Here is a 56,265-nt window from a genome sequence, read left to right as displayed (position 1 = left end):
GCAGCCGTACGAGTTGCCCGCCGAGTCGGTGTTGTTCTTGAAGAGGTAGATCTCCCCCGCGATACCCTCGTCGTGCAGCCGCTTCTCGGCGTCGACGAGCAGACCCTCCAGGATCCGCTCACCCGCCCGGTCGTGCGCCACCAGATCGACCACCGAATCACACTCGGGGGTCGCGTACTCGGGGTGGGAACCGACGTCGAGGTAGAGGCGTGCGCCGTTGCGCAGGAAGACATTGCTGGACCGTCCCCATGAGACGACCCGGCGGAAGAGGTAGCGCGCCACCTCGTCGGGAGACAGCCGCCGCTGGCCCCGATAGGTGCAGGTGACGCCGTACTCGGTCTCCAGTCCGAAGATTCGTCGGTCCATACACAGACACTAGCCGCCCAAACGCCCAAGGTCACTCTCGTAGGACCTGACGCCGCCGGTGTAATCGCGACGGATCCCCGACCGCCCCCGCAACCGCAGGTCGCGCACGGCGCGCCACGGAACGTGACTTAAACTTCCGTTGTCATGAAACTTCTGGTCACCGGCGGCGCGGGCTTCATCGGCTCCCACTACGTGCGCACCCGGCTCGCCGCACCGGGCCGCCCCGCCGACCGGATCACCGTGGTCGACCGGCTCACCTACGCCGGCAACCGCGACAACCTCGCCCCCGTCGCCGCCGACCCCCGGCTCACCTTCGTCGAAGGCGACATCTGCGACCCGCACCTGGTCGACGGCCTCGTCGCCGGACACGACGCGGTGGTCCACTTCGCCGCCGAATCACACGTCGACCGCTCCATCGCCGCCGCGGCCGAGTTCGTGCGCACCAACATGCTCGGCACCCAGATCCTGCTCGACGCCGCCGTACGACACCGCGCCGGCCGCTTCGTGCACGTCTCCACCGACGAGGTCTACGGCTCCACCGACACCGGCAGCTGGACCGAACACCAGCCGCTCGCCCCGCGCTCGCCCTACGCCGCGTCGAAGGCAGGCTCCGACCTGCTCGCGCTCGCCGCGTACACCACCCACGGGCTCGACGTCGTGGTCACCCGTTCGAGCAACACCTACGGGCCCTACCAGTACCCCGAAAAGATCATCCCGCTGTTCACCACGAACCTGCTCGACGGGCTGCCCGTGCCGCTCTACGGCGACGGCTCGCACCGCCGCGAGTGGCTGCACGTCGACGATCACTGCGCGGGCGTCGACCTGGCCCTGCGCCACGGCCGCGCCGGCGAGGTCTACCACCTCGGCGGGCACGACGAACTCGCCAACAGCGACCTCACCGCGCTGCTGCTGAAGCTGACCGGCCGCGGGCCGGACCTGGTCCACCACGTGGCCGACCGCCCCGGCCACGACCACCGGTACGCCCTGAACAGCTCGAAGGCCACCGCGGAGCTCGGCTACCGGCCCGGCGTCGCGCTCACCGACGGCCTCGCCGCCACCGTCGCCTGGTACCGCGCCAACCGCGCCTGGTGGGAGCCGCTGACCGCCCGCCACCACCGGCCCGGTCCGGCCTGACTCGACCGCGCGGGCACGGCCACCGCCGCGACGCACCTGCAGCCGGCGCGCCGACCGCCGACCGCCAACCGCCAACCGCCAACCGCAACGAAAGATCGCCGTTTCCGGACCGGATGTGTGGCTGAACCACAGATCCGGTCCGGAAACGGCGATCTTCTCGCGTTCCGCGCGGCGGACTACTCCGCTGCGGGTGTGTCGGTTTCGGGGGCCGGCTTCGGGGCGTCGGCCTTGGGCGTCGCGGCCTTGGCAGGCTCCGCCTTCGCCGGGTTCACCAGTGCGGCCAGCGCGGCGCCGATCACGCGCCGGAACTTGCGGCCCGGCCGGGCCCGCTCCAGCACCGCGACCTCCAGCTGCTCGGGAGCCAGCGTACGCGCCGCGCCGCCCTCGCCCCCGACGCTGCTCAGAGCCTTGACCGCCAGCTTCAACGCCTCGCCCAGCGTGTGCGACTCGCTGTGCTCGGCACGCAGGATGTTGCCGATCGCCTCGGCCTGCCCGCCCATCGCCATGAAGCCCGGCTCGTCCTGCACCGAACCGTCATAGGTCAGCCGGTACAGCTCGTCGTGCTCCGGCGCGGACCCCACCTCGGCGACGCAGATCTCCACCTCGTACGGCTTGCCCTGCTCGCTGAAGATCGAGCCCAGGGTCTGCGCGTACGCGCTGGCCAGCGCTCGCCCGGTGACGTCCCGGCGGTCATAGGAGTAACCCCGCAGGTCGGCCATGCGCACACCGGCGTTGCGGAGGTTCTCGAACTCGTTGTAGCGGCCCACGGCCGCGAACCCGATCTTGTCGTAGATCTCGCTCACCTTGTGCAGCGTGGTGGAGAGGTTCTCCGCCACGAACAGCACACCACCGGCGTACGTCAGCACGACCACGCTGCGACCGCGGGCGATGCCCTTGCGGGCGTACTCCGAGCGGTCCCGCATGATCTGCTCGGGCGAGGCGTAGAACTGCATGGCCACGGCGTGTCTTCTCCTTATGGCGTTTCGGGAGAGCGGATGGGATCAGGCGCCCGGCTGCTGCGCCCGGGCCGCGATGACGAGCTCGGCCAGGGCCGCGGTCTCCTCGTCGGTCAGGCGCTGCGTGCCCTCGGCGGTCGCGGTCATCACCACAGGGAAGATCTTGCGGATGACGTCCGGGCCACCGGTGGCGGTGTCGTCGTCGGCCGCGTCGTAGAGGGCCTCCACCGCCAGCTGCGCAGCCTCGGCGATGCTGAGGCCGCGCTTGTAGCGCTTCTTCAGCGACGACTTCGCGAACAGCGAACCCGAGCCGATCGCGTCGTAGCCGCCGTGCTCCTCGTACAGGCCGCCGGCGATGTCGAAGCTGAAGATGCGCCCCACCTTGCCGGGCGTCTTCGCGTCGAGGTCGAACCCGGCGAACAGCGGAATCACGGCCAGGCCCTGCATGGCCGCGCCGAGGTTCTGCCGGATCATCGTGGCCAGCCGGTTGGCCTTGCCGTCGAGCGAGAGCATCGCGCCCTCGATCTTCTCGTAGTGCTGCAGCTCCACCTGGAACAGCCGCATCAGCTCGATGCCGACGCCGGCCGTGCCCGCGATGCCGATGAGCGAGTACGGATCGGCGGGGTGCACCTTCTCGATGTCGCGGCTCGCGATGAGGTTGCCCATGGTCGCGCGGCGGTCACCGGCCATCACCACACCCTCGTCGGTGCTGATCGCGACGATGGTCGTGGCGTGCGGGGCCAGGTCGGCGTTCATGCCGGCGGGCAGGGGGCGGCGGCCGGGCAGCAGCTCCGGCGCGACCTGCGTCAGGAAGTCCGTGAAAGACGACGTTCCCGGCGTGGTGAAACTAGCTGGTAGACGCCCGGGTGAACCAAGACCCGCTGACACGCTGTCTCCTTCAGATACTCGATCGCCCTGGCAAGTGACTGCTCGTTGTCTTTGAACTGTCCAAGACCGCCGTTGCAGTTGAAACACAGGATGCCACGTACGTTACCGAATTCATGGTCATGGTCAACGTGCTCGGGGTCCGGTGCGCCGCAGATGGCGCACACACCGCCCTGCCACGCGAGCAGCGCCTCGAAGTCCTCCTGCGTCAACCCGTAACGACGCCGCAGGTGGTACTCACGGTTTCCGCCGTAGAGCCTTTGCTTCGCCTCGGCGCTGCGCTTGTTGTGGCACGGCAAGCAGTAGGCATGAACGCCACTCGCTTTGGCTTTGGCTCGGGCGAAGTCACCTTTGGGCTTGACTTCGTCGCATTGGGGGCACCATTTCATGCCGTCAGGGATGGCCACGGCAGCCCTCTTCGCCGGTGCCACCCCTCGCTTGCGACGGTCTGCCTCCAGCCGACTCCGCGTGCAGGAACGGCAGTAGAAGCTCCGCCCGTCCTTGCGGCTCTTGTTGTTGTAGAAGTCAGTTAAGGGCAAGCGCCGATCGCACTGGGGGCAGTTCTTCCAGTTGTCCGGGGAAAAATCGGACATACCGGGATCACTCCCCCCCTTTCTGTACGTAACCCCTAATGAACTCCTCGGCGTTCTCCTCGAGGACGGCGTCGATCTCGTCGAGGATGTCGTCGACGTCCTCGCCGATCTTCTCGACGCGCTCGGCAACCTCGGGGTTCACCTCGGGCGCGACCGACTCGGCCTCCTGCTCGCCCTTCGAGCGGCCCGACTGTGACTGTCCACCGTCCTGCGTGGCCATCTGCGCCTCCCTGACGTCGCCTGTGGGCCTTAAACGTAGCGCGCGGGACCGACGAAAGCGATCACCCCGCGGTGATCACTTCCAGAAGATCCTTTGCGCTGGGGCAACGGTCGAAGAGCGCGCCGACGTGTTTCTTCGTGCCGCGCTCGGGCTCCATCATCGGCACCCTGACCAGGGCCTCCCGGCCCACGTCGAAGATGACCGAGTCCCAGCTCGCGGCGACCACTTCGGACGCGTACTTGCCCAGGCACCGGCCGCGGAAGTACGCCCGCGTGTCGTCCGGCGGGTCGGTCATCGCGGCGCGGGTCGACTCCGGGTCGAGCAGCGTCTTCATCGCGCCGCGGGCGACCAGGCGGTGGTAGAGGCCCTTCTCCGGGCGCACGTCGCTGTACTGCAGGTCGACGAGCTGGAGCTTGGACGACGCCCAGCCCAGGTTCTCCCGCTCGCGGTAGCCCTCCAGCAGGCGCAGCTTGGCCACCCAGTCCAGCTCGTCGGCGAGCTGCATCGGGTCGTCGCCGAGCCGGGTCAGCACGCTCTCCCAGCGGTCGAGCACGTCGCGGGTCTGCTCGTCGGTGTCGGCGCCGGTGCGCGACTCGACGAAGGCGTGTGCCCGCTCGTAGAACGCCCACTGCAGGTCGAGCGCGGTGAGCCGGCGGCCGTCGCGCAGGCGCATGGTGTGCTTGAGGGTCGGGTCGTGGCTGACCGCGCGCAGCTCGGCGACGGGGTCGGCGATGCCGAGGTCGGCGGTGAGCGCCTTCTCCTCGATCATGGTGAGGATCAGCGCGGTGGTGCCGACCTTGAGGTAGGTCGAGATCTCGGACAGGTTCGCGTCACCGATGATCACGTGCAGGCGGCGGTACTTGTCCGCGTCGGCGTGCGGCTCGTCGCGGGTGTTGATGATGGGCCGCTTGAGCGTGGTCTCCAGGCCGACCTCGACCTCGAAGAAGTCGGCGCGCTGGGTGATCTGGAAGCCGGCCTGGCTGCCGTCCTGGCCGATGCCGACCCGTCCGGCGCCGCAGAAGATCTGCCGCGTCACGAAGAACGGGGTGAGGTACGTGACGATGTCCGCGAACGGGGTCTGCCGGCGCATGAGGTAGTTCTCGTGCGCGCCGTACGAGGCGCCCTTGTTGTCGGTGTTGTTCTTGTAGAGGTGGATCGGGTGGCTGCCCGGGATCGTCGCGGCGCGGCGCGCGCCCTCGGCCATCACCTGCTCGCCGGCCTTGTCCCAGCGCACCACGTCCAGCGGGTTGGTCACCTCGGGGGTGGAGTACTCCGGGTGGGCGTGATCGACGTAGAGCCGGGCCCCGTTGGTCAGGATGACGTTGGCCAGGCCGAGGTCCTCGTCGGCGAGCGCCTCCGCCGGGTCGTACGCCGCGCCGGTGTAGCTGAAGCCCCGCGCGTCGCGCAGCGGGGACTCCTCCTCGTAGTCCCAGCGGGCACGTCCGCCGCGGGCCAGCTCGGGGCGGGCCCCGTAGGCGTTCACGACCTGGGAGGAGGTCACCATCGGGTTGGCCCCGGGCTGTCCCGGCACGGAGATCCCGTACTCGACCTCGGTACCCATGATCCGCCGCACGCTCATGCAACGAAGCCTCTCACACCGTGGCCGGTGAGACGAGGAGAGCATCCGTGTTCGGGCCAGCCTGGGAGGTTCAGCGCCTTTCGTACGCCCCCATGCCGGTGCCGTGAAAGGCGTGGATCGGCGGACGGGGATACCATCCCCGTTCTGGACCTGGCACTGCTCGATGAAGGATCCCGCGAGATGACCATGCCCGCACTGTCCGTCGTGATCCCCATGTACAACGAGCAGGAGGTGCTGCCCCTGCTCATCGGGCGGCTGCGGCCGCTGCTGGACGGCGCGGGGCTCGACTACGAGGTGGTGGCGGTCGACGACGGCAGCGCGGACGCGACCGCGCCGATGCTGCTGCTGGCCTGCCGGGAGTGGGCGCAGCTGCGGGTGGTCCGGCTGCGGCGCAACAGCGGCCACCAGGCGGCGCTGACGGCGGGGCTGCACCGGGCCAGGGGTGAGTACGTGGCGAGCATCGACGCGGACCTGCAGGACCCGCCGGAGAAGATCCTGGAGATGCTGGCGCTGGCGCGGGCCGAGTCGCTGGACATCGTGTACGGCGTGCGCGACGACCGGACCGCGGACACGCCCTTCAAGCGGCACACGGCGCAGGTCTACTACCGGTTGATGCGCCGGCTGGTCGGCAAGAAGGTGCCGCACAACGCGGGCGACTTCCGCCTGCTGAGCCGGGCCGCGGTGGAGGCGCTGCGGGCGATGCCGGAGCGCCAGCCGGTGTACCGGCTGCTGGTGCCGTGGCTGGGTTTCCCGAGCGGCGAGGTGGCCTACCGGCGGGAGGTGCGGGCGGCGGGCAGCACGAAGTATCCGCTGAGCAAGATGGTCCGGCTGGCGGTCGACAGCGTGACGGACTTCTCGGCCGCGCCGCTGCGCCTGGCGACCTGGTCGGGGCTGGCGAGTTTCCTGCTGTGCTTCGTGCTCGGCTGCTACAGCCTGGCGCGGTTCGTGGTCGGCGCGACCGTCAGCGGCTGGACGTCGCTGTTCACGGCGATCCTGTTCCTGGGCGGGGTGCAGCTGCTGTGCCTGGGCCTGCTGGGCGAGTACCTGGGCCGGGTGTTCGTGGAGGTCAAGGGCCGCCCGACGTACATCGTGGGCTACGACTCGGCGGAGGCGGCCGAGCAGGCCGCCGTCGGCGTCCGCGTCCGCTGACGGAGACGGCGCCCGCCCCCTGGTGGGGACGGGCGCCGTCTCGTAGTGCCTGTTACAGGTACTGACCGGTGTTGCTGGCGGTCTCGATGGACCGGCCCGACTCGGTGCCCTTGCCTCCGGAGACCAGGGTGCGGATGTAAACGATCCGCTCGCCCTTCTTGCCGGAGATTCGTGCCCAGTCGTCGGGGTTGGTGGTGTTCGGCAGGTCCTCGTTCTCGCGGAACTCGTCCAGGCAGGCGTCCAGCAGGTGCTGCAGGCGCAGGCCCTTCTTGCCGGAGGACAGGAACTCCTTGATCGCCATCTTCTTGCCGCGGTCCACGATGTTCTGGATCATCGCGCCGGAGTTGAAGTCCTTGAAGTACAGGACCTCCTTGTCACCGTTGGCGTAGGTGACCTCCAGGAAGCGGTTCTCCTCGGTCTCCGAGTACATCCGCAGCACCACCGAATTGATCATCGCGTGCACGCACGCGTCGGCGTTGCCACCGTGCTCGGCCAGGTCGTCCGGGGACAGCGGCAGGCCGGTCAGGATGTACTTGCTGAAGATGTCCTTGGCCGCTTCGGCGTCCGGACGCTCGATCTTGATTTTGACGTCGAGCCGGCCCGGGCGCAGGATCGCCGGGTCGATCATGTCCTCGCGGTTCGAGGCGCCGATGATGATGACGTTCTCCAGGCCCTCGACACCGTCGATCTCGCTGAGCAGCTGGGGAACGATGGTGTTCTCCACGTCGGAGGAGACACCGGAGCCGCGGGTACGGAAGATCGAGTCCATCTCGTCGAAGAACACGATCACCGGGGTGCCTTCCGAGGCCTTCTCCCGGGCCCGCTGGAAGATCAGCCGGATGTGCCGCTCGGTCTCGCCGACGTACTTGTTGAGCAGCTCCGGACCCTTGATGTTGAGGAAGTAGCTGGTCTTCTTCTCCTCGCCGCGCCGCTCGGCGATCTTCTTGGCCAGCGAGTTCGCGACCGCCTTGGCGATCAGCGTCTTGCCGCAGCCGGGAGGACCGTAGAGCAGCACGCCCTTCGGCGGGCGCAGCTGGTGCTCGCGGAACAGGTCCGCGTGCAGGAACGGCAGCTCCACCGCGTCGCGGATCTGCTCGATCTGGGACACCAGGCCGCCGATGTCGTGGTAGTCGACGTCGGGCACCTCCTCCAGGACGAGGTCCTCGACCTCGCTCTTGGGAATGCGCTCGTAGGCGTACGCGGACCGGGGCTCGATCATGAGGGAGTCGCCGGACCGGAGCAGTCCGCCGATCAGCCCCTCCGCGAGGAAAACGATCCGCTCCTCGTCGGCGTGCGAGACCACCAGTGCGCGGTCGCCGCCGTCGAGGATCTCCTTGAGGGTGACCACCTCGCCGGCCCGCTCGAAACCGAGCGCGTCGACGATGTTGAGGGCGTCGTTGAGCAGCACCTCCTGCCCCCGCTGCAGCGCGTCGACGTCAAGCGACGGCGACACTGCCACCCTCAGCTTGCGCCCGCCCGTGAAGACGTCCACCGTGCCGTCCTCGTGCCGCGCGAGGAAGACGCCGTACCCGCTGGGCGGTTGCGCCAGCCGGTCGATCTCCTCCTTGAGCGTCACGATCTGGGCGCGCGCCTCCTTGAGCGTGGCCACCAACCGCTCGTTGTTCTCCGTGAGCCGCGACAGCTGCGCCTGGGTAGCGGCGAGCCGCTCCTCCAGCTGCCTCACGTGCCGCGGGCTCTCGCTCAACTTGCGCCGCAACAGGGCGAGCTCCTCTTGCAGGAACGCGACCTGAGTGGAGAGATCGTTGGCTTCCTTCTCCCACCGCGCGGCGCGCGCATCCGCGTCGTCGCTCTTTGCCACGTCCCACCTCCCCGGGGGTGTCCTCCCGTCGGTCCCACCTCGTTCGGGCCGACGTTTAGGGTGCTCCTAACACTAGCGGCTGATCGCCTCAGTTGAACCCTCCCGACACCCCCGTACCCGGAACTGGATCGAGAATCTGCCCTGTCGGCCGACCTCCCCCGGCTCCGTGTGGAGCGGGGCGCTAGGGTCGGACACGTGAGTGAGCTGAGGGTGCGAGTGGATCAGGACCTCTGCACGGGCGACGGCCTGTGCGTGCAGTACGCCCCCGAGGTGTTCGAGTTCGACGTCGACGGCCTCGCGTACGTCAAGGGCGACGACGGGGAACTGCTGATGGCCCCGGGTGCGACCGTCGAGATCCCGGCGCACCTGCGCCTGGAGGTCATCGATGCCGCCCAGGAGTGCCCGGGTGAGTGCATCCACATCCAGCGCACCCACGACGGAGAACCCCTGTCCGAGGAAGAACGCGCCGCGCTGCGCTGACCTTCCCCGCGTCCCACCATCCGGACACTCGGGGCCCCGCCGGGGCCTTGATCGCCGTTTCAGGTCGAAACATGCGGTCTGACCGCACACCCTGACCCGAAACAGCGATCTTTGCGGCCTGCAGTCAGAGCATGGGGCGGCCGGCCAGGGAGGCGACCAGCTGGGCGAACTCCTCCAGGCGCGCGATCTGCCCGGAGCCGCCGTCCTCCAGGGTCTTGCCGAAGCGCAGCGCGTCCTGGCGCACCACGTGCTGCGGATCGTCCAGCGGGTGGCCGTTGCTGGACTCGTCCAGCGAGCTGAGCAGCAGGTATACGTCGACGCTGTCGACGCGCAGGTGGTTGCCGGCGGTGCGGCTGAGCCGGCGGCGGCAGCCCACCTCGGTGATCACCGACAGCGGCACCACCCGCAGCGACGAGACCATCGAGCCCGCGGGGCCGTCCCCGGGGGCGGTGTCCTCGCCGTGCCACAGCAGCAGGCGGGAGCCGTCGCAGACGACGACCTCCTGCCACACGCCGTTGAACTCGTTGACGAAACGCTCCAGCGTGAACCCGAGCACCTGGGTGCCGCGCAGGACGCCCTCCAGGGCGTCCAGCGCGACCTCCGGATCACGCAGGTAGGCCCGGGCGGCGCTGTCCAGGTCCGGATACGGCGACCAGTCGGGGAACACGGCCGGGGGCACGTTCACGGGTGTCTCTCCTACTCCCAGACCTCGTCGGCGACGGCTCCGGCGTCGGGCGTCTCGGCGGGTGCGGCGGCCTTCTTGCGCAGGTCGTACGCCTCGCGGCCCTTGCTCGGCTTGCGGCGGCGCGGCGGCGCGGTGACGCCCGGGGCCAGCTTGCGGGCGCGCACCAGGAACGCGGTGTGCGCGATCATGCGGTGGTCCGGGCGCACGGCCAGGCCGTCGGCGTGCCAGTCGCGCACCAGCGACTCCCAGGCCAGCGGCTCGGTGAAGCCGCGCTCGCGCAGCGCCTCCACCAGCTCGGACAGCTGCGGCGTGGTGGCCACGTAGCCGATGAACACGCCACCGGGCAGCAGGGCGCGCTCGACCATGTCGAGGGCCTCCCACGGGGTCAGCATGTCCAGGATGATCCGGTCGAACCCGGTCTCGGTGTTGTCGGCGACGTCGCCGACGTGCAGGTGCCAGGACGGCTGCGCCGGGTCGGCGGGCTTGCCGTCGGCGGCCCAGGTGCTGCCGAACCAGTTCTGCACGTTCTTGCGGGCCACGGCCGCGAAGTCGTCACGCAGCTCGTACGACCACAGCTGCCCCTCGGGCCCCACGGCCCGCAGCAGCGAGCAGCTCAGCGCGCCCGAGCCGACGCCCGCCTCCAGCACCTTCGCCCCGGGGAAGATGTCGCCCATGGCCACGATCTGCGCCGCGTCCTTGGGGTAGATCACCTGCGCGCCGCGCGGCATGGACAGCACGTAGTCGGCCAGCAGCGGGCGCAGCGCCAGGTAGGCGGTGTTGCCGGAGGAGTGCACCACGCTGCCGTCGGGCAGGCCGATCAGGTCGTCGTGGGCGAGGATGCCGCGGTGGGTGTGGAACGCCTTGCCGGGCTCCAGCACGATGGTGTGCATCCGGTTCTTCGGGTCGGTGAGCTGCACCCGGTCGCCGGCGACGAAGTCGCCGCGCGGCGCACGTGGCGTCGGTTCGGTCATGATCGGTCGGGTTCCTGTCTCAGTCAGCTTGCGGCCTTGAGCGCCGCGGGGTCGAGCACCTGCACCACGTCCATGACGGTGAGCACGCCCACGACATTCTCCCCGTCCACCACGAGGTAAGGAGTGGCCGGGTCCCCCCGGAGGAGCTTGATCACGTCAGCGCCTCGGGCGGCCGACGGGATGGTGGCCACCGCGTCGATGCCGCGGGCCAGCGTCTCCACGGTCACCCAGGGCCGGCGCTGCTCCGGCACGGCCGCGGCCGCCTCGGGCACCACCAGGGCGATGAGCCGCCCGTCCGGGTCGGCCACGCCCAGCACCGAGGCCGTCTGCCCGGCCTCGGCCGCGCGCCGGGTCGCCTCGGCCAGCGAGGTGCCGGTCGGCACCGTGAACAGCGGCCGGGCCAGGCGCACCGGGTCGACCAGCGGGTAGCGCGAACGCACCCGCGCGGTCATCACCGCGCCGGCCGCGCCCTGCCAGATGCTGAACGCGACGAACAGGCCGAACACCACCCCGACGAGCTGGTACCAGCCGGTGTAGTACAGCCACAGCGAGATCAGCGCGGTCGCCACCGCGACGACCCGGCCCGACCAGCCCGCGAACAGCAGCCCCGCGTCCTTGTCGCCCTTGATGCCCCAGACGACGGCGCGCAGCGCCCGGCCGCCGTCCAGCGGCCAGCCGGGCAGCGCGTTGTAGATCGCCACGATGATGTTGCACAGGGCGAGCTGGAAGGCGATCTGGTCGACGATGGTGCCGTTGGGCAGCAGCACCGTGGCGATCACCGAGCCGACGCCGAGCAGCGCGGACACGCCGGGGCCGGCCAGCGCGGTGGCCAGCTCGACGCCGGGGCGCGGCGAGTCGTGGTCGAACTCGGTGTAGCCGCCGAGCAGGTCCAGCGTGATGCCCTTCACGCCGATGCCGTAGTGGCGGGCGGTGAGCGCGTGGCCGAGTTCGTGTAACAACACCGACAGCAGCAGGCACGCGACGAAGCCGAGCCCGGCCAGGTAGCGCGCGGCGCCGTCGAGGTGGAGGGTGTCGCCGAGGCGGTCGCCGTACCACCAGGTGATCAGCAGCGACATGACCACCCACGAGGCGCTCAGACGCAGCGGAAACCCGAGGATGCGGCCGACCTGGAAGCCGGATTTCCGCTCGCCCTGCGAAGCGGACTTTGGTGTCGAATCGCTCACGACGTCGTCTCCATCGTGACCATGCTATGTCGTGGCGGCGTGCGGGGCCCCGTCGTACCGCTCGCCTAACCTGTGGGTCATGACCGAGCAGGCAAGTGTCCCCCTCCCCTCGCTGTCGCCGTCGCGGGCGGCCGACTTCAAGACCTGTCCCCTGCTCTACCGTTTCCGCAGCATCGACCGCATCCCCGAGCAGCCGACCCCGGAGCAGGTGCGCGGCACGCTGGTGCACGCGGTGCTGGAGAAGCTGTTCGACTCCCCCGCCGCGGAGCGCACCCGTGCGGTCGCCGACGAGATGGTCACGCCCCAGTGGGAGCGGCTGGTCGCCGAGCAGCCCGAGCTGGCCACGCTGTTCGACGCGGAGGAGGCGATGAGCCGCGAGGAGTTCCTGTCCTCGGCCACCGACCTGCTCGGCGGCTACTTCGCCGTGGAGGACCCGCGGCGGCTGGAGCCGGCCGAGCGCGAGCAGCTGATCGAGGCGGTGCTGGGCGCGCAGGGCGAGCAGCAGCTGCTGATCCGCGGCTACATCGACCGGCTCGACGTGTCGCCCGACGGTGCGATCCGGGTGGTGGACTACAAGACCGGCGGCGCGCCGCGCGAGGCGTTCGAGGCGCGAGCGCTGTTCCAGCTGAAGTTCTACGCGCTGGTGCTGTGGCGCACCCGGGGCGTGGTGCCGCGGGTGCTGCGGCTGCTCTACCTCAAGGACGCCGAGGTGTGCGACTACACCCCGGACGCCGAGGAGCTGACCCGGTTCGAGAAGACGCTGTTCGCGCTCTGGAAGGCGATCGAGACCGCGACGGCCGCGCAGGACTTCCGGCCCAAGCCGAGCAAGCTGTGCGCCTGGTGCAGCCACCAGCAGCGCTGCCCGGAGTTCGGGGGTGCCTTGCCGCCGTTCCCGCAGCAGGTGACGGCGCAGACGGTGGACAGCAGGCAGGCCCGGCTGACCGCGGCCCAGCCCGAGGGGTGAGCCGACCGGGTAGCCTGCCCGCGTGCCCCTCACCCCCCTGACCCAGCGCCTGAGCTGGTGGAAGCCCGCCTGGTGGACGCCGCCGCGCGCGGACACCGCCCTGGCCGCCGGGCTGTTCGTGGTGCAGATCAGCCTGGCGTACGCCGAGCCGGGCTGGGGCATGCGGACCGGCGCGGCCACGTGGCTGTGGTGCGCGGTGACGCTGCTGCCGGTGGTGCTGCGGCGCACCCACCTGTGGCTCGGCGTCGCCGCGACGGCGGCGTTCACCGCGATCGGCCTGCTGTGGCCGGAGTCGCTGATGGGCGGGCAGGGCGTCGCGCTGTGGGTGCTGGCGTACACGGCGGCCGCGTACGAGCGGTGGTGGCGGGCCGTGCTGGCCACGCTCGTGCTGTGGCTGGTCAACGACCTGATGTGGGTGTGGGCGTACCGCAACGACGTGATCGTCGACGCCACCGGCGCGGAGATGATCTCCATGTCGGCGGGCATGGTCGTCAATCTCGTGGTGATGGTGATCACCTTCTTGATCGGACGCACCGTGCGGGCTCGCCGGGAGGCGTCGACGGCGCTGGCCGAACGGGCCCTGGCCGCCGAGAGCAGCCGGCAGGCCCACGCCGAGCAGGCCGTCGCCGAGGAGCGCCGGCGGATCGCCCGGGAGCTGCACGACGTGGTCGCCCACCACGTCAGCGTCATCGGCGTGATGTCCACCGGCGCGCGGCGCATGCTGCACCGCGACCCGGCCGCCGCCGACGAGGCCCTGGCCACCATCGAGCAGACCAGCCGCACCACCCTGCGCGAGCTGCGCCGGCTGCTGTTCGTGCTGCGCTCGGAGAGCGCTCGCGACGACGACTTCGACCGCAGTCCGCAGCCCGGCCTGTCCGCGCTGCGGGCCCTGGTGGAGCAGGTGTGCGAGGCGGGGCTGTCCACGTCGCTGCGGGTGGACGGCGAGCTGGGCGAGGTCGACCCGGGCGTGGCGCTGACGGTGTACCGGATCGCGCAGGAGGCGCTGACCAACGCGCTCAAGCACGCCGGGCCGGCCCGCGCCGAGGTGCGGCTGGCCGTCGACGGCAGGCTGCTGAGCATCGAGGTGTTCGACACCGGGCGGGGGCCGTACGCGCGTACCCTCTCCGCAGACGGGATCACCATCGGCGCGGTCACCGGCCACGGCCTGCTCGGCATGCGCGAGCGCGTCGCGGTGTACGGCGGCACCCTGCGCACCGGTCCCCGTCCGGGCGGCGGGTTCCGGGTGCACGCGCGGATCCCCCTGGAACAGGCGGGGACGGCGGGCGCGCCGGCCCCGGAGACGGAAGCGGAGGTCGCAGGGTGACGGTGGTTTCGCGGTGAAGCCGATCCGGGTGCTGCTCGCCGACGACCAGCCGCTGCTGCGCAGCGGGTTTCGCATGGTGCTGGGCGCCGAGCCCGATCTGGACATCGTCGGCGAGGCCGCCGACGGCGCGGAGGCCGTGGACCTGGCCCGGCGGCTGCTGCCCGACGTGGTGCTGATGGACGTGCGCATGCCGCGCCGCGACGGGGTGGCCGCGACCCGCGACATCACCGCGGCGAAGCTGCCCGTGCACGTGCTCATCCTGACCACGTTCGACCTGGACGACTACGTGGTCGGCGCGCTGCGCGCCGGGGCCAGCGGCTTCCTGGCCAAGGACGTGCCCGCCGACGAGCTGGTCGCCGCGATCCGCACGGTCGCCGCGGGCGAGGCCGTGGTGGCGCCGCGCATCCTGCGCCGCCTGCTGGACCGCTTCGCCGGGCTGCTGCCCGACCCGGACGCGACCGTGCCGCACTCGCTGAGCACGCTGACCGAACGCGAGCGCGAGGTGCTGGTGCACGTGGCCCGCGGACTGTCCAATGCCGAGATCGCGCGGGCGCTGACGGTGAGCGAGACCACGGTCAAGACGCACGTCGGGCACATGCTGACCAAACTGGGGCTACGGGACCGGGTGCAGGCGGTGGTGCTGGCGTACGAGACCGGGCTGGTACGACCCGGCTCTACTACCTGAGGAGGAGCCCGCCGCCCGGAATACCGTTCGCAGGTCTGAGGGAGGGGTGGGCAGGCGCTGACAGCCTGTGGGGCATGACTTCTCCGGTAACCGACAGGCCCGTCGCGGGCGCCGGCGCCGCTGCCCGCGCGACAGACCTCTGGAAGGTGTACGGCTCGGGCGAGGCGCAGGTGATCGCCCTGCGCGGCGTCAACGTGGAGCTCGAACGCGGCCGGTTCACGGCCATCATGGGCCCGTCCGGCAGTGGCAAGTCCACCCTGATGCACTGCATGGCGGGCCTGGACTCGGCCACCCGCGGGCAGCTCGCCATCGGCGACACCGCGCTGAACGGGCTGGGCGACGCGGGCCTGACCCGGCTGCGCCGGGAGAAGGTGGGCTTCATCTTCCAGCAGTTCAACCTGCTGCCGACGCTGACCGCCGAGGAGAACATCCTGCTCCCACTGGCCATCGCCGGACGCAAGCCCGACCCGCAGTGGTTCAAGACCGTCGTCGACACCGTCGGCCTGGGCGACCGGCTCGGGCACCGCCCCAACCAGCTCTCTGGCGGCCAGCAGCAGCGGGTCGCCTGTGCGCGGGCGCTCGTCGCGCAGCCGGAGGTCATCTTCGCCGACGAGCCGACCGGCAACCTCGACAGCCGGTCCGGCGCGGAGATCCTGAGCTTCCTGCGCCGCAGCGTCACCGAGCACGGTCAGACCATCGTCATGGTCACCCACGACGCGAACGCCGCGAGCTACGCCGACCGGGTCATCTTCCTGGCCGACGGGCAGATCGTCGACGAGCTGACCGAGCCGACCGCAGACGCCGTGCTCGACCGGATCAAGCGCCTCGACGTCGTGGCCACGGGGGCCACAGAATGATCAAGGCCAGCCTCCGCGGCCTGCTGCAGCGCAAACTGCGCCTGTCCCTGGCCGTCTTCGCCATCGTGCTGTCGGTGGCGTTCCTGGCCGGCAGCCTGGTGCTGTCGGACACCCTGAACGCGCGGTTCACCGCGCTGTTCAGCACCATCAACCAGAACGTGTCGGTGGTGGTGCAGCCGAAGGACCCGCAGGCGGTCGACCCGGCCCGGCTGACCGAGGCACAGCTGCGGACCCTGTCCGAGGTCGACGGCGTGAGCGCCGTCTCGCCGGACGTGAGCGCGCAGGGCGTGACCCCGTTCCGGACCACTGACGGCGAGCCGGTCAGCGCCGACGCCGCGCTCGGCTTCGGCGTGGACGGCAACGACGACCCGCTTGGCCTGATCGAGCTGCGCGAGGGCCGCTGGCCCACCGCCGAGGGCGAGATCGCGATCACCGCGCACACCGCCGAACTGGCCAAGGTCAAGCGCGGCGAGCAACTGAAGGTGTACCTGCCGGTGCTCAACGAGCCGCGCTCGTTCACCGTGGTGGGCGTGGCCGGCTACTCCGGCGGCCGCGACAGCCTCGCCGGCGAGGTCGTGGTCATGTTCCAGCAGGCGTTCGCGCAGCGCACGTTCTACGGCGAGACCGGCCGGTTCGGCGGCGCGTCGTTCGCGGCCGAGGAGGGTGTCGGCGACACCGAGCTGAAGCGGCGGATCGAGGAGAAACTGCCCGCCGGGTTCAAGGCGCTCACCGGCCAGGAGAGCAGCGAGGAGCAGTCGGCGCAGGTCGGCGTGCTGTTCGACGTGTTCAAGTACATCCTGATCGGGTTCGCGGTGGTCGCGGGCATCGTCGGCATCTTCCTGATCTTCAACACCTTCAACATCATCGTCGCGCAGCGCACCCGTGAGCTGGCGCTGCTGCGGGCGCTGGGCGCCGGGTGGAGTCAGGTCGCCGGGTCGGTGCTGCTGGAGGCGCTGGTGGTCAGCCTCGTCGGCGCGACCGTGGGCCTGGCGGCCGGCATCGGGCTGGCCGCGGCGGGCGAGGCGGCGATCACCAGCGAGGTGGAGCTGCCCAGCGCCGGGCTGGTCGTCGCGCCGCTCACGGTGATCCTGGCGTACCTGCTGGGTGTGGTGGTCACGCTGGTGGCCGCGTTCGTGCCCGCGGTACGCGCCTCGTCGGTGCCGCCGGTCGCGGCGATGCGCGACGTGGTGCGCCCGGACAAGTCGCTCAAGGCCCTGTCCATCGTCGGCGCGGCCTTCGCGCTGCCGGGAGTCGGGCTGGTGCTGCTGGGCGCGTTCGCCGATCTGGGCGGCACCGCGTTCCTGATCCTGCTGGCCGGCGCGGTGCTGGTGTTCATCGGGGCGCTGCTGCTGTCGCCGCTGCTGGCCCGCCCGATCGTGCGCGGCCTGGGCGCGCTGGTCGGCCGGGGCTCGGCCGGTGACCTCGGCGTGCGCAACGCGGCCCGCAACCCGCGCCGCACCGCCGTCACCGCCGCCGCGATCATCATCGGCGTCACCGTGATCGGCATGACCGCGACCGTCGTCCAGTCCTTCAAGACCAGCCTGGAGGACATCATGGGCGAGAACATCGGCGTGGAGGTGATGATCCAGGCGAGCGTGACCGCCGCCCCGGACGGCCGGCAGGGCTTCAACCCGAAGGCGCTGGAGCAGGTGCGCGCCATCCCCGGCGTGAAGGAGGCCGCGGCCTGGCACTTCGACGCGCTCGGGGTGAGCGTGGCGGGGCAGCCGCAGGCGTTCGGCATCTTCGCCACCGACGTCGGCCAGGCCTCGCGGATGTTCCCGTTCGACGCGACCGACGGCCAGATCCGCACCCTGGCCGCGCAGGAGCTGGTGCTCGACGACAACATCGCCGAGACGCTCAAGCTCAAGGCCGGCGACCGGACCCCGGTGGTGATCGGCGGGGTGACCCGCGACTACACCGTGGTCGGGGTGTACAAGGCCACGCCGATCATCCAGGGCATCCTGGTCGGCGAGCCCGCGGTCGCGGACTTCCCCGGGCCCCTGGCGTTCCAGGGCTTCGTGTCGCTGAACGACGGCGTCGACGCGGCCCCGGTCGTCGAGAAGATCGAGACGATCATGAAGGACTACCCGGGCGTGCAGGTCGGCGACCGGCAGTCCTACGTCGACCAGGCCACCGCCAGCTACGACTTCCTGCTGATCGCGGTGCAGATCCTGCTGCTGGTGGCGCTGGTCATCGCGCTGCTGGGCATCCTGAACACGCTGGTGCTCAGCATCGTCGAGCGCACCCGCGAGCTGGGGCTGGTCCGCGCGGTCGGGCTGAGCCGGGGCGGCCTGGTCTGGATGATCACCGTCGAGTCGGTGCTGATCACCGTGTTCGGGGTGTTCCTCGGGTTGGCCCTCGGGGTCGGTCTCGGGGCCGCGTTCACCAAGGCGCTGATGACACTGGAGTTCGCGACGGTCATCGCGATCCCGTGGCTGGAGCTGGCGCAGTACCTCCTGGCCGCGGTCGTGGCCGGGGTGCTCGCCGCGGTCATCCCGGCCCGGATGGCGGCCCGGCTCAACGTGCTGGACGCCATCTCGTACGAGTAGCCGCCCGCCCGGGTCAGGGTCGCCCCTGACCCGGGCGTGGGGCCTTCCCCGCGTGCGGAAGCGGGGGGACGCTCACCCCGCGGGCCGACGTCCGCGGCGCTTTCCCCGCTGACGATGAGTACACCGGCCGGTCGCGTGCCCCGCCTTGGCAACGCGGCCGGTCGGTCCATTCGTCGACCGGCCGAGGGAAGAACTCATGACAACAGCAGCCCCGCCCCTGATCCGCCAGCGTGTGGAGACCGCCGCCGCCCGCGCGTCCCAGGTGTGGAAGGTGTACGGCTCCGGCGAGGCCCAGGTGGTGGCCCTGCGCGGGGTGGACGTCGAGCTCGAACGCGGCCGGTTCACCGCCATCATGGGGCCGTCCGGCTCCGGCAAGTCGACCCTCATGCACTGCCTGGCCGGGCTCGACTCGGTCAGCCGCGGGCAGGTGTTCGTCGGCGACACCGAGGTCACCGGCCTGTCCGACGCCGGGCTGACCCGGCTGCGCCGCGAGAAGATCGGCTTCATCTTCCAGCAGTTCAACCTGCTGCCGACGCTGACCGCGCAGGAGAACATCCTGCTCCCGCTGGCCATCGCCGGGCGCAAGCCGGACCAGGACTGGTTCAAGACCGTCGTCGACACCGTGGGCCTGGGCGACCGGCTCGGCCACCGCCCCAACCAGCTCTCGGGCGGCCAGCAGCAGCGCGTCGCCTGCGCCCGCGCGCTCGTCTCCCGGCCCGACGTCGTCTTCGCCGACGAGCCGACCGGCAACCTGGACAGCCGCTCGGGCGCGGAGGTGCTGGGCTTCCTGCGCCGCAGCGTCACCGAGTACGGCCAGACCATCGTCATGGTCACCCACGACGCCGTCGCCGCCTCGTACGCCGACCGGGTCGTCTTCCTCGCCGACGGCCAGATCGTCGCCGAACTCACCGGGCCCACCCCGGAGCGTGTGCTGGACACGCTGAAGAGCCTGGACCGCACCGCGCAGCCGGAGACCGAACTCTGATGCTGCGCGCCACCCTGAAGAGCCTGCTCGCCCGCAAGCTGCGCCTGGTCCTGTCGGGCCTGGCGGTGCTGCTGGGCGTGATGTTCGTGTCCGGCTCGTTCGTGCTGACCGACGCGCTGGGCCGCTCGTTCGACAACATGTTCTCCTCGGCAATGGCCGAGACCGACGTGCTGGTCAGCGCCCGCCCGGCCATCGACGTGTCGGAGCTGGAAGGCGAGCCGGTACCCGGCATGCTCGCCGCCGCCGACCGCGACGCCGTGGCCGCCGTGCCGGGCGTCGCGCAGGTCGTCGGCGAGGTGCAGGCCGACGGCGCCCGCGTGATCGGCGCGGACGGCAAGGTCGTCGCCTCGTTCGGCCCGCCGCGCTTCGGCGCGAACTGGACCGGCGAGACCGGCGGCCTGGAGCTGCGCGAGGGGCGCGGCCCGGCGGCCGCCGACGAGATCGCGATCAACGTGACGCTGGCCGAGCTGAGCAAGCTCAAGGTCGGTGACCGGGTCGGTGTGCTCACCACGAAGCCCAAGCAGCTGTTCACGCTGGTCGGCGTGTTCGGCTACGAGGGCGGGCTGCCCGGCCGCGGGCCGGTGCACGAGATCCGGTTCACCGAGCCGGTGGCGCAGGAGCTGATGCTTGGCATGCCGGGCGCGTACACCAGCCTGAGCGTGACCGCCGCACCCGGCACCGACCCGGCGGCCCTGCGCGACGCGATCAAGTCGCGGCTCGGCGAGCAGTACGTGGTGCAGACCGGCCAGGAGGCCGCGGCGGCCATCGCGGGCGGCTTCAAGACGGTTCTGGACCTGTTCAACAACATCTTGCTCGGCTTCGCCGGAGTGGCGCTGTTCGTCGGCACCTTCCTCATCCTCAACACCTTCTCGATCATCGTGGCGCAGCGGACGAAGGAACTGGCGCTCAGCCGGGCGCTGGGCGCGAGCCGCCGCCAGGTCATCGGCTCGGTCATGGTCGAGGCGCTGACCATCGGGCTGCTCGCCTCGGTGCTCGGCCTGGCCGCGGGCGTCGGCGTCGGCGCGCTGCTGGCCAAGCTCGCCGCCGACTTCAGCAGCATCGTGCTCGCCTCCATCGGCGTGCCGATCGCCGCGGTGATCAGCGCGTTCGCGGTCGGCATCGGCGTGACGGTGATCGCCGCGCTGCTGCCCGCCGTACGCGCGTCCCGGGTGCCCCCGGTCGCCGCCCTGCAGGAGGTCGCCACCCCGGACCGCCCGCTGACCAAGCTGACCGTCAGCGGTGCCGTGATCGGCGCGCTGGGCGCGGGTGCGATCGCGTTCGGACTCGCCACCAGCGGCGACGCGGTGATGTGGCTGGTGCTCGGCGGGGTGCTCGCCACCTTCATCGGGGTGTCGCTGCTGAGCCCGGTGCTGGCCCGCCCGGTGGTGTCCGTGCTCGGCCGGCTGTTCTCCTGGTCGGTGCCGGGGCGGCTCGGCCGGCTCAACTCCGGGCGCAACCCGCGCCGCACCGCCATCACCGCGGCCGCGCTGATGGTCGGCGTCGCCCTGATCACGGGCGTGAACACCACGATCACCTCGGCCGACCGCAGCCTGCGCGGTGACGCCGAGACGGGCTTCCAGGCCGACCTGATCATCTCGGGTCAGGAGTCGCCCGGCATGCTGCCGACGTTCGACGAGGCGCTGCTGCCCCGGATGCGGGCGGTGCCCGGCATCGCCACGGTCACCGCCGAGTACAACGACCAGGCACTGATCAACGAGGAGCCGAGCGGGGCGTCCGCGGTGACCGACCTGCCGGCCGTCGTCCGGGACCTGTCCCTGGTCACCGTGGCGGGCTCGCTGGCCCAGCCGGGGCCGGGCGAGGTGGTCGTCGACGACCAGAACGCGGCCCAGGCCGGGTTGACCGTCGGCAGCACGGTCACCGTCAAACTGCCCAAGGGCTCGCCGATGTCGTACCGGATCACCGGCGTCTACCAGCGGGCGCCGTTCTACGGCGGATTCATCTTCGGCACCGACCTGGTGCCGGGGATGCGCTTCCCGCAGCCGTCGTTCGCGTACGTCCGGCTCACCGACGGCGCGGACGCCGCCGCGGCCCGCCAGGGCCTGGAGGCGCTGCTCGTCGACAGCCCCGAGATGCTGGTCGAGGACGAGCAGCAGTACCTGGACCGGGAACTGGGCGAGGGCGCGCAGATGCTCCTCATGATCCAGATCCTGCTGGGCCTGGCCATCGTCATCGCGGTGCTCGGCGTCATCAACACCCTGGCCCTGTCGGTCCTGGAACGCACCCGCGAACTTGGCCTGCTGCGCGCCATCGGCCTCAGCCGCGCGGCCACCATGCGCATGATCACCGTCGAGGCCGTGGTGATCACCGTGTTCGGTGTGCTCCTCGGTGTCGCCGTCGGCATCGGCCTCGGCGCGGCCGTCGTCCAGGGCCTGGCCGACGAGGGCCTGAACACCCTCGCCATCCCCTGGCCCGCCATCGCCGTCTACCTCGCCGCCGGCGCGATCCTCGGCGTCCTCGCCGCCGCCCTTCCCGCCACCCGCGCCGCCCGCATCAACGTCCTCACCGCCATCGCCCACGACTGAGGAGAGGAAGGGCACCTTCACAACGCTCCGCGTTGTAGAAGGTGCCCTTCCCATCATTTGACCAGGGTTGAGCTGGGCGTTCTCACCGCGCCAACGCGGCTGGGGCCACGACGGCCCGAGGGTCACCGGCGCGGATCCGCCGGAATGGATTGCCAAGGAATCTTTGCAAAGATATGTTGGCGGTTATGGCCGCTGATCGCATCACTCTTGATCCGCGCACGTTGCGCGGGCTCGCCCATCCGCTGCGCGTACGCCTGCTCGGGCTGCTACGGGAACGGGGGCCGTCCACCGCCACGCTGCTCGCCGCGCAGCTCGGGCAGTCCAGCGCGGCCACGAGTTATCACCTGCGGCAGCTCGCGCTCTACGGCTTCGTGATCGACGAGCCGGCCCGGGGCAACAACCGCGAACGCTGGTGGCGGGCCGCGCACCGGGGCACCACCGTGGACCACGTCGAACCCGAGTCGTTCGGGGACTTCGAGGCCTACCTGCGCGCCGTGGCCGCCCAGTACGCCGCCCGCGTCGACCGCGCCCTCGACGAGTACGCCACCCGCCCGCCGCAGTGGCAGCGCGTCGGCACGATCAGCGACTGGACCGGGCAGCTCACCCCCGAGGAGACGAAGGAGCTGCAGGCCGACCTGTTCGCGGTGTTCGAGCGATACCGGCGCTTCGACCTCGACTCCCCCGCGCCCGAGGGCACCGCCCGGGTCCACGTGCAGTTCCAGGTGCTGCCCTTCCCTGAGGCGGCTCCGTCCGAGGCGGCTCCGTCCGAGGCGGGCTCGTGAAGGGCCTGGTCGGCCTGCTGATCGCGGGCACCGTGTCGAGGGTCGGCAGCGTGCTGACGTTCCTGGCGATCCCCTGGCTGGTGCTGGAGACCACCGGCAGCCCATCCCGGATGGGCCTGGCCGCCGCGGCCGAGCTGCTGCCGTACGTCCTGATCGGACCGCTCGGCGCGCCCCTGGTCGACCGGATCGGGCCGCGCCGGGTGTCCGTCGTCGCCGACCTGGGCAGCGCCGCCGTGATGGCGGCGGTGGCGTTCGGGCAGCGCGGCGGGTTCGGGATGCTGCTGGTGCTGCTCGTGCTCGCCGGGGCGCTGCGCGGGCTCGGCGACTGCGCCAAGCGAGTGCTGCTGCCCTCGACGATCACCGCGTCCGGGGTGGACACGACCCGCGCCACCACCGTCTACGACGGCGCGAACCGGCTGGCCGGGCTGCTCGGCGCGGCCCTGGGCGGGGTGCTGATCGCCGCGCTGGGTGCGCCGCGCACGGTGCTGCTCGACGGCGTCTCGTTCGTCGCGTGCGCGGTGCTGGTGGCCGCGCTGGTGCCCGCCCGCGCCGCGGACGCCGCCGCCGCGCCGGCGGAGCCGTACCTGACCGCGCTGCGCGGCGGTGTGGCGTACCTGCGCGGCGACCGGCTGATGCTGGGCATCCTGGCCATGCTGTTCGTGACGAACCTCGCCGACCAGGCCAACGGGGCGGTGTTCGTGCCCGTCTGGATCGACGAGGTGCTCGGCTCGCCGGCGGCGCTGGGCTGGGTGAGCGGCGCGTTCGGGCTCGGCGCGGTGCTGGGCAACCTGGTCTTCACCGCACTCGCGCCGCGCGCGCCCCGCTACGCCGTGTTCACCGTCGGGTTCATGATCGGCGGCTCGCCCCGGCTGGCCGTGATGGCGCTGTCCGACGAGCTGACGCTGGTGCTGGTCGCGGCGTTCGCCTCCGGGCTGGCGATGGCCGCGGTCAACCCGATCCTGGCCGCGACCATGTTCGAGCGGGTGCCGGAGCACCTGCAGGCCCGGGTGCTCAGCCTGTCCAACGCGATCGGATTCGCGGGCATCCCGCTGGGCGGCCTGCTCGGCGGGTGGGCGGTGGAGCACGTCGGACTGACCCCGGCCCTGCTGGTCTTCGGCGCGTGCTATCTCGGCGCGACACTGCTGCCGGTGCTCTCACCCGGCACATGGCGCCAACTCGACCGCCAACCGCCCCCTACTCACCCGCCCGCGCCCCCGCCCACCCCGCCCACGCCCCCGCCCGGCGACGCCTCGACTCGTGACGGCGAGCCGATCTCCAGTGGATCTAGATGATTTGTGGTCGCCCTGGCGACCACAAATCATCTAGATCCAGAAACGGTGTCAACCCAGGTTGACGCTCTCGCGTTGTGTCAACTACGGTTGACACAACGAACGAGAGGAGGCGGGCGGTGGACGTCGACGTGGTGATCTCCGGGGGCGGCCCGACGGGGCTGCTGCTCGCCGCCGAGCTGCGGCTGGGCGGCGTACGCGTGGTGGTGCTGGAGCGGCGTACCGAGCCCGACCCGGTGCCGCGGGCCAACGGGCTGGTCGGCCAGGTGGTGACCGTGCTCTACCGGCGGGGCCTCTACCGTGCCCTGGCCCGCCACAGCAGCGGGCCGAAGGCGTTGGTCCAGCGCTGGTTCACCGGGGCGTACGGCGACCGGCCCCGCCCCGTGCGCGTCTTCTCGCACGCCGGGTTCCGGCTCGATCTGCGCCGCCTGCGCGACGCCAACCCGCTGCACGTGCTCGCGGTGCCGCAGCGGCGGATGGAGGAGGTGTTCGAACGGCACGCCCTCGCGCTGGGCGCGCAGGTCCGGCGTGGACACACGTTCACCGGGCTGGCCCAGGACGGCGGCGGCGTCACCGTGGAGGTCGACGGCCCGGAGGGTAGCTACCGGCTGCGGGCGGCGTACCTCGTGGGCTGCGACGGGTCGCACAGCGCCGTGCGCAAGGCCGCCGGGATCGGCTTCCCCGGCGAGACCAGCCGCGAGGTCGTGATCCGGATGGCGCACGTGGTGCTGCCCCGGGCCGCGCTCACGCCCGCCGGAGCGCTGCGCGCCGCCGACGGCACGGTGTACCGGCCGTATCAGCTGCACCGCACGGCGTACGGGGCGTTCTCGTTCGCCTCGTTCATTCCCGGGGTGCACGTGCTGAGCACCCATGAGTGGGACGCCGAAGCGCCCGGCGAGCAGGCCCCCATGTCGGTCGGCGAGGCGCGGGCGAGCCTGTCCCGGGTGGTCGGCACGGACGTCCCGGTGGCCGATCCGCCCGCCGACGGCCGGCCGTGGATCCTGCGCAGGCTCACCGACCGCAACAACCGGCTGGCCGACCCGTACCGCGCGGGCCGGGTGTTCGTGGCGGGCGACGCCGCGCACGTCTTCGCCGGATTCGGCGGGTCCAACCTGAACCTCGGCTTGCAGGACGTGGTCAACCTGGCCTGGAAGCTGGCCCTGGTGGTGCGTGGCCAGGCCCCGGACGCGCTGCTGGACAGCTACGCCGCCGAGCGCGTGCCGCAGGCCCGGCGGGCCCTGGACCGCACCCGGGAGTCGGCCGAGCTGATGGCCCCCGGCGACGAGGTGACCGCCCGGCGGGAGCGGTACGCGGCACGCCTGCGCGACCCCGGGTTCCTCCGCCAGGTCGCCGAGGCCGTCGCGGGCCTGGATCTGCCGTACCCGATGGGTGATGGCCATCCCCTGCTCGGCCGGATGGCCCCTGACCTGCGCCTGACGCACGACGGCCGGCGTGTCCGGCTCGCGTCGCTGCAACGTGGCGCACGACCGCTCCTGCTCGATCTCACCAGCGGCGCGGCCCTGACCGCCGCGCTGGCCCCGTGGCGCGACCGCGTCGACCTGGTCCGGGCGGCGCCGCGCGGCCCCGGCACTCCCCCGGCACTGCTGGTCCGCGCCGACGGCTACGTCGCCTGGGTCGGCCCCACCCCGGACGACCCGACCGGCCTGACCACCGCCCTCACCACCTGGTTCGGCCCACCGGCCCGGCCATGATCGCTCGGCCCGCCACGATCGTTCGACTTGCCCGGCACCTGTGCGTATCTTGAGCCCGCTTTCCCACAGGTGCCAGGCAAGTCCAATGACCTTGGTGAGGCGAACGCCCACACCGAACCTGGCCGGAGGCCGGACCCGGCCGGCGCGAGGCCGACGGCTGCCGGAAGGGAACCCGGCCGGTGGCCGGACAAGCCGTGCGTGACCGCGAGCGCCGCTGCGCGCATCGTGGGCAGCGACGGCGTGGCGCTCAGCGGCGCAGGACCGCGTAGACGTCCTCGGGGGTGAGGATGCCGAGGGGGTCGAGCCCGTCGCGGACCACGACCCAGCCGGTGTCGCCCTCCAGGAGCGCGGCGAGCGCGTCGCGCAAGGTGCCGTCCACCGGCACCGACGGTGCTTGTCGGGCACCGTCCGGCAAGGGGCGCAGGCCTTCGCGCGGGATCGGGGTCACGGCCAGCAGCTTGATGCCGCGGTCCGCGCCGACGAACTCGGCGACGAACGTGTTCGCGGGCTTGGCCAGCAGCTCCGCCGGGGGTGCGAACTGCTCCAGCCGGCCGCCCTCGGACAGCACCGCGATCCGGTCGCCGAGGCGTACGGCCTCGTCCACGTCGTGCGTCACGAACACGATGGTCTTGCGGACGGTCTGCTGCAGCCGCAGGAACTCGTCCTGCAGCCGCCCGCGCACGATCGGGTCGACGGCCGAGAAGGGCTCGTCCATCAGCAGCACCACCGGGTCGGCGGCCAGCGCGCGGGCCACCCCGACGCGCTGGCGCTGCCCGCCCGACAGCTCGTGCGGGTAGCGGTTCGCGTAGCGGGCCGGGTCCAGGCCGACCAGCTCCAGCAGCTCCGCCGTACGTTCGGCGACCTGCGCCTTGGGCCAGCCGAGCAGCTTCGGCACGGTGCCGACGTTGTCGCGTACGGTCTGGTGCGGGAACAGGCCCACGTTCTGGATGACGTATCCGATCCGCCGCCGCAGCGCGATCGGGTCCACCGCGGTGATCTCGTCCTCGCCCAGCCACATCCGCCCGGCCGACGGCTCGATGAGCCGGTTGACCATCCGCAGGATGGTGGACTTGCCGCACCCCGACGGCCCGACCAGCACGGTCAGCTCACCGGCGGGCAGCTCCAGACTCAGCTCCCGCACCGCGACCGTGCCGTCGTCGTACTGCTTGCGTACGCCGTCCAGCCTGATCGACACCGCAGCGGTACGGTTCACCTATGCCCTCCAAGGTCAACGACGCTGTGCTCGCCTGGGGCGCACCGGGCGACGATCCGCGTAACCCCTGGTTCTCGTGGAGCTACGTCAGCCAGAACGCCGACACCCTGCTCGCCGCGCTGCGCGAACACCTCTACCTGACCATAGTCGCTGTGGTGCTGGCGACGGTGATCGCGATCCCGCTGGCGGTCCTGGCATACCGCGTCGGTTCGCTGGCCGGGCCGATCCTGGGCTTCACCGGTGTGCTCTACACCATCCCCTCGCTGGCCCTGTTCGCGTTCCTCGCCCCGTTCACCGGCATCGTCGCCCCGACCACGGTGCTGATCGGACTGACGATGTACGCGCTGCTCACCATCGTGCGCAACACGCTGACCGCGCTGCGCCAGGTGCCCGCCGACGTGCTCGACAGCGCCCGCGGCATGGGCTACGGCAAGCGTGCCATGCTGTGGCGCATCGAGCTGCCGCTGGCGCTGCCCGGCATCATGACCGGCCTGCGCATCGCCACGGTCTCGACAGTGGCGCTGGTCACGGTCGGCGAGATCGCCGGCTGGGGCGGCCTCGGCGAGCTGATCATCGGTGGCTTCAACAGCAATTTCTACCGCCCGCAGATCATGACCGCGACGCTGCTCTGCGTGGCCCTCGCCCTGGTGCTCGACCTGCTCCTGCTCGCCGTCGGCCGCGCCATCATGCCGTGGACCCGCCGGAGGTCCGCATGAGCGAGCGCGGGCGGGAGAATCAGCGCAGCGAGGAGAAGGCATGAGTGTGATCGAGGACGCGATCCTCTGGCTCAACGACCCGCTGAACTGGACCAATCCCGACGGGATCATCTCCCGGACGGTGGAGCACCTGTGGATCTCCGCGGCGGCGGTGGCCCTGGGCTGCGCGGTGGCCTGGCCGCTGGGCGTGTGGATGGGGCACGTCGGCCGGGGCGGCCCCGCGGTGGTGACGGTGACCAACCTGAGCCGTGCCGTGCCGACGGTGGCCCTGCTCACCATCTTCCCGCTCACCGTGATCGGCTTCGGGCCGCCCGCGATCATCCTGGCGCTGTCGCTGTTCGCGATCCCGCCGCTGCTGGCCAACGCCTACCTGGGCCTGCGCGAGGTCGATCCGGAGGTGCGCGACGCGGGCCGGGGCATGGGCCTGTCCGGCTGGCAGCTGCTGCGCAAGGTCGAGCTGCCGCTGTCGGTGCCGTACCTGGCCAACGGGTTCCGGGTGGCCGCGGTGCAGGTGCTGGCGACCGCGACGCTGGCCGCGTACGTCAACGGCGGCGGCCTCGGCATGATCATCAGTCGGGGCTTCGGCCTGGGGCTGACCGCGGGCGGCGGCCAGGTGCTGGCCGGAGGCCTGCTGGTGGCGCTGCTCTGCCTGACCGTGGAGGGCCTGCTCGCGCTGGCCGAGAAGGCGCTGCTGCCCAAGTCGCTGCGCCGCGTCAGGCACCGCCCGCCGGCCTCGGCCGCCGACGCGCTGCCCGCCGGCTCGTGACCGGTGCCGCCTGAACGACGCAGCCGGAGCGCGATCAGAGCAGGCCGCGCTCGCGCAGCACGTCGAACAGCAGCGCGTTGTCGTGGAAGAGCACGCTGTCGATCCCCGCGGCCGTGCCGCCCCCGACATAGTCCGGCTTGTCGTCGACGAACAGGCATTCCCGCGGCGTGCGCCCGATCTCCTCCAGTGCCCTCGCGAAGAAGGCGGGTTCCGGCTTCAGAAAACCTATCTCGTACGACACCAGCACCCCGCTGATGCCCGGCCGCCCGCCCAGCAGCTCGCGGATCACGGCCGCCCGCCGCGGATGCTGGTTGGTGACCAGGTAGACACCGTCGACCGCGAGCCGGGGCAGCATCGCCAGCAACTCCTCGTTGGGCCGCAGGCTGCCCGCGGGCACCAGCAGCACCCCGTCCACGTCGAGCAGCAGCGTCGTACGCATCCGACCAGCGTAGGCCCGCGGCGTCCCGGCATGACGTCGGTCACGCCGGGGTGGTCACGAGGAGCGGCTGACCTGCGGTTGTGAACGGTTTGCGAACTGCCGGACCCGGGTAGGCCGAGCACGGTTCACGAATTCATCGCAAGGATGTCTCAGGTACGGAGTAAGAAAGACCTTTGCGCATCATTCGCAGTGCAGACGACGGAAGGCTGAATATGGCAACGCACACCCGGAGGGCGTCCGTCCTCCTGCTGGCCGGTGTCGCCGCGGCGGCGTTCGCGCTGACCGGCTGCGGGCAGGCAGGCTCCTCGGGCACCGAGGCTCCCGCGACCGCCTCGGGCGCCGGCTGCGCGCCGGTGGCCGGCGACCAGCTCGTGGTCCTGACCGACGACAAGCACCTGCAGAACGCCGACAACGTCATCGCGGTCGCCAACGCCAAGCGGTCCACCCCGGCGCTGCTGGCAGCCGTCGACAAGGTCGGGGCCGCACTGGACACCCCGAAGCTGATCGCGCTGAACAAGGCCGTCGAGGTCGAGCGCAAGACCTCCGAGGTCGCGGCGCAGGAGTTCGCGACGCAGGCGGGGCTGGCCACCGGCCTGTCCGGCGGGTCCGGCCCGGTCGTGGTCGGCGCGGCGAACTTCCCGGAGAGCAAGACCCTCGCCGAGCTGTACAAGATCGCCCTGAACGCGGCCGGCTTCCAGGCCACCGTGCAGGTCTCCGGCAACCGCGAGCTGTACGAGGCGGCCCTGGAGAAGGGCGAGCTGACGGTGTTCCCGGAGTACGCGGCGACCCTCACCGAGTTCCTCAACCAGAAGCAGAACGGCAAGGACGCCGCGCCCAAGGCCAGCGGTGACGTCACCGCGACCGTGGCGGCCCTGAAGGAGCTGGCCACCAAGGCCGGGCTGACCGTGGGCACGCCCTCGGCCGCCGCCGACCAGAACGCCTACGCGGTGACCAAGGCGTTCGCCGACCAGCACCAGCTGAAGACGCTGTCCGACTTCGCGGCCAAGTGCTCCGGCCAGGCGTCGGTGCTCGCCGGTCCGCCGGAGTGCCCGCAGCGCGCCTTCTGCCAGCCCGGCCTGGAGAAGACCTACGGCATCACCTTCGGCTCGTTCCAGCAGGCCGACACCGGCGGCCCGCAGACCAAGACCGCGGTGACCACCGGCAAGGCCACGCTCGGCATGGTCTTCTCCTCCGACGGCAGCCTCACCACCAACTGACCCACACCACCGTCGGCGGCCCGCTCCCCCTGGGACCGGGCCGCCGCCCGTTCTCCGTGTTGATCATGAACTTATGGCACGGTTCGACGGCGTTTCACGGCCACAACTTCATGATCACCTTGTCGGTGCGAGGGCGGGCGGTGCGAGGGCGGGCGGTGCGGTGGGCGGGGGGATCAGGCGAAGCGGAACAGGCGGCCGGACGGGCCGAGGGGGCGGGGTGCCACAGCGAGGCGGTGCACACCGACCGAGAACAGCACGTCGTCCGGGGCGTGGAACGCCGTCTCGGCGAACCCGGCCTCGGCGAACCAGGTCCGGATCGACGGGGTCAGGTCGGGAGCGCGCCGGGTCCGCGTCCAGATCACGGTCGCGCCGGGTGCGCACAGCCGCGGCAGCGCGGCCACGGTGCGCCGGACGTCGGCGTCGCCGATGTTGCCGAACACCCCCGCGAACAGCACCAGATCAGCCGGAACAACGTCGGCATAGGACTCGGTCAGCCCGGCGTCCGCGCAGGAGACCGCGACGGACAGGCCGAGACGGCCGGCCTCGGCCCGCGCCGCCGCCGCGTTGCGCGGGTCGTACTCGATCAGCGTCGCCCGCACCCGGGCCGCGTCGGGCCGCCGCGCGAGCACCCCGAGCAGGTCACGCCCCTGGCCGGCGCACGCGCTGACCACTGTCAGCACGGGCTCCGGGCGCTCGTCCAGCCACCCGCCCACGTGCTCCTGCACCAACCGCAATCTGCGCGACAGCGGCGACTCCGGGTCGGCGTACGGCCCGTGCCAGTCGTACCAGTCCTTGTCAGCGCTCACAGCCGACCAATGTGCCACGACCGCCGGCCGCCCGGGACCCCGTTCCGGCGGCCGTTGCGGCATGATCGAGCTCCGCCACGCCTCCGGGAGCCGACCGTGTTCGACCGCACCACCGCGTTGTGCCGCAGGACCGGCCTGCACGTCGCGACGACGCGCCGGCTGTGGGTGATCAGCTCACGCGCCGACGACCTGGCACACCACGTGTTCTTCCAGGCCGACGAGCAGGCCCGGCACTGGCAGGGCTGGTGGCCGGAGGAGGAGCCGCCGGCACCCGCGCACGCGCTGGCCCGGCCGCCCGCGGACCCGACCGGCGCGCTGATGCCCGTGGTCGAGATGCTCTACTTCACCGCCGTGGAACGCGCCACCCGGCTCCCCGTCGCCGGAGTGTCGATCACGACGGGCGATGGCGGCGCACACCAGATCGGCGGCAACGTCCACCCCGATCACCGCGGCAAGGGTTACGGCCGGGAGGCCATGACCGCCGCATGCCGACTCGCGCATCGCCATTTCGGCATCGCCACGCTGGTCGCCGCCTGCGAGGTCGCCAACACGGCGAGCATGCGGTGGCTGGCCGGATGCGGCTTCGCCCACGACGGCCCGTCGCGGCCGCACGTGCTGCCGAACGGGCGCGAGATCGACGCTCAGTGGTGGACCCGCACCGACCAGCGGGCTCGCCGACGCTGCGCGTGGCTGCGCACTCTCGCGGAAGCGACCGCGGTCTCGGCGGACCGGCAGCCCGCCGGCCCGGCGGTGAACGTGCGCCCCGCAGCCCCGGGTCTCATCCGGTAGCGGTGCGAGCGGTCAGCGCGCCTGGACCGACGACGCGGCCAGGGCGGCGAGGGTGACGCCGGCGAGGGAGGGGAGCAGGGTGAGGCCGGTCATCGGCTTGAGGGTGACCGCGTTGGGGACGCCGACCACGCGGGTGCCGGCGGCCAGGGCGCTGGCCACACCGGTGGGCGAGTCCTCGATGACCAGGCAGTCGGCGGGCTCGACGTTCAGCAGCTTCGCCGCGCGCAGGTACGGGTCGGGGTGCGGCTTGGTGAACGCGACCTCGTCCCCGCAGACCACCGCGTCGAAGTTGTGCCGGCCGAGCGTGTCGAGGGCCACCTCCACGGCCCGGCGGTTGGTGGAGGTCACCAGGGCGGTCGGCAGGCCCGCGGCGCGTACCTCGTGCAGCAGTTCCTGCGCGCCCGGCCGCCACACCAGGTCGGTGGCGAACAGCCCGGACACCCGGTCGTAGATCCAGGCGGCGCTCACGGCCGCCTCGCGCCAAGGCTGGCCGATGCCCTCGTGGAACAGCAGCATCGACTCGTCGACGGAGCGGCCGACCATCGCCAGCCGGACCTCGACCGAGATCTCCCCGCCGTACTCGCGGGCCAGCTCCTCGATGGCCAAGTCCCACAGCGGCTCGCTGTCGAACAGGGTCCCGTCCATGTCGAAGAGCACTGCCGCCGGAGTCATGCCCACGATCATCCCTGGCCGCGGCCGGGACCGCCGCCGACCGTGGCTGACATCACGCTCCGCGGTCGCGGCGGCCCGTGCGGGCCGCGCACGGCCTCAGAAGCCCGGCAGGCCCTTGCCCTTGGTGCCCTTGGCGGTCTTCTTGATCTTCTTGGTGCCGAAGTACACCACGCACCGGACTCGGCGGTCGCCTGCCGCCCACGCCTCCGGGTAGGCCGGCCAGGCGATGGTGGACAGCCGGAACCACTGCGACGTGCTGACCCCGACGTAGCCGGCGGCCAGCTCGCTGCACTGGCGGTACAGCGCGAACCACTGCCGGTCCGACTCCGGGTAGGGCAGCGTCCGGGGCGCCCGGAAGAAGCCGATGTACTCGGCGTTGTGCGCGCTGGAGCAGGAGGCCTCGGTCATCGAGTCGATGCGGTCGTCCTTCGACACGGCGTTGGCGCAGCCGAGCAGCAGCGCCGCCGGTTTGTCGCCCTTGAGGCTGCCGGTGCGTTCGGTCCACGCCTCGTCGTAGTTCGCCGCGCTCACCTCGACCAGGTCGCAGCGGAACCAGCGCGCCCCGCCGTCCCACGCGCGCGACATCGGGATGGTCAGGTGCAACTGGAGCCGCCACCGCCACCACGGGCCGCCGAGATAGTCCGCGGTCTTGGTGTCGCACTCCGCGTACGCGGCCGCGAGCTGCTCCGGACCGGGTTCGGTGTCACCCGTGAACGTGCCGACGTGGCCGACCTCCGCGAGGTGCTTGCCATCGCACGGCACAGGTTTGACGAAGCTGTTCACGGAGGGCGCCGGCCGGCTGTCGAAGCAGCTGCCCACCTCCGGCACCACTGCCTTGACCTGAGCCATCGGCACCCAGTCGTCGGCCAACTGCCCGTCCGTGCCGTCCGGCAGCCCGGAGCCGCACCCGGCCAGCGCGACGTTCAGCAGCAGTGCGGCCAGCATGGTGCCGGCCGTGAGGCGTCCCCGCATCGTCTCCCCGTTCATCGAATGCGTCGCAGCGTAGACAAGCCCTCGCGGTCGCGGATCGGCTCAACGGCCGATCTTGGTTGTCGCGCGGCGGGCTGTCGGGGGCGGCGGATACGGTGTGGCCCAAGCGTTCCCCTCCGCGAGAGAAGGCCCTTCCCCCATGGCCGCTGAGACCACCTACCTCGAACTGTCCGAAGCCGACGGCGGCTCGCACAAGTTCTACGAGGTCGTCGTCGACGACACCGAGCTGACCATCCGCTACGGCCGGATCGGCGACCCCGGAGCCACGACGAAGAGCACGTTCGCCGACAACGCCAAGGCCCGTGCCGCCGCGGCGAAGAAGATCGGCGAGAAGGTACGCAAGGGGTACGCCCCCGCGGTGCAGGGCGCGCGGGCCAAGCGCGCGGTGTCGCGGCGCACCATCGTCAGCACCCGCTCGACGGCGAAGACCGCGCCGGTGCTGTGGCGCTACCGCTCGGGCACGTCCGCGTTCGGCATCTTCGTCGACAGCAAGGTCTGCATGGTCGGCAACGAGGCCGGTGTGATCACCACGCTGTCGCACAGCGCCGAGGTGGTGCAGCAGTTCAAGCTGCCCGACGGGGTCAAGTGCATCGTCGCCGACGACGCCTGGCTCTACGCGGGCTGCGACGACGGCAACGTGTACGACCTGTCCGGCAAGGTGCCGCGCCTGGCGTACCGGATCGCCCCCGACATCGACATCTACTGGCTCGACATCCACGACGGCGTGCTCGGCGTGTCCGACGCGGGCGGCGGCGTGGCCGCGATCGACCACGAGGACGAGTTCCTGTGGCGGCGCAAGAGCCAGGGCTCGTCGGGCTGGATGGTCCGCTGCGACGCCGACGCCGTGCACCACGGCCACTCCGGCGGCGTGACCAGCTACGACTGGCGCACCGGCGAGCAGCTGTGGACCCGCGGCACCGGCGCGGTGCTGTTCGGCTGGCAGGAGCAGCACACGCTGTACGCCGGCACGTCCACCCGCAAGGTCGTCGAGCTGGGCAAGGACGGCTCGCCGCGCCGGGAGTACCAGTGCGACGCCCCCGTGTTCTCCTGCGCGACCAGCCCCGACGGGGCGTACGTCTTCGCCGGTGACAGCAGCTCCTCGGTGTACTGCTTCGACAGCTCCGGCAACCGCCTGTGGAAGCTGGGCACCGGCTGCGGCTCGGCGTACTCGATGCAGTACCACGACGAGCGGCTCTACATCGTGACCACGGACGGCTCGCTGGCCTGCATCGACGCCACCGAGTCGGCGATCCGGGCGGCCGAGCAGGGCACCGTGCCGGTGGTCGTCGACGTGAAGGCCGCGCACGTCGAGGCGGTGGCCCCGTCCACCACGGTCGAGGTCGTCTCCGCCGAGGCGGGTGCCGACGGCGTCGTGCTGGAGTGCTTCGAGGAGGGCGGCCGGCTGCGGGTGCGCGTGGTGTCCGAGGGCTTCCAGCAGTCGTGGCAGGTGCAGTTCCCCAAGGGCATCCGCGAGGCCGGCGCGCGCTACGTCGTGTCCGAGGTGCGCCAGGCCAGCCGGGGCGGCTTCTACCGCGCCTTCGGTGAGATCCGCCGCCTGGCGTGACCCCGAATCTCCCGCCGCCGCGTCCGGGTGCCACCGGACCGCGGCGGCGGGCCGTCCCCGCGGCGGGTCCTCGCGGTCGGCCCCGAATCGTCGGCGCGAGCCGGGTCACCCTGGCATCACCCGATCTTCACAGTCTCACCACCGGCGAGGCCGGGCTGGCTCCGTACCATCGGCGGATGCTCCGCACCGACTGGACCCGCCGCCTGCTCGCGCTCGCCGCGGCCACCGCCGTCCTGGTGATCGCCCTGCTCATCCGGGCGCTCGCGGACGGGCCGCTGGAGCAGCACTCCGGCACCGCGCTCTACGCCTCGATGATCTACGCCGGAGTGTTCGTCCTGCGGCCGCGCACCACTCCCCTGGTCGCGGGGGCGGCGGCGATCGCGTTCTGCTGGCTGGTCGAGCTGTCGCAGCTGACCGGCGTGCCCGCGTACCTGTCGGAGCGTTGCCTGCTCGCCCGGCTGGCGCTCGGTGTCGCGTACGACCCGCTGGACATGCTCTGGTATCCGGCCGGGGTGCTCCCGCTGGTCGCGGTCCATCTGCTGACCCGGGCGCGGCTGGTCGTCGGACAGGCCCCGCGATCCGGCGAGCGATGATCGCTGTTTCGGGTCAGAACCTGCGGCCTGACCCCGCGTTCTGACCCGAAACGGCGATCAAGCCCGGCGACGGCCCGCTGGGCCGCCGCCGGACTCCGCAGGTCAGACCCGGGTCACCCGGACCGCGTCGGCGATGACGTAGCCGGTGCCGTTGGTCCACCTGCTGACGCCGACCTTGTTGGCGTCGCCCGCGGTGAGGTTGAAGGTGCCCAGCACGCGCCACTGGCCACCGGTCGCCCGCTGGTCCACGGTCACGCTCTGGTTGCCGCCGCTGGTGACGACCACGTACGGCGCGGCGCTGTTGTAGCCCGGGTCGGCCGGCCACCACGCCTCGACGCGGTAGTTGCCCGTCTCCGGGATGGCGAACTTGTACCAGGCGGCGTCGCTGGCCGCGACGGGGTTGGCGAACCGGTAGTTCTCCCCGAACCGCTGCCCGGAGAACGCCGAGGTGCCCCAGTTGGTGCTGGCGGTGAACCGCCCGGCGGTGGTGTTGTCCACCGTGGACGTCCAGCCGCCGGTGGGCGGGTTCATCGCCCGGGCCACGTCGGCGCGCATCACGTCGAGGTCGATGGCATACGGGTCGATCTTGCCGGTGGTGCTGGTCTCCCGGTGGCCGCGGGCGTAGCTGGAGTCGCGGCCCAGCCGCTTGAGCACCGCCGCGGTCGCCGCGATCGAGGCGTTGTACTGCGCGGCCGTCATCTGCTGGTTGACGCCGTTGTAGTCGATCTCCCAGCCGATCAGCATGGTGTTGCCGTCACCTGCCGGGATGGGGCCACTGGCCCGCGCCGTCCCGGCGTGGTTGCAGCGCCCGGCCGAGATGATGTGGAAGACGCCGTGGTAGTCGACGAGCGCCTGGCACAGCGGCCCGGGCAGGTCGGAGCGGCCGTTGATGCAGACGTTCAGGGCCGGGTGCGGGTTGCTCGCGCTCGACGTGGCGGCGGTGTGGTGCCACAGCACGCCGATCGGGTCGAAGGAGCCGGGGCGCATCCGGTTGAGCCAGTTGCCCTCCTCGACAACCTGGACACCGGCCGCCCGTAGCACGTCGGCCAGCCAGGGGACGGTCGCCATCACGCCCCCTGAACGAGGTCGGCGGCGCACTCGGGCTCCGGGGCGGATGCGGTCGCGGCGTGGGCGGGGCGGGACACCAGCGCCACGGCGGCGGCCACGAGCGCAGGCACGCCGAGCAGGCGTCGGCGACGCGCACGCAGGGATCGGATTCTGGTCACGGCACTCCTCGGGGGTAGGGAGGGACACGAGCCAACGCTCGCGCGCACCTGATCAGACCTGCGTCATGCCTGGCCAGGCGGCGTGACGGCACCATATATCGTCATGCACGTCTATGTCGATACCTTGCGCCATGCCAGATGTTCACGAAATTTTCCTTCACACCCGAGCGCCCTTCCCGCGACAACTCTTGAAGACTTGCGGCCTCCGAGTGACTCGGGGGCCGCAAGTCTTCAAGAGTTGCGCCGCGGGTGGGGCGGCCAGGCGCCGCACCGATCAGAAGTAGTGGATTAGAAGAAGTCGTGGAGGACTGGGGGTGGGCCGGCGGTGGCGGCGGACAGCAGCGGGTCGGCGACGGCGGCGCCGCTCAGCAGGCCGGCCCGGCGCAGCGCCGACGGCGTGGCCGCGCCCGCGTACCAGGCGGCCAGCCCGCGCGGGGTGAACCGGACGGCACCGGACCCGCCGGACTCCAGCCGCCCGCTGCCGCCGTCGAGCACCAACCGCCACGGACCCGCGTTCCACGGGCACTCGGCGTCGACGATCTCCAGGTCCACCGCCCCGGCCAGGTAACCCGGCCAGCCGCGGGCCGCGATCGCCGCGGGCGCGTCGACCAGGCGCAGCATCCACGGCTGGCGGCTGTCCACGGTGACCAGCGTCGTCGGGATCTCCAGCAGGGCAGGGTCGCCCTGGCCGAGCCGCAGCACGGTCGTCGGCGCGACACTCGCCCAGCCGCCGAACATGGCCAGCAGCGCCGTCGACGCCTGCGGCGTGGCCGCCACCAGGTCGTGCGCCGTCACCCGGGCCACCGGATCGGTGTTCGGACCGCGCACCCAGCTCGCGTAACCCTCCAGGTCGCCCGTCGCGCCCACGGCGACGGTGACGCCGTCGTAGGCGGCCAGGAACTTCTCCGGCGTGGTGTCGTAGAGCAGGCCGGAGCGCTCCATCATGCCGGTGCCGGACCTGGCCCAGTCGCGGTAGAGAGCCTGGACGGCGGGCACGTCCTCGCTGCTCGCCGGGCGCAGCGTGACCCCGGGGCCCGGCCGGATCGCCGCCAGCGCCGACGTCGGCACGCTGAGGTAGGTCAGCGCCCCGACCTCCTCCCAGCCCAGCCGCCGGTACGGGTGCGGCGTCGACGGGAACAGCGCGCTGAGCGCCGCGCCGCGTTCGCGGGCCCCGGCCAGCAGCCGCGTGAGCACCTGGCGGCCCAGGCCCCCGCGACGCACCTCGGGGGCGACCGCGACGCCCGCGACGCCGGAGGTGGGCACGATCCGCCCGCCGAACCACTGGCCCTGCTCGCGATCGACCGCCTTGGCGATCAGCTGGCCGCCGTCGAGGACACCCCAGGCCGTCCGGCCCGGCACCAGGCTGAAGTCCTCCGGCGGTGGGGACGCGTGATATCCGAACGCGACGCTGCCCAGCCGCCAGGCGGCGGGTCCGTCCTGCTCCCGCAGCTGCCTTACCTCGTAGACCATCCGCCCATCCTAGGGACGCCGGCCAGGCTCCGGTGCCCGTCGACCGGGCGGGCCGGTGTAGGGCCGGCCCGCCCGGATCAGGGCGTCAGACCGTGATCCGGCCCGCGCCCGCACCCGCGCTCACACTGGCCTTCACGCCGCCGGCGCTGTCCAGGGTGTACGAGTACGGGATGCCCGACACGCTGCCCCCACCGCTCTCCGGGGACCCGGAGCCGGTGAAGTAGTTGTTGCGCTGCACGATCGCACCGTCGGCGGAGTCGGCGTAGCCGACCAGCGTGGGCTCGTCGACGCTCTCGAAGTAGTTGCCCTCGACGAGCACGCCCGCGCCCATGGTGGACGCGACGCCGTACTCGTTGCCCCGGTAGTAGTTGTTGTACACGTGCACCGGGTTGCCGAAGCGGACCCGCGGGTGGCGGGTGCCCGAACCGTCGAACCAGTTGTGGTGGTAGGTCACCCGCAGGTGGCCGCGGTCCTCACTCGCGTTGTCGTCGCTGTGGCCGAGCAGCATGGACTTGTCGTGTCCGTACACCCGGTTCCAGGAGACCGTGACGTAGTCCGAGGCGCGCTTGACGTCGACCGCGCCGTCGTACCCGTTGGTGAAGCTGTTGTGGTCGATCCAGACCCGGGTCGAGTACTGGACGTTGATCGCGTCGTCGTTCCAGTCGCGGAACGAGATGTTGCGGATGATGACGTTGCTGGCGTTGGAGACGTTCAGGCCGCAGCCCGCGATCGTCGCGCCGGAGTTGCCGAGGATGGTCTTGTTCGACCCGACGGTGATCATGCCGGAGCAGGAGATCGTGCCGGAGATGCGCACGACCCGCGCGGTGCTGCCGGAGACGGCGCTGGACAGGGCCGACGAGCTGGTGACCGTGGTCGCCGAGGCGCTGCCGCCGCCGGTGGTGCCGCCGCCCTGGGTGGCCCAGCCGACCAGCCCGGTCTGCGAGCCGCCACCGCCGCCCCCGCCGGAACCGACCGCGATGAGCTGCCAGTGCTGGTTCCAGCCGTTGAGGTCGGCGTACTGGCTGATGATGCCGCCGTCGGCGGTGGACCACTCCCACACGTCGAGGGCCTTGCCGCTGTGCCGGTTGAGGAACTTCACGTAGCCGCTGTCGGTGTCGCGGACCGCGAAGTGCTGGCGGGTGGTGCCGTTGTCCGGGTTCTGCACCAGGCCGGTGCCGTCGTTGGCGTTGGGCAGCTCAAGGTACTTGCCGCTCTGGCGCGAGCGCAGCTTGTAGTAGCCGCTGCCGGCGTCGACGAACTGCCACTGCTGCTGGTAGCCGTCGTTGCGGGACCACTGGACGATCGGGGCCCCGTCGGCGGTGCTGAAGTTGTACAGGTCGACGGCCTTGCCGCTGTGCCGGGACGCGATGACGTACCACGCGCCGGTGTCGATGGTGACGGCCTGGGCCGGTGCCGCGACGACCGCGCCGACCGCCGCGAGCGCGAGGGTCAGCGCCGCGACGAGTGCGGTTCGCAGTCGCCAGGAGCGGCGGGTTGTCGTCCGTGGAGTGGATGGGGACATCGGATGGACCTCCGAGTGTTGGCGCCGCGGGCGGCCTGGGCGAGCCGGCCCGCGGTGCAGGTGAGCGGATGCGGAAAGCGCTTTCCGTTCTCGGAACGTTAGTCGTGACGTCAAACTATGTCAATCGATATGGCATGCCAGCCTGCGTGTCCGGACTCGAAACCGTAGGCCCGCCGACGAGGGTCGTGCCGGGATCACCGACACCGGCGAACGTGGCAGCCGCCGCCTAGGCTGCACGCCATGAGTGACACGGGGATCCTGCTGTTCGCGCCGTGCGTGGCGGTCGTCGCGCTCACGGTCTACGCGCTCTTTCACACCGCCGCGCGGCGGCGCACGGACCCGCGCGATCCGGTCGTCGATCAGGCGATCATGGAGGCGGCCCTACGGCGGGACGCGGAGCAGCGGGAGGCGGCGCGGACCGCCCGCTCCCGGCGGGCCGGACGGCGGATCGCCGAGCGCGGCACGCCGAGGCAGGCAGGCGGGTCCGCCCACGACGCCACCTTCGGCGGCCCGCTCTGAGCAGCCGCGGCGCTCAGCCGCGTAGACCCACGCAGTCGTGCGCCCAGAACGGGTCCGAGTAGACGAACGTGCCGGTCATCCACGGCTCGTACGCCGCCAGCGGGTGCACCTGGAACCCCGGATCGGGGATGCGCAGCGACGGCGAGCGGAAGTCCAGGCCGCTCGCCCGGACGAAGCCGTGCCGCGCGTAGTACCTCGGGTCGCCCTCCAGGAACACCAGCGGCACACCCGCGGCGTCGGCGGCCGCCAGCGCCGCGGCGACGAGCCGCCCGCCGAGACCACGACGCTGATGATCAGGGTGTACGCCGAGCGGCGACAGGGTGTACACGTCGACCAGGCGGGCCGGGGCGTCCAACCGGCAGGCGCTGAGCATCACGTGCCCGACGATCCGGTCCTCGTCCATCGCCACCAGCGAGACCACCGGCAGCGCGGCGGGAGCGGCCCGCAGCGCGCCGACCAGTCCGGGGACCCGGTCGCCGTCACCGAAGGCGAGGGCCTGCACCGCCCGCACCGCGCCGTGGTCGGCGGTGGTCTCGGCCCTGATCGCATAGTCCATGACCGCGAACCTAGAACCGGGTGCACCGGACCGCAACGGGTTTCCGGACGCCCAGGCCGGGCACGATTCCCTGGCGAGCGGGCATCGCACGGGTAACATCCTTGCGTCTGTCCAACGTGCGCAAGGAGGCCACGGTGGTGCACGAGGTCCGCGGAGTCGTCGCCCGCTCGAAGAACGCGCCGGTAAGCATCGAAACGGTGCTGGTGCCCGACCCCGGTCCCGGGGAGGCGCTGGTGAAGGTGCAGGCCTGCGGGGTCTGCCACACCGACCTGCACTACCGGGAGGGCGGCATCAACGACGACTTCCCGTTCCTGCTCGGACACGAGGCCGCCGGGGTCGTGGAGGCCGTCGGCGCGGGCGTGACCGAGGTGGCCCCGGGCGACTACGTCGTCCTGAACTGGCGCGCCGTGTGCGGCCAGTGCCGCGCCTGCCGCAAGGGCAAGCCGTGGTACTGCTTCGCCACGCACAACGCCAAGCAGAAGATGACGCTGGCCGACGGCACCCCGCTGTCGCCCGCGCTGGGCATCGGCGCGTTCATCGAGAAGACGCTGGTCGCCGCCGGGCAGTGCACCAAGGTGGACCCGGCCGCGCCGCCGGAGGTCGCCGGGCTGCTGGGCTGCGGCGTGATGGCCGGGCTGGGCGCGGTGCTGAACACGGGCGCGGTGACCCGCGGCGACACCGTCGCGGTGATCGGCTGTGGCGGCGTCGGCAACGCGGCCATCGCCGGGGCGCGGCTGGCCGGCGCGACCACGATCATCGGCGTCGACCTCGACGACCGCAAACTCGCCTGGGCCGAGCAGCTCGGCGCGACGCACACCGTCAACGGCGGGCAGACCGACGTCGTCGAAGCCATCCGCGAGCTGACCGGCGGCTTCGGCGCGGACGTGGTCGTCGACGCGGTCGGCCGCCCGGAGACCTACCGGCAGGCCTTCTACGCCCGGGACCTGGCGGGCACGGTGGTGCTGGTGGGCGTGCCCACCCCGGAGATGACGCTGGAACTGCCGCTGCTGGACGTGTTCGGCCGCGGCGGCGCGCTCAAGTCCTCCTGGTACGGCGACTGCCTGCCTTCCCGCGACTTCCCCACCCTGCTCGCGCTGTACCTGCAGGGGCGGCTCGACCTGGCCGCGTTCGTGTCCGAGAAGATCGGGCTCGACGACGTCGAGGAGGCGTTCGCCAAGATGGGCCGCGGCGAGGTGCTGCGCTCGGTGGTGATGCTGTGACGGGCTCGGCGCGCATCGAACGGGTGGTCACCTCGGGCACGTTCAGCCTGGACGGCGGCACGTGGGAGGTCGACAACAACGTCTGGCTCATCGGCAACGACAGCGACGTGCTCGTCGTCGACGCGGCGCACGACGCGGCCGCGATCATGGCGGCGGCCGGTGAACGCCGCGTCGTCGCGATCGTCTGCACGCACGCGCACAACGACCACATCGACGCCGCGCCGGAACTGGCCCGGCTGAGCGGTGCGCCGATCATGCTGCACCCCGACGACCGGGTGCTGTGGGACATGACCCACCCGGGCGTGGTGCCCGACCGGGATCTGACCGACGGCGACTGCCTGACCGTGGCCGGGGTCGAGCTGTGGGTGCACCACACGCCGGGGCACGCGCCGGGCGCGGTGTGCCTGTACGCGCCGCAGCTGAACGCGCTGTTCTCCGGGGACACCCTTTTCCAGGGCGGGCCGGGCGCGACCGGCCGGTCCTACAGCGACTTCGGCACGATCATCGGCTCGATCCGCGACCGGCTGCTGACCCTGCCGCCGGACACCGTGGTGTACACCGGGCACGGCGACACCACCACCATCGGCGCGGAGTCCCCCCACCTGGACGAGTGGCTGGCCCGCGGCCACTGAACACGGCTTCATCCGTGCGGACGCCCACGATGCGGGCGTCCGCACGGCCGCCGGTCAGTAACCCCAGCGGTTCTTCAGGTGCCGCCAGAAGTCGCGCAGCATCCACTTGTCGAACTCGGTGATGCTGGTGGCACTGCCCGCCTTCATGATGAAGCAGCACTGGCCGGTGGGCGTCCAGTCGTAGAAGTCGTCCAGGCCGAAGGTGTGCCCGACTTCATGCAGGTAGATGTGGATGTTCTCGGAGTTCAGCGCGCCGGTGAAGTACTCGCTGCCCATGCGCTGGCCCCAGTCGCCGCCCGCGCCGCCGCCGAAGCCCGCGGTCAGCCACAGCGACATGTCGTAGTGGTGCGCCGCGCCGCCGGGGCAGCCGGAGTAGTTGTCGTCCTGGTGGAAGAAGCGGCCGCACGGCTCGGAGCACTGCGGCGCGTTCTCCCGGATGTCGTTGACGTAGATGTCGACCGAGTTGTCGGTCCACTCCAGGGTGGCCCGGTCGCGCACGGCCCAGCCGACCACGTTGACCGGCACCTCGGCGTATGGCCAGCCGTTGTGCCCGGCCATGACATCCATCCACTTCTTGAACTGGCGCTTCAAGGCTGCGTGGATCTGGTCGCGCAGTGCCGCGCTCACCCGGGCGCTGGAGTCCCAGCGCACGCAGTAGTTGATCCGCCCGCCGCCGGCCATGACCTGGTCCCAGCCGTAGTTGCGGAAGGTGAGCAGCTGCGGGTATGTGGACTGGTAGTGCGACCACACCTCGTTGAGCGGCGCGACCAGGTTGCTCGGCGGGTTCCAGCCGCTGGTGGGCGGGCTCGACAAAGAGGTCGACGGCCGGGGCGACGCCGACGGTGACACCGAGGGCGAGGCCGACGGGCGCGGGGACGCCGACGGCGAGGACGACGGCGGTGCCGGCGACGCGGTGGACGGCGTGCCGGTGCAGGCGACGTTGTTGAGGGTGAACGCGGTCGGGATCGGATTGGCGGTCGTCCACGCGCCGTTGAAGCCGATCGTGGTGCTCGCGTTCGTGCCCAGGCTGCCGTTGTAGCCCATGTTGACGGCGGTGACCTGGCTGCCGCTGTGCGTGTAGGCCGCGCTCCACCCCTGGGTGACGGCCTGGCCGGCGGCGGGGAACGTCCAGCGCAGGGTCCAGGCGGTGAGCGGGTCGCCGAGATTTCTGATGACGATGTTGCCGGTGAAGCCGCCGCTCCACTGCGACGGGACGGTGTAGGTGACCTGGCAGCCGGTGACGGCGGCCTGCACGGCGGTCGCGACGAGGGTCCAGGCGGCCACGGCGGTCGCCATGGTCGCGGCCAGCGCCGCGCTCAGGGCACGGCGATGTCTGGTTTGCAGCATGGAGGACTCCGGGGGTGTGGGCGCGTCAACCGCGCCGACGGGTGCGGGGCACGTGGCACGACCGCCCGGTGTCGACGCCACGCATTGACGCGGATCGAGTCCGCGTTCCGGCTCCAGCACACCACGATGCAGGCCGAAAACCTTTTCGGCAAGCCGCCGTGGCTCAGCTCGCGGTGACGCGTCCGGACTCGACGGTGAGCATCCGGTTGGTCTGCACGGCCTGCAGCATCTGCCGGTCGTGGGTGACGAGCAGCAGCGTGCCGGTGTACGAGTCCAGCGCCTGCTCCAACTGCTCGATCGCGGGCAGGTCGAGATGGTTGGTGGGCTCGTCGAGCACCAGCAGGTTCACCCCCGACGCCTGCAGCAGCGCCAGCGCGGCCCGGGTGCGCTCGCCCGGCGACAGCGTCGCGGCCGGCCGCAGCACGTGCGCGGCGCGCAGCCCGAACTTGGCCAGCAGGGTGCGCACGTCACCCGGGGCCAGCGCGGGCACCGCCGACTGGAACGCGTCCACGAGCGGTTGGTGGCCGAGGAAACGCCCACGGGCCTGGTCGATCTCGCCGACCACGACGCCCGGCCCGAGCGAGGCGGTGCCCGCGGCGAGCACGGCCCGGCCGAGCATGGCGCGCAGCAGGGTGGACTTGCCGGACCCGTTGGGGCCCGTCACGGCGACCCGGTCGGCCCAGTCGATACGCAGGTCCACGGGCCCGAGCGTGAAGTCGCCCTGGCGTACGACCGCGTTGTTGAGGGTGGCCACCACCGCTCCGGCGCGCGGGGCGGCGGCGATCTGCATGCGCAGCTCCCACTCCTTGCGCGGCTCCTCCACCTCGTCGAGCCGCTCGATCAGGCGCTCGGTCTGCCGGGCCTTGGCGGCCTGCTTCTCCGTCGACTCGGTGCGGAACGCCTTGCCCATCTTGTCGTTGTCGGGCGACTTGCGGCGGGCGTTCTTGACGCCCTTCTCCATCCACGCACGCTGCATGCGGGCCCGCGCGAGCAGGTCGTCCTTCTTGTCGGCGTACTCCTCGAAGGCCTCGCGGGCGTGCCTGCGGGCGACCTCCCGCTCGGCAAGGTAGGCCTGGTAGCCGCCGCCGTACTGGCGCACCTGCTGCTGGGCCAGGTCGAGTTCGACGACCCGGGTGACGGTGCGGGTGAGGAACTCGCGGTCGTGACTGACCAGCACGGTGCCCGCGCGCAGCTCGCCGAGGAAGCGCTCCAGCCGGTCCAGCCCGGCCAGGTCGAGGTCATTGGTCGGCTCGTCCAGCAGGAAGATGTCATACCGGCTGAGCAGCAGCGACGCCATGCCCGCGCGGGCGGCCTGGCCGCCGGACAGCGCCGTCATCGGGTGGTCGAGGCCGACGTCGAGGCCCAGCTCCGCGGCGACCGCCTCGGCCCGCTCGGGCAGGTCGGCCCCGCCGAGTTCGAGCCAGCGCTCCAGGGCCTCGCCGTAGCGGTCGTCGGCCCCGTCCGCGCCCTCGGCCAGCGCCAGCGCCGCGTCGTCCATCTCCTGCTGGGCCCGCGCCACACCGGTGCGGCGGGCGAGGAAGTCGCGCACCGTCTCGGCGGGACGCCGCTCGGGCTCCTGCGGCAGCAGCCCGACGTTGGCGGTCGGCGGGTTGAGGGTGACGCTGCCCTGCTCGGGTGTGGCCAGGCCGGCGAGCAGGCGCAGCAGCGTGGACTTGCCGGCCCCGTTCACGCCGACCAGGCCGACCACCTCACCGGGCGCGACGACCAGATCGAGTTCGCTGAACAGGACCCGCTCGCCGTGCCCGGCGGACAGGCCACGGGCCACCAAAGTCGCGCTCATGCCTGTTCCTCGCTCCGCTCGTCACAGGCATGTCCCGAGCCCATGCCTCGCTCCCGCTCACCGCGAAAGCGTATCCGTCGCTCTGGGCACCGGCCCCGACCGGGCACGGGAGTCAGCCCACGACCTCGTGCAGGTAGCACCAGCGCCAGTCCTCGCCAGGCTCGAACGACTGGATGACCGGGTGCCCGACCTCGTGGAAGTGCGCGGTGGCGTGCTTGTGCGGGGAGGAGTCGCAGCAGCCGATGTGCCCGCAGTTCAGGCAGCGTCGCAGGTGCACCCAGGTGGTGCCGTCGCGCAGGCACTCCTCGCAGCCGTCGGCGCGGGCCGCCGGGTCGTCGGCGTTCTTCAGGTCCTCACAGCTCATGCCTGCTCCTCGTTCACGCGGGTCGGTCCATCCGTTCCAGCATCGACTCTTCCAGGTCCATGTCGCGTTGTGCGCGCACGAGCACGTCCTCCGGGATCCGGCCGGCGTCGCGGGCGGCGCGGAACACGGCCCGCTCGGCCTCCAGCATCTCCCGGCGCAGCCGGACGTAGACGGCGGATGGCGTTTCCCGGTCGGCGCCCAGCCGCTCCCATACCGCGTTGGAGCGGCGCTCGGTGAGCAGGCGCAGCTTGTCCACGACCTCCGGGGAGGCGGTGTCGGCGAGGCTCTCCAGCCGCTCGCGGGCGGCCTTGCTGGCCTGCTGCTGCGCCTGCGCCTCGGCGAGGATGTCCCGGGTCGGGTCGTCGGCCTGGACCTTCAGCATCCGGGCCACCATCGGCAGGGTCATGCCCTGCAGCACGAGGGTGCCGACGATGACGGCGAAGGCCAGCCACACGAACAGCGCCCGCGGGTACGGCATGCGGCCCGCGAGCACGGCGGGCAGCGCCAGCGCGGTGGCCAGGGTGACCACGCCGCGCATGCCGGCCCAGGAGATCACGGTCGCCCCGGTGAAGTCGATGCCGGTGCCGTGGCGGCGCACCATGGGCAGCAACCGCACCAGGTACGCGACCGGGTACATCCAGGCGAACCGGGCAATGATCACGGTCGCGAGCACCGCCAGGGTCAGCCCCGCCACCTCGGCGAAGGGGGTGTTCAGGTCGGCCAGCACCTCTCGTAGTTGCAGGCCGACGACCAGGAACACCAGGCCTTCCAGCATGAAGGTGATCATGCGCCAGAAGGCGCCCATCTGCAGGCGCGACGCGGCCGACATCAGCGTCGGCATGCGATGGCCCAGATAGAGACCGGTCACCACGACCGCGACCACGGCCGAGGCGTGGATGAGTTCCGCGACGACGGTCACCGCGAACGGGGTGAGCAGCGAAATCGAGTTGTCGAGCAGCGGGTCGCGGGTGCGCCGGTGCAGGAACGCGGCGGTGAGCGCCCCCAGCGCGCCGACCAGCACACCGCCGCCGGCCGCCAGCATCACCTGCTGGGCCACACCCATCGGGCCGACCGCCGTGCCGACCGCGACCACGACGGTGACCCGGAAGATGACCAACGCGGTCGCGTCGTTGAGCAGGCTCTCGCCTTCGAGGATGGTCACCAGCCGGCGGGGCAGGCCGATGCGTTTGGCGATGGCGGTGGCCGCGACGGCGTCCGGGGGCGCGACCACCGCGCCGAGCGCCAGGCAGGCGGCGAGCGGCACCTGGGGCAGCAGCGCGTGCACGAGCAGTCCGACCGCGACCGCGGTGAAGATGACCAGGCCGACGGCGAGCAGCAGGATCGAGCGGATGTTGTGCCGGAACGCCGGCACCGAGGTCTCCAGCGCGGCGACGTACAGCAGCGGCGGCAGGACGCCGATGAGCACGACCTCCGGCTCCAGCACCACGACCGGGAAGCCGGGGATCAGCGCCAGGGCCAGGCCCACCACCACCAGCACGATCGGGTTGAGCAGGTTGTACCGGCGCGACAGCGCGGAGACCGCGACGACGATCACGGTCAGCACGACAGCCACCACGAGGGCATTCACGTGTCAGAGCCTATGGCGCGGCAGCGCCTGGTACGCATATGTCCACGGTCACCGCGCCCATCCGGCGCGATCGGGCACGAATCTCCGCTGCTGACAGCCTTGGGCGGGACACTGACCGGCCGGTAGGTAAGAAATCCCTCCCACGGAATGAGAAACATGCGTCATACTGCATGGGTTCACCCGATGTTCATCCTTCCCTGCCGACCGGTCAGGCGACCCCGCGCACCGCCCGGTTACCGCCCCCGATGGGCGTTCTACCTGCCGGTCAGTAGGCAGGCTAAATGAACTCCCGGTGAAAGCACCCCTGACCTGCCGCCCGGCAAGGCGTTTGCCCTGATCACGGCGTTGACCATGTCTTGCCGGCGGAGGTTTGATCGGCCTGTTCCGCTTGATCAGCCATCTTTTGGGAGGAGGGTGTTCGATGCAGGAGACCGCTCGTGCCATCGGCCACCGGCTGCGGATCACCACCACCATGTTCAGCCTGATGCTGTTCCTGGTCGCCGGGCTCACCGTCATGGCGCAACCGCAGCGGGCGTCGGCCGCGCAGCTCACCGAACCGGTTTCGGTGTCCATGCAGGAATCGACCACGTCCGCGCTGGACGGCGGCAGGCGCTGCTGGAAGCAGACCTACCGCTGGCACCACCGCACGTACAAGAAGTGGGTCTGCAAGTACAGCCACCACTACAAGAAGCACTACAAGAAGAACTACCACCACAAGAAGTACAACAACCACGGCAACAACCACCACGGGTACAGCAACCACCGTTGAGGATCACCCGTCCCGGGCCGGCGGCCCCGACCGCCGGCCCACCCGTACCCTGCGGACCCCGCCGCGGTGGCACGATGACCGGATGCCTGACATGGAACTGCTGCCGGCCACCAGCCGCGCCCTGCTGCACCGTCTCGCCACCGCCCAGGCCGAGGGCCGCGCGCCTTCCCTGGTCGGCGCGATCGTCCGCGACGGCGCACCGGTGTGGACCGGCGGCCGCGGCCTCGTCGGCGGGCAACCCCCGACGACCGACACGCAGTACCGCATCGGCTCGCTGACCAAGACCTTCGTCGCCGTGCTGGTCATGCGCCTGCGCGACGAGGGCCGCCTCGACCTGGCCGACCCGCTCGGCAGGCACCTGCCCGCCTCGCCCCCGGCCGCCACGGGGATGACCGTCGCCCAGCTGCTCGCGCACACCGCCGGCCTGCCGTCGGAGACCCCGGCCCCGTGGTGGGAGCGCACCGACGGCGACGTACGCCCCGAGCTGGCCGACCTGCTCGACGCCGACCCGGTCAAGCACCCCGCCGGGCGGGTCTTCCACTACTCGAACCCGGGCTTCGCGCTGCTCGGCGCGCTCGTCGAGCAGCTGCGCGGCAAGCCGCTGGAGCAGGTGCTCGCCGAGGAGATCCTCACCCCGCTCGGCATGACCCGCACCTCGTTGCTGCCGCAGACCCCGCACGCCGACGGCTGGGCCGTGCACCCGTGGGCCGACGTGCTGCTGCCCGAACCCGCCACCGACACCGGCCGGATGGCCCCGGCAGGGCAGCTGTGGTCCACCGTCGAGGACCTGTGCCGCTTCGCCGCGTTCCTGGGCGCGGGCGACCCGGCGGTGCTGGCCGAGGCGAGCCTGGCGCAGATGCGCGTCCCGGCGTCCCCGCTCGACGGCCCCGTCTGGGACCTGAGCTACGGCCTGGGCATGCAGCTCAAGAACGACGGCGGGCGGATGCTGTCCGGGCACACCGGCTCGATGCCCGGCTTCCTCTGCACGGTGTGGGTCAGCCCCGCCGACCGGCTGGGCGGCGTCGTGCTGGCCAACGCGACCTCGGGGATCTCCATCGGGGCGCTGGCCGCCGACCTGGTGCGCATCACCGCCGAGCACGAACCGCGTATCCCGGACACGTGGACCCCGCTGGAGACGTACGACCCGGCGCTGCTGGACCTGGCCGGCCCCTGGTACGTGGGGCCCGCACCGGCGCTGGTCCGGCTGCGCGCCGACGGCGACCTGGAGTTCGGGCCGCTGACCGGGGCGGGGCGCAGCTCCCGGATGAAGGCGCGGGGCGACGGCACGTGGCTCGGGCTGGAGGGCTACTACGCGGGCGAGACGCTGCGCGTGGTGCGCGACGCCGCCGGTGCGGTGACCCATCTGGACCTGGGCAGTTTCGTGCTCACCCGGCAGCCGTACGGTTCGGACACGGTCCCCGGCGGCGTCGACCCGCTGGGCTGGCGCGGCGGGCCCGCGTAGGGTCGGGGCCATGGATCAGCTGGAACCGCTGCCGACGGACTGGACCCGCGCGCTCGCCATCGCGGCCCACCCCGACGACCTCGAATACGGGGTGTCCGGGGCGGTGGCCGGGTGGACCGCGGCGGGCAAGGACGTGCGCTACACCCTGGTCACCCGCGGCGAGGCCGGCATCGCCACCCTCCCGCCGGAGGAGTGCGGGCCGCTGCGCGAGGCCGAGCAGCGCGCGGCCTGCGCCGAGGTCGGCGTGTCCGAGCTGGAGTTCCTCGGCCACGCCGACGGCGTCGTCGAGTACGGCCTCGCCCTGCGCCGGGACCTGGCCGCGGCGATCCGCCGCCACACGCCCGACCTGGTGGTCACCGCGAACTTCCACGACACGTGGCCCGGCGGCGGTTGGAACTCCCCCGACCACCGCAACGTGGGCCGGGCCGTCATGGACGCCGTCGGCGACGCGGGCAACCGGTGGATCTTCCCGGAGCTGGTGGCGCAGGGACTGGCCCCGTGGGGCGGCGTGCGCTACGTCGCCGTCGGCGGCTCGCCGCAGGCCACCCACGCCGTCGACATCACCGACACGCTGGACCAGGCCGTGGCGTCCCTCGACGCGCACCACGCCTACCTGGCGGGGTTGGGCGACAACCCGATGGCCGACACGCGGGCCTTCCTGGAGTGGATGGCCGACCTGACCGCGCCGCGCTTCGGCGGCCGGCGCGCGGCGGCCTTCGAGCTGCACCGAATGTGACGGGCCGGCCGGGTCGCGCGCCGCGGCCCGGTGGGCCCGCCCGGGCGACCGGACCCGGCCGAAGGCAGGGATGGACCTCGGTCCTCACGGCTGGGCCTGGCGCTGGGTCGCGGCGACGGCCAGTTCCACGCGGGAGGTCAGGCCGAGTTTGGCCAGGATGCTCGACACGTGCGACTGCACGGTGCGCCGGGACAGGAAAAGCTGCGCGGCGACGTCCGGGTTGGACATGCCGGTCGCGACCAGCTCGGCCACGGTGCGCTCGGTGTCGGTGAGCGCGTCCCAGCCGTGTTTGGGACGGCCCCGGCGGCCACGGGCCCCGTCGCGCACTCCGGCGTCGCGCAGCCGGGCACGGGCGCGGGCCAGGTCCCAGCTCGCCTCCAGCCGGCCGTAGCCGTCCAGCGCCTGTTGGAGCGCCTCCCGCGCGCCCGCCTGGTCACCGGCGGCGGCCAGGGCCAGTGCGGCCGACTCGTGCGCGTACGCCTCGTACAGCGGCCAGCCCGCCCGCCGGAACGCCTCCACTGCGGCACGCATCGGCGCGACGCCGCCCTCGGCGAGGCCGCGGCAGTACGCGGCGCAGCCGGCCAGGCTCGGCGTGGGCTGCACTGACGCGATCGAGTGCAGGTCGTCGGCGAGCGCCCGCACGTCGCCGGGCGTCCCGGCCGCGGCGGTGGCGCGCGCCAGGTCGGGGCAGACCCGGTACATCATGCGCCGGGCTTCGAGCCCGCCGGCCTGCTCCCACATCGGCCGGACCAGCCCGGCGGCATGCTTCGGATCGCCTTGCGCCTCGGCGGCCAGTGCCTGCGCCCAGCGGACCAGGTAGCGGCCGTCGGCCTCGTCGGTGTCAGCGGGTAGCTCGGCGCCCGGGGCGTCACCGCGGTGCACGGCGATCAGGTCCGCCATGGCCAGCAGCCGCGAGCCGTGCCCGAGCGGGTCCGGCCCGTCCAGGCCGCTGCGCACCTCGGCCAGCGCGTCGTCCCAGCGCCCCTGCAGGAAGCGAATGTGCGCGCGCACGGCATGCGCGGTCGTCAGGAACACCCCGCCGGTGCGCTGGTTGTGGCGCACCGCGGTCGCGACGGCCTCGTCGGCCTCGTCGAGCCGGTCCAGTTCCAGCAGGCAGATGCCCTTCAGCACGTACGGGTCCACCTGCAGGTCCGGCCGGATGCCGTGGCCCAGGTGGGACAGGGCCAGCTCGGTCAGCGCCAGCGACGCGGCCATGTCGTCCTTGGCCAGGCCCACGCCCTTGGCGAGGTAGCCGATGCCGATGCCCTCGGCGTCCCCCGCCGCCTCCCCGTCCGCGACGGCCCGGTCCGCGACCACCACCGCCTCCTCGAACCGGTCCAGCAGGAACAGGCAGATCGCGGCGATGCCACGGAACCGCGCGGCCTGACCGACCGAGGTGTAGGGCGAGTCCACCGCCGGCTCGGCGGCGTCGATCGCCTCCTGCAGCCGTCCCTGGCGGTAGCAGGCCTGGACCAGCAGCCACCGCAGGTCGGGCGCGTAGGCGGCGTCGCCGTCGAAGGACAGCGCGGCGCGGGCGACCCGTTCGGCCTGCGCCGGATCACCGTCCCAGAGCAGGGCCCGGACCAGGTGCGTACGCAGCGCCGGGCTCGCCTGCGCCGGGTCGGCGGTGGCCCGGCCCAGCAGCCGCACCGCCAGGTCGGGGGCGCGTACGGTCAGCGCGTCGGCGTTCGCGGCCAGCCACTGCCGCCCGTCGGCGTCGAGATCGCCCCCGGCCAGCAGGTGCGCGGCCACCCGCTCGGGTGCGCCGTCCCGGCCGGTCAGCGTCCGCCCCGCGCGCTGGTGCAACGCGGTCCGCACCGCCTGCGGCACGCCGCGGTCGAGCAGTTCGCGGGCCAGCCCCTGGCGGAACCGGAGGCACTGCCCGTCGTCGACGAGCAGGCCGGTGCCCACCGCGTCGGCGATCACCTCGGACACCGCCATCAGCGGCCGGTCGAGCACCGCGGCCAGCTCGGCGACGTCGACGGTCTGCCCGAGCACCGCGGCGGCCTGCAGGGTCTCCCGGTACTCGCGCGGCATCTGGGCAGCCTGGCCCCGGGCCAGGTCGACCAGCGGCTGCGGCACCGCGGGCGGGTCGCCGGGACCGGTGAACTCGGCTTCACCGTCCGCGAATTGGATCAACCCGTCCGCGAGGTACGCCCCCAGCAGGGTCTTGACGTGCATCGGGTTGCCGCCGTATGCCCGCAGCACGCCGCGCAGCCGCGGGCCCGGCGGCGCACCGAGGCGTGCCGTGGCCAGCGCGACGACCGCGGGCTCGGGCAGGGCTTCCAGCCGCAGCTCCAGCGCGCCCTGGGCGAGCAGGCCCCGCTGCAGACTGTTCAGGGCGTCGCCCTGGGCCAGCGCGCGAGCGGCGACGACGAGCAGCAGCGGCTCCTGCCCGATGTCGCGGGCGAGCCGGTGCAGCAGCACCATGCTGGACGCGTCGGCCCACTGGGCGTCGTCGAGCAGGATCGCGACCGGGCCGCGGCTGAGCCAGCGGTCCGCCAGCGCCAGCAGCGCCTCGGTGACCGCGAGCTCGTGGTGCAGGGCGGTGACGCTGCGGGCCAGCGCGTCGCGGCCGCGCAGCAGGTCGACGACCCGGTCGAGGTCGTCGTCGCGGCCCACGTGCGCCCGCGCGACGGCCGACATGGCCGCGAACGGCAGGCGCTGCTCGACGTCGGCGGCGGCGCCGTACAGCACCCGCATGCCCAGCGCCGCGCACTGCTCGGCGAGGCGGTCCAGCAGCATGGTCTTGCCCAGGCCGACGGCCCCTTCCAGGACCACCGCGTTGCCGTGCCCGGCGGCAGCCCGCCGCGCGGCGGCGCGCAGCTGCTCGCACTCCGCGGTCCGGTCCACCAGGTCCGGCCGATCGGCCTCCACGTGATCAAGACTAACGGCCCACCCCCCGCCACATCATCGATCACCTCACCCACCCACCCCCTTTTCATCGTTGGCCTATCACATCGAAAATCCGCCCTCGGATTCGATGAGATAGGCCGACGTCTGTGGAAAGTGGGAGGCGGGGCCGGGCGGGAGTCAGCGTGCGGCGGTGTCCCCGTGTCGCGCGGCGCCGGCGGCGACCGGCTGGCGGCGGGACCGGGCGGCGGCGAGCTGCACAGGCGCGCCGGGGGCGGCCAGCGCGTCCTGCTGCTGGCGCTCGTACAGGTAGGAGGACATGGCGTAGAAGAAGGTGATGACGCCGAGCATCTCGCACAGCTCCTCGACGGACGCCGCGAGCAGGTACTCCATGTATCCGGTGCCGGGCGCGACGTTGCCGCTGACGTCCCGGCCGACGAACGCTCCGACGACCTCCATGCCGACCGCGCCGAGCACGAACAGCACACCGCCGCCCGCCACCAGCAGGCGGGTGCGCACCGGCAGGTGGAACAGGAACTTCAGGTAGGACACGCAGAACACCAGCACGAACGGCGCGGCGACCACGATCCACGACAGGTAGGACGCCTTGCCCAGGTTGACCAGGCCCATCTTGCGGCTCATCTCGTGCATCTGCGTGATCTCGTCCATGGACAGGAACGCGAAGACGACCGACAGAATCCGCCAGTGCTTGGCGTACTTCTCCCCCCGTGCGGCGACGTTGTTCGCGATCTCCCACAGCACGTACGCGGCGAGCAGCAGCAGGGCGCCGGAGAACCAGGTCGGGAGGTTCTTCTCCTTGTCCACGTTGAAGAACGTGGTCCACCAGGCGAAAGCGGGGATCACGTTGTGATGGCCCAGCCCGTGGTAGAGATAGTTGCCGCCGAGGCTGAGCACGTGCAGGCCGGCGACGAAGCACAGCAGGAAGCGCACCAGCGTGCGGGGAGTCGGCAGGTTGATTCTCATCGCGGGCCCTATTCGACGGTGGACCGCCCGGTGCGGACCGGGAGGCATGGCTGCCGAATATAACGGTCGAAATCGCCCAAACGATTCTTGACTTCGCGAAATTCATGCCGCGGCCCCTCGCATGCACGAGGCGCGGCCCGGCTTCCTGCCGTGACCGCGCCCCGATGATCCGAACCGGCCCGTCAGGCCAGGCCGTTGCGGCCGATGACCTCGGCGTACCAGTGGGCGCTGTCCTTGGGCAGGCGGCGCTGGGTGGCGTAGTCGACGTGCACCAGCCCGAAGCGCTTGCCGTACCCGTACCCCCACTCGTAGTTGTCCAGCAGCGACCAGGCAAGGTATCCGCGCAGGTCGGCCCCGCCCTCGATGGCGGCGTGCGCCGCCCGCAGGTGCCCGTCGAGGTACGCGATGCGCTCGTCGTCGGCCACCCGGTCGCCCTCCACCACGTCGGTGTAGGCCGCGCCGTTCTCGGTGACCATCAGCGGCACGCCCGGGTAGTCCGCCGCCAGCCGCAGCAGCAGGTCGGACAGGCCGGTCGGGTCCACCGGCCAGTCCATCGCCGTCACCGGCGCGCTCTGGGTCACGAACTCGACGCCCTCGCTGCCGGGGTGCGCCTCGCCGCTGTGCGCGCCGACCTGGGCCCGGACCAGCGCCGGCTGGTAGTAGTTCACGCCCAGCAGATCGATCGGGGCGGCGATGAGCGCCTCGTCGCCGGATCGGATCACCCCTGCCGCGCCGAACCGCTCGAACAGCGCGAGCATGTCCTGCGGGTAACGCCCGCGCAGCGCCGGGTCCAGGAACAGCCGGTTCTGCAGCCCGTCGATGAGCCGGGCCGCCGCCTGGTCGTGCGGGTCGGCGGGGGTGAGCGGCCGGACGTCGGTGAGGTTCAGCGTCAGCGACACCTCCCGCGCCCCGCCCGCCCGCAGCGCCCGCGCCGCGAGGCCGTGCCCGAGCATCAGGTGGTGCACCGCCTCGAACGTGGCCCGCGGATCCTGCCGGCCCGGCGCGTGCACGCCGCTGCCGTAGCCGAGGAACGCCGAGCACCACGGCTCGTTGAGCGTGGTCCAGGTGCGCACCCGGTCGCCGAGCCGGGCGATCGTGGCCGTGGCGAGGTCGGCGAGGTAGTAGGCGGTGTCGCGGTTGGTCCAGCCGCCCCGGTCCTCGAGCACCTGCGGCAGGTCCCAGTGGTACAGGGTGACCATCGGGTCGATGCCCTTGTCGAGCAGCTCGTCGACGAGACGGTCGTAGAAGTCCAGGCCGCGCGAGTTGACCGGGCCGGAGCCGTCGGGTTTGATGCGCGGCCAGGCGACCGAGAACCGGTAGGTGCCGAGCCCGAGCCGTTTCATCAGGGCGACGTCGTCCCGGTAGCGGAAGTAGTGCTCGCAGGCGACGTCACCGGAGTGCCCCTCGAACACCTTGCCGGGTGTACGGGCGAAGGTGTCCCAGATGGACGGGGTGCGCCCGTCGTCGGCCGCCGCCCCCTCGATCTGGTACGACGCGGTCGCCGCGCCCCAGCGGAACCCGGCCGGGAAGCGCACCGCCGCGGTTCCGGTCAGCTGCTCCTCCGTAGTGGCCAGCGTCATGACTTCACCGCTCCCTGCATGATGCCGCCGATGATGTACTTGCCGAGCAGGGCGAACACGATCACCAGCGGCACCGTGGCGATGGCCGTGCCGGTCAGCGACAGCGAGTAGTCCTGGATGTAGCCGCTGGCCAGGGTGGACAGCGCGGTCTGCACGGTCG

The 56,265-nt window shown here is 71.9% G+C and carries 52 protein-coding genes and 1 pseudogene (1 of these 53 only partly in view); 25 read left to right on the top strand and 28 right to left on the bottom strand.

The annotated features are described in order from the left end of the window. A protein-coding gene (gene pafA / locus AB0B35_RS26565; protein ID WP_360540880.1) for a Pup--protein ligase crosses the window boundary here: on the bottom strand, positions 1–366 show its beginning. The gene continues 993 nt to the left of window position 1, outside the view; only the first 366 of its 1,359 coding nucleotides appear in the window; it begins with the start codon at positions 364–366; the stop codon falls past the left edge of the window. A 144-nt stretch (positions 367–510) separates the two neighbouring features. Between pafA and rfbB the strand changes: the two genes are divergently transcribed. Then, positions 511–1,500 carry a dTDP-glucose 4,6-dehydratase gene (rfbB, locus tag AB0B35_RS26560; protein WP_361049911.1) on the top strand — a complete coding sequence of 330 codons (990 nt, stop codon included), beginning with the start codon at positions 511–513 and terminating at the stop codon, positions 1,498–1,500. 176 nt (positions 1,501–1,676) lie between these two features. Here rfbB and prcA read toward each other — a convergent pair whose 3' ends face one another. The 5 genes from prcA to dop form a co-directional block, all read right to left on the bottom strand. Beyond that, a complete protein-coding gene (gene prcA, locus AB0B35_RS26555) occupies positions 1,677–2,459 on the bottom strand; it encodes a proteasome subunit alpha (RefSeq protein ID WP_360540884.1) in 783 nt (260 codons plus the stop codon). A 42-nt stretch (positions 2,460–2,501) separates the two neighbouring features. Further along, complete coding sequence (gene prcB, locus AB0B35_RS26550) at positions 2,502–3,344, bottom strand: proteasome subunit beta (protein WP_360540886.1); 843 nt, start codon at positions 3,342–3,344, stop codon at positions 2,502–2,504. Next, the gene (locus AB0B35_RS26545; protein WP_361049909.1) at positions 3,263–3,934 is read right to left on the bottom strand and encodes an endonuclease VII domain-containing protein; all 672 of its coding nucleotides are present in this window, start codon (positions 3,932–3,934) and stop codon (positions 3,263–3,265) included. The genes prcB and AB0B35_RS26545 overlap by 82 nt, the downstream gene beginning before the upstream one ends. Positions 3,935–3,941: 7 nt before the next feature. Further along, positions 3,942–4,154, bottom strand: a complete 213-nt coding sequence (locus AB0B35_RS26540; RefSeq protein ID WP_120315588.1) for a ubiquitin-like protein Pup — start codon at positions 4,152–4,154, stop codon at positions 3,942–3,944. Positions 4,155–4,215: 61 nt separating this feature from the next. Next, on the bottom strand, positions 4,216–5,733 hold the full coding sequence (gene dop, locus AB0B35_RS26535) for a depupylase/deamidase Dop (RefSeq protein WP_361049906.1): 1,518 nt from the start codon (positions 5,731–5,733) through the stop codon (positions 4,216–4,218). A gap of 180 nt (positions 5,734–5,913) precedes the next feature. Between dop and AB0B35_RS26530 the strand changes: the two genes are divergently transcribed. Further along, positions 5,914–6,882, top strand: coding sequence for a glycosyltransferase family 2 protein (locus AB0B35_RS26530; protein ID WP_361049904.1), 969 nt, complete (start codon positions 5,914–5,916; stop codon positions 6,880–6,882). Positions 6,883–6,934: 52 nt separating this feature from the next. Here AB0B35_RS26530 and arc read toward each other — a convergent pair whose 3' ends face one another. Continuing rightward, on the bottom strand, positions 6,935–8,701 hold the full coding sequence (gene arc, locus AB0B35_RS26525; RefSeq protein ID WP_360540894.1) for a proteasome ATPase: 1,767 nt from the start codon (positions 8,699–8,701) through the stop codon (positions 6,935–6,937). A 195-nt stretch (positions 8,702–8,896) separates the two neighbouring features. Here arc and AB0B35_RS26520 point away from each other — a divergent pair, with 195 nt between their 5' ends. Further along, positions 8,897–9,181: a ferredoxin gene (locus tag AB0B35_RS26520; protein ID WP_361049902.1), complete on the top strand. Its 285-nt coding sequence runs from the start codon at positions 8,897–8,899 to the stop codon at positions 9,179–9,181. A 124-nt stretch (positions 9,182–9,305) separates the two neighbouring features. Here AB0B35_RS26520 and AB0B35_RS26515 read toward each other — a convergent pair whose 3' ends face one another. Genes AB0B35_RS26515 through AB0B35_RS26505 form a run of 3 tightly spaced genes read right to left on the bottom strand, consistent with a single transcriptional unit; the run spans position 9,306 to position 12,021 of the window. Beyond that, complete coding sequence (locus tag AB0B35_RS26515; protein WP_360540938.1) at positions 9,306–9,860, bottom strand: hypothetical protein; 555 nt, start codon at positions 9,858–9,860, stop codon at positions 9,306–9,308. Between the two features lie 17 nt (positions 9,861–9,877). Then, positions 9,878–10,837: a tRNA (adenine-N1)-methyltransferase gene (locus tag AB0B35_RS26510; protein WP_361049900.1), complete on the bottom strand. Its 960-nt coding sequence runs from the start codon at positions 10,835–10,837 to the stop codon at positions 9,878–9,880. A gap of 23 nt (positions 10,838–10,860) precedes the next feature. Further along, the gene (locus AB0B35_RS26505; RefSeq protein ID WP_361049898.1) at positions 10,861–12,021 is read right to left on the bottom strand and encodes a M50 family metallopeptidase; all 1,161 of its coding nucleotides are present in this window, start codon (positions 12,019–12,021) and stop codon (positions 10,861–10,863) included. Positions 12,022–12,100: 79 nt separating this feature from the next. Here AB0B35_RS26505 and AB0B35_RS26500 point away from each other — a divergent pair, with 79 nt between their 5' ends. The 10 genes from AB0B35_RS26500 (at position 12,101) to AB0B35_RS26455 (ending at position 25,711) form a co-directional block, all read left to right on the top strand. Next, positions 12,101–12,985 carry a PD-(D/E)XK nuclease family protein gene (locus AB0B35_RS26500; RefSeq protein WP_361049896.1) on the top strand — a complete coding sequence of 295 codons (885 nt, stop codon included), beginning with the start codon at positions 12,101–12,103 and terminating at the stop codon, positions 12,983–12,985. A gap of 22 nt (positions 12,986–13,007) precedes the next feature. Further along, on the top strand, positions 13,008–14,309 hold the full coding sequence (locus AB0B35_RS26495; RefSeq protein ID WP_361049894.1) for a sensor histidine kinase: 1,302 nt from the start codon (positions 13,008–13,010) through the stop codon (positions 14,307–14,309). Positions 14,310–14,322: 13 nt separating this feature from the next. Beyond that, a complete protein-coding gene (locus AB0B35_RS26490; protein WP_275412091.1) occupies positions 14,323–14,994 on the top strand; it encodes a response regulator transcription factor in 672 nt (223 codons plus the stop codon). Between the two features lie 74 nt (positions 14,995–15,068). After that, a complete protein-coding gene (locus tag AB0B35_RS26485; protein ID WP_361049892.1) occupies positions 15,069–15,851 on the top strand; it encodes an ABC transporter ATP-binding protein in 783 nt (260 codons plus the stop codon). Continuing rightward, positions 15,848–18,400, top strand: a complete 2,553-nt coding sequence (locus tag AB0B35_RS26480) for an FtsX-like permease family protein (protein WP_361049890.1) — start codon at positions 15,848–15,850, stop codon at positions 18,398–18,400. The genes AB0B35_RS26485 and AB0B35_RS26480 overlap by 4 nt, the downstream gene beginning before the upstream one ends. 196 nt (positions 18,401–18,596) lie before the next feature. After that, positions 18,597–19,385, top strand: coding sequence for an ABC transporter ATP-binding protein (locus AB0B35_RS26475; protein WP_361049889.1), 789 nt, complete (start codon positions 18,597–18,599; stop codon positions 19,383–19,385). After that, positions 19,385–21,928 (top strand): FtsX-like permease family protein, encoded by a 2,544-nt coding sequence (locus tag AB0B35_RS26470; RefSeq protein WP_361049886.1) that lies wholly within the window; start codon positions 19,385–19,387, stop codon positions 21,926–21,928. The genes AB0B35_RS26475 and AB0B35_RS26470 overlap by 1 nt, the downstream gene beginning before the upstream one ends. 185 nt (positions 21,929–22,113) lie before the next feature. After that, positions 22,114–22,710, top strand: coding sequence for a helix-turn-helix domain-containing protein (locus tag AB0B35_RS26465; protein ID WP_361049884.1), 597 nt, complete (start codon positions 22,114–22,116; stop codon positions 22,708–22,710). Beyond that, complete coding sequence (locus tag AB0B35_RS26460; protein ID WP_361049882.1) at positions 22,707–24,002, top strand: MFS transporter; 1,296 nt, start codon at positions 22,707–22,709, stop codon at positions 24,000–24,002. The genes AB0B35_RS26465 and AB0B35_RS26460 overlap by 4 nt, the downstream gene beginning before the upstream one ends. Before the next feature lie 116 nt (positions 24,003–24,118). Beyond that, the gene (locus AB0B35_RS26455; protein WP_361049880.1) at positions 24,119–25,711 is read left to right on the top strand and encodes an FAD-dependent monooxygenase; all 1,593 of its coding nucleotides are present in this window, start codon (positions 24,119–24,121) and stop codon (positions 25,709–25,711) included. Between the two features lie 247 nt (positions 25,712–25,958). On the opposite strand, the gene AB0B35_RS26450 is transcribed toward AB0B35_RS26455, so the two are convergent. Further along, positions 25,959–26,924 carry an ATP-binding cassette domain-containing protein gene (locus AB0B35_RS26450; protein ID WP_361049877.1) on the bottom strand — a complete coding sequence of 322 codons (966 nt, stop codon included), beginning with the start codon at positions 26,922–26,924 and terminating at the stop codon, positions 25,959–25,961. A gap of 2 nt (positions 26,925–26,926) precedes the next feature. Here AB0B35_RS26450 and AB0B35_RS26445 point away from each other — a divergent pair, with 2 nt between their 5' ends. Beyond that, on the top strand, positions 26,927–27,640 hold the full coding sequence (locus tag AB0B35_RS26445) for an ABC transporter permease (protein WP_361049875.1): 714 nt from the start codon (positions 26,927–26,929) through the stop codon (positions 27,638–27,640). Between the two features lie 40 nt (positions 27,641–27,680). Beyond that, entirely contained in the window at positions 27,681–28,406 is a 726-nt protein-coding gene (locus AB0B35_RS26440) for an ABC transporter permease (RefSeq protein WP_361049873.1), read from the top strand. 34 nt (positions 28,407–28,440) lie between these two features. Here the strand turns inward: AB0B35_RS26440 and AB0B35_RS26435 are convergent, their stop codons facing one another. After that, entirely contained in the window at positions 28,441–28,845 is a 405-nt protein-coding gene (locus AB0B35_RS26435; RefSeq protein ID WP_361049871.1) for an HAD-IA family hydrolase, read from the bottom strand. 212 nt (positions 28,846–29,057) lie between these two features. Here AB0B35_RS26435 and AB0B35_RS26430 point away from each other — a divergent pair, with 212 nt between their 5' ends. Beyond that, entirely contained in the window at positions 29,058–30,062 is a 1,005-nt protein-coding gene (locus AB0B35_RS26430) for a glycine betaine ABC transporter substrate-binding protein (protein ID WP_361049869.1), read from the top strand. Between the two features lie 173 nt (positions 30,063–30,235). Here the strand turns inward: AB0B35_RS26430 and AB0B35_RS26425 are convergent, their stop codons facing one another. After that, on the bottom strand, positions 30,236–30,868 hold the full coding sequence (locus tag AB0B35_RS26425; protein ID WP_361049867.1) for an SAM-dependent methyltransferase: 633 nt from the start codon (positions 30,866–30,868) through the stop codon (positions 30,236–30,238). Between the two features lie 96 nt (positions 30,869–30,964). On the opposite strand from AB0B35_RS26425, the gene AB0B35_RS26420 reads away from it, so the two are divergent. Beyond that, positions 30,965–31,657: a GNAT family protein gene (locus tag AB0B35_RS26420; protein ID WP_361049865.1), complete on the top strand. Its 693-nt coding sequence runs from the start codon at positions 30,965–30,967 to the stop codon at positions 31,655–31,657. A 12-nt stretch (positions 31,658–31,669) separates the two neighbouring features. Here the strand turns inward: AB0B35_RS26420 and AB0B35_RS26415 are convergent, their stop codons facing one another. Beyond that, positions 31,670–32,314 (bottom strand): HAD family phosphatase, encoded by a 645-nt coding sequence (locus AB0B35_RS26415; protein WP_361050106.1) that lies wholly within the window; start codon positions 32,312–32,314, stop codon positions 31,670–31,672. Positions 32,315–32,425: 111 nt separating this feature from the next. Beyond that, positions 32,426–33,316 (bottom strand): septum formation family protein, encoded by an 891-nt coding sequence (locus tag AB0B35_RS26410; RefSeq protein WP_361049863.1) that lies wholly within the window; start codon positions 33,314–33,316, stop codon positions 32,426–32,428. 142 nt (positions 33,317–33,458) lie between these two features. Between AB0B35_RS26410 and AB0B35_RS26405 the strand changes: the two genes are divergently transcribed. Both AB0B35_RS26405 and AB0B35_RS26400 read left to right on the top strand, forming a co-directional pair. Continuing rightward, the gene (locus AB0B35_RS26405) at positions 33,459–34,883 is read left to right on the top strand and encodes a WGR domain-containing protein (RefSeq protein ID WP_361049861.1); all 1,425 of its coding nucleotides are present in this window, start codon (positions 33,459–33,461) and stop codon (positions 34,881–34,883) included. Between the two features lie 176 nt (positions 34,884–35,059). Continuing rightward, the gene (locus AB0B35_RS26400) at positions 35,060–35,476 is read left to right on the top strand and encodes a DUF2809 domain-containing protein (RefSeq protein WP_361049859.1); all 417 of its coding nucleotides are present in this window, start codon (positions 35,060–35,062) and stop codon (positions 35,474–35,476) included. Between the two features lie 102 nt (positions 35,477–35,578). On the opposite strand, the gene AB0B35_RS26395 is transcribed toward AB0B35_RS26400, so the two are convergent. The 4 genes from AB0B35_RS26395 to AB0B35_RS26380 all read right to left on the bottom strand — a co-directional run bounded on the left by AB0B35_RS26395 (position 35,579) and on the right by AB0B35_RS26380 (position 39,694). Beyond that, complete coding sequence (locus AB0B35_RS26395; RefSeq protein WP_361049857.1) at positions 35,579–36,544, bottom strand: N-acetylmuramoyl-L-alanine amidase; 966 nt, start codon at positions 36,542–36,544, stop codon at positions 35,579–35,581. Continuing rightward, a complete protein-coding gene (locus tag AB0B35_RS26390) occupies positions 36,544–36,702 on the bottom strand; it encodes a hypothetical protein (protein WP_360541381.1) in 159 nt (52 codons plus the stop codon). Before AB0B35_RS26390 ends, AB0B35_RS26395 begins: the two co-directional genes overlap by 1 nt. Positions 36,703–36,990: 288 nt before the next feature. Continuing rightward, positions 36,991–38,172, bottom strand: coding sequence for a GNAT family N-acetyltransferase (locus AB0B35_RS26385; protein ID WP_361049855.1), 1,182 nt, complete (start codon positions 38,170–38,172; stop codon positions 36,991–36,993). 85 nt (positions 38,173–38,257) lie between these two features. Further along, positions 38,258–39,694: an RICIN domain-containing protein gene (locus AB0B35_RS26380; RefSeq protein ID WP_361049853.1), complete on the bottom strand. Its 1,437-nt coding sequence runs from the start codon at positions 39,692–39,694 to the stop codon at positions 38,258–38,260. A gap of 240 nt (positions 39,695–39,934) precedes the next feature. On the opposite strand from AB0B35_RS26380, the gene AB0B35_RS26375 reads away from it, so the two are divergent. Next, positions 39,935–40,213, top strand: coding sequence for a hypothetical protein (locus AB0B35_RS26375; protein ID WP_361049851.1), 279 nt, complete (start codon positions 39,935–39,937; stop codon positions 40,211–40,213). A 13-nt stretch (positions 40,214–40,226) separates the two neighbouring features. Here AB0B35_RS26375 and AB0B35_RS26370 read toward each other — a convergent pair whose 3' ends face one another. Beyond that, positions 40,227–40,769: an N-acetyltransferase gene (locus tag AB0B35_RS26370; protein WP_361049849.1), complete on the bottom strand. Its 543-nt coding sequence runs from the start codon at positions 40,767–40,769 to the stop codon at positions 40,227–40,229. 134 nt (positions 40,770–40,903) lie between these two features. Here AB0B35_RS26370 and AB0B35_RS26365 point away from each other — a divergent pair, with 134 nt between their 5' ends. Both AB0B35_RS26365 and AB0B35_RS26360 read left to right on the top strand, forming a co-directional pair. After that, positions 40,904–41,989, top strand: a complete 1,086-nt coding sequence (locus tag AB0B35_RS26365) for an S-(hydroxymethyl)mycothiol dehydrogenase (RefSeq protein WP_361050103.1) — start codon at positions 40,904–40,906, stop codon at positions 41,987–41,989. After that, the gene (locus AB0B35_RS26360; RefSeq protein WP_361049847.1) at positions 41,986–42,621 is read left to right on the top strand and encodes an MBL fold metallo-hydrolase; all 636 of its coding nucleotides are present in this window, start codon (positions 41,986–41,988) and stop codon (positions 42,619–42,621) included. The genes AB0B35_RS26365 and AB0B35_RS26360 overlap by 4 nt, the downstream gene beginning before the upstream one ends. A 54-nt stretch (positions 42,622–42,675) precedes the next feature. Here AB0B35_RS26360 and AB0B35_RS26355 read toward each other — a convergent pair whose 3' ends face one another. The 4 genes from AB0B35_RS26355 to AB0B35_RS26340 all read right to left on the bottom strand — a co-directional run bounded on the left by AB0B35_RS26355 (position 42,676) and on the right by AB0B35_RS26340 (position 47,721). Next, positions 42,676–43,968: a cellulose-binding domain-containing protein gene (locus AB0B35_RS26355; RefSeq protein ID WP_361049845.1), complete on the bottom strand. Its 1,293-nt coding sequence runs from the start codon at positions 43,966–43,968 to the stop codon at positions 42,676–42,678. A gap of 163 nt (positions 43,969–44,131) precedes the next feature. Beyond that, the gene (locus AB0B35_RS26350; RefSeq protein ID WP_361049843.1) at positions 44,132–45,769 is read right to left on the bottom strand and encodes an ABC-F family ATP-binding cassette domain-containing protein; all 1,638 of its coding nucleotides are present in this window, start codon (positions 45,767–45,769) and stop codon (positions 44,132–44,134) included. Positions 45,770–45,881: 112 nt separating this feature from the next. Further along, positions 45,882–46,133: a UBP-type zinc finger domain-containing protein gene (locus AB0B35_RS26345; protein WP_360541365.1), complete on the bottom strand. Its 252-nt coding sequence runs from the start codon at positions 46,131–46,133 to the stop codon at positions 45,882–45,884. A 13-nt stretch (positions 46,134–46,146) separates the two neighbouring features. After that, positions 46,147–47,721, bottom strand: coding sequence for a Na+/H+ antiporter (locus AB0B35_RS26340; protein ID WP_361049841.1), 1,575 nt, complete (start codon positions 47,719–47,721; stop codon positions 46,147–46,149). A 421-nt stretch (positions 47,722–48,142) separates the two neighbouring features. On the opposite strand from AB0B35_RS26340, the gene AB0B35_RS26335 reads away from it, so the two are divergent. From AB0B35_RS26335 to AB0B35_RS26325, 3 genes are all read left to right on the top strand, one after another. Then, on the top strand, positions 48,143–48,490 hold the full coding sequence (locus AB0B35_RS26335; RefSeq protein ID WP_361049839.1) for a hypothetical protein: 348 nt from the start codon (positions 48,143–48,145) through the stop codon (positions 48,488–48,490). Positions 48,491–48,572: 82 nt separating this feature from the next. Beyond that, positions 48,573–49,952 (top strand): serine hydrolase domain-containing protein, encoded by a 1,380-nt coding sequence (locus AB0B35_RS26330; protein ID WP_361049837.1) that lies wholly within the window; start codon positions 48,573–48,575, stop codon positions 49,950–49,952. 10 nt (positions 49,953–49,962) lie between these two features. After that, positions 49,963–50,688, top strand: a complete 726-nt coding sequence (locus AB0B35_RS26325; protein WP_361049835.1) for a PIG-L deacetylase family protein — start codon at positions 49,963–49,965, stop codon at positions 50,686–50,688. 84 nt (positions 50,689–50,772) lie between these two features. Here AB0B35_RS26325 and AB0B35_RS26320 read toward each other — a convergent pair whose 3' ends face one another. The 4 genes and pseudogenes from AB0B35_RS26320 to AB0B35_RS26305 all read right to left on the bottom strand — a co-directional run. Beyond that, positions 50,773–53,565: an AAA family ATPase gene (locus tag AB0B35_RS26320; RefSeq protein WP_361049833.1), complete on the bottom strand. Its 2,793-nt coding sequence runs from the start codon at positions 53,563–53,565 to the stop codon at positions 50,773–50,775. A 156-nt stretch (positions 53,566–53,721) separates the two neighbouring features. Further along, entirely contained in the window at positions 53,722–54,525 is an 804-nt protein-coding gene (locus AB0B35_RS26315) for a hypothetical protein (protein ID WP_361049831.1), read from the bottom strand. 182 nt (positions 54,526–54,707) lie between these two features. After that, on the bottom strand, positions 54,708–56,105 hold the full coding sequence (locus tag AB0B35_RS26310; RefSeq protein WP_361049829.1) for a GH1 family beta-glucosidase: 1,398 nt from the start codon (positions 56,103–56,105) through the stop codon (positions 54,708–54,710). After that, positions 56,102–56,265: pseudogene (locus tag AB0B35_RS26305) on the bottom strand (carbohydrate ABC transporter permease); the annotation flags it as partial. The gene AB0B35_RS26310 and the pseudogene AB0B35_RS26305, both read right to left, overlap by 4 nt.

The organism is Catellatospora sp. NPDC049133 (assembly GCF_040648455.1).
Classification (GTDB): domain Bacteria; phylum Actinomycetota; class Actinomycetes; order Mycobacteriales; family Micromonosporaceae; genus Catellatospora; species Catellatospora aurea.
The sequence above is the reverse complement of the archived record's forward strand: the minus strand, read 5'-3'. Positions and strand labels throughout refer to the sequence as shown.

Excerpts from the sequence above, each read along its gene's own strand:
- rfbB (WP_361049911.1), top strand. The coding sequence starts at position 511 with ATGAAACTTCTGGTCACCGGCGGCGCGGGCTTCATCGGCTCCCACTAC.
- AB0B35_RS26545 (WP_361049909.1), bottom strand. The coding sequence starts at position 3,934 with ATGTCCGATTTTTCCCCGGACAACTGGAAGAACTGCCCCCAGTGCGAT.
- AB0B35_RS26540 (WP_120315588.1), bottom strand. The coding sequence starts at position 4,154 with ATGGCCACGCAGGACGGTGGACAGTCACAGTCGGGCCGCTCGAAGGGC.
- dop (WP_361049906.1), bottom strand. The coding sequence starts at position 5,733 with ATGAGCGTGCGGCGGATCATGGGTACCGAGGTCGAGTACGGGATCTCC.
- AB0B35_RS26530 (WP_361049904.1), top strand. The coding sequence starts at position 5,914 with ATGACCATGCCCGCACTGTCCGTCGTGATCCCCATGTACAACGAGCAG.
- AB0B35_RS26510 (WP_361049900.1), bottom strand. The coding sequence starts at position 10,837 with ATGACCGAACCGACGCCACGTGCGCCGCGCGGCGACTTCGTCGCCGGC.
- AB0B35_RS26500 (WP_361049896.1), top strand. The coding sequence starts at position 12,101 with ATGACCGAGCAGGCAAGTGTCCCCCTCCCCTCGCTGTCGCCGTCGCGG.
- AB0B35_RS26485 (WP_361049892.1), top strand. The coding sequence starts at position 15,069 with ATGACTTCTCCGGTAACCGACAGGCCCGTCGCGGGCGCCGGCGCCGCT.
- AB0B35_RS26480 (WP_361049890.1), top strand. The coding sequence starts at position 15,848 with ATGATCAAGGCCAGCCTCCGCGGCCTGCTGCAGCGCAAACTGCGCCTG.
- AB0B35_RS26475 (WP_361049889.1), top strand. The coding sequence starts at position 18,597 with ATGACAACAGCAGCCCCGCCCCTGATCCGCCAGCGTGTGGAGACCGCC.
- AB0B35_RS26470 (WP_361049886.1), top strand. The coding sequence starts at position 19,385 with ATGCTGCGCGCCACCCTGAAGAGCCTGCTCGCCCGCAAGCTGCGCCTG.
- AB0B35_RS26465 (WP_361049884.1), top strand. The coding sequence starts at position 22,114 with ATGGCCGCTGATCGCATCACTCTTGATCCGCGCACGTTGCGCGGGCTC.
- AB0B35_RS26445 (WP_361049875.1), top strand. The coding sequence starts at position 26,927 with ATGCCCTCCAAGGTCAACGACGCTGTGCTCGCCTGGGGCGCACCGGGC.
- AB0B35_RS26440 (WP_361049873.1), top strand. The coding sequence starts at position 27,681 with ATGAGTGTGATCGAGGACGCGATCCTCTGGCTCAACGACCCGCTGAAC.
- AB0B35_RS26435 (WP_361049871.1), bottom strand. The coding sequence starts at position 28,845 with ATGCGTACGACGCTGCTGCTCGACGTGGACGGGGTGCTGCTGGTGCCC.
- AB0B35_RS26430 (WP_361049869.1), top strand. The coding sequence starts at position 29,058 with ATGGCAACGCACACCCGGAGGGCGTCCGTCCTCCTGCTGGCCGGTGTC.
- AB0B35_RS26410 (WP_361049863.1), bottom strand. The coding sequence starts at position 33,316 with ATGAACGGGGAGACGATGCGGGGACGCCTCACGGCCGGCACCATGCTG.
- AB0B35_RS26405 (WP_361049861.1), top strand. The coding sequence starts at position 33,459 with ATGGCCGCTGAGACCACCTACCTCGAACTGTCCGAAGCCGACGGCGGC.
- AB0B35_RS26400 (WP_361049859.1), top strand. The coding sequence starts at position 35,060 with ATGCTCCGCACCGACTGGACCCGCCGCCTGCTCGCGCTCGCCGCGGCC.
- AB0B35_RS26395 (WP_361049857.1), bottom strand. The coding sequence starts at position 36,544 with ATGGCGACCGTCCCCTGGCTGGCCGACGTGCTACGGGCGGCCGGTGTC.
- AB0B35_RS26385 (WP_361049855.1), bottom strand. The coding sequence starts at position 38,172 with ATGGTCTACGAGGTAAGGCAGCTGCGGGAGCAGGACGGACCCGCCGCC.
- AB0B35_RS26380 (WP_361049853.1), bottom strand. The coding sequence starts at position 39,694 with ATGTCCCCATCCACTCCACGGACGACAACCCGCCGCTCCTGGCGACTG.
- AB0B35_RS26375 (WP_361049851.1), top strand. The coding sequence starts at position 39,935 with ATGAGTGACACGGGGATCCTGCTGTTCGCGCCGTGCGTGGCGGTCGTC.
- AB0B35_RS26370 (WP_361049849.1), bottom strand. The coding sequence starts at position 40,769 with ATGGACTATGCGATCAGGGCCGAGACCACCGCCGACCACGGCGCGGTG.
- AB0B35_RS26355 (WP_361049845.1), bottom strand. The coding sequence starts at position 43,968 with ATGCTGCAAACCAGACATCGCCGTGCCCTGAGCGCGGCGCTGGCCGCG.
- AB0B35_RS26350 (WP_361049843.1), bottom strand. The coding sequence starts at position 45,769 with ATGAGCGCGACTTTGGTGGCCCGTGGCCTGTCCGCCGGGCACGGCGAG.
- AB0B35_RS26345 (WP_360541365.1), bottom strand. The coding sequence starts at position 46,133 with ATGAGCTGTGAGGACCTGAAGAACGCCGACGACCCGGCGGCCCGCGCC.
- AB0B35_RS26335 (WP_361049839.1), top strand. The coding sequence starts at position 48,143 with ATGCAGGAGACCGCTCGTGCCATCGGCCACCGGCTGCGGATCACCACC.
- AB0B35_RS26330 (WP_361049837.1), top strand. The coding sequence starts at position 48,573 with ATGCCTGACATGGAACTGCTGCCGGCCACCAGCCGCGCCCTGCTGCAC.
- AB0B35_RS26325 (WP_361049835.1), top strand. The coding sequence starts at position 49,963 with ATGGATCAGCTGGAACCGCTGCCGACGGACTGGACCCGCGCGCTCGCC.
- AB0B35_RS26315 (WP_361049831.1), bottom strand. The coding sequence starts at position 54,525 with ATGAGAATCAACCTGCCGACTCCCCGCACGCTGGTGCGCTTCCTGCTG.
- AB0B35_RS26310 (WP_361049829.1), bottom strand. The coding sequence starts at position 56,105 with ATGACGCTGGCCACTACGGAGGAGCAGCTGACCGGAACCGCGGCGGTG.